Source organism: Rahnella sp. RcJ3, from assembly GCF_009498575.1.
Lineage (GTDB): Bacteria > Pseudomonadota > Gammaproteobacteria > Enterobacterales > Enterobacteriaceae > Rahnella > Rahnella aceris.
The window spans coordinates 1,388-59,058 of sequence record NZ_QSNX01000003.1; the positions used below are offsets into that span (position 1 = coordinate 1,388).

55 protein-coding genes and 3 tRNA genes (1 of these 58 cut by a window edge) are annotated in these 57,671 nt (G+C 54.4%); 35 read left to right on the forward strand and 23 right to left on the reverse strand.

Going from position 1 to position 57,671, the window contains the following annotated elements:
• The 5 genes from DXU84_RS04815 to DXU84_RS04835 all read left to right on the forward strand — a co-directional run.
• The coding region (locus DXU84_RS04815) for a DUF72 domain-containing protein (protein WP_153375125.1) at positions 1–780 on the forward strand (780 nt) is incomplete at its 5' end.
• Between the two features lie 111 nt (positions 781–891).
• Positions 892–1,287: an MAPEG family protein gene (locus DXU84_RS04820; RefSeq protein ID WP_013575030.1), complete on the forward strand. Its 396-nt coding sequence runs from the start codon at positions 892–894 to the stop codon at positions 1,285–1,287.
• A 136-nt stretch (positions 1,288–1,423) separates the two neighbouring features.
• Positions 1,424–2,167, forward strand: coding sequence for a carboxy-S-adenosyl-L-methionine synthase CmoA (gene cmoA, locus DXU84_RS04825; RefSeq protein ID WP_013575029.1), 744 nt, complete (start codon positions 1,424–1,426; stop codon positions 2,165–2,167).
• On the forward strand, positions 2,164–3,135 hold the full coding sequence (cmoB, locus tag DXU84_RS04830; protein WP_013575028.1) for a tRNA 5-methoxyuridine(34)/uridine 5-oxyacetic acid(34) synthase CmoB: 972 nt from the start codon (positions 2,164–2,166) through the stop codon (positions 3,133–3,135). The genes cmoA and cmoB overlap by 4 nt, the downstream gene beginning before the upstream one ends.
• 171 nt (positions 3,136–3,306) lie before the next feature.
• Positions 3,307–3,510 (forward strand): hypothetical protein, encoded by a 204-nt coding sequence (locus DXU84_RS04835; RefSeq protein WP_013575027.1) that lies wholly within the window; start codon positions 3,307–3,309, stop codon positions 3,508–3,510.
• A 309-nt stretch (positions 3,511–3,819) separates the two neighbouring features.
• Here the strand turns inward: DXU84_RS04835 and DXU84_RS04840 are convergent, their stop codons facing one another.
• Both DXU84_RS04840 and cutC read right to left on the reverse strand, forming a co-directional pair.
• Entirely contained in the window at positions 3,820–4,323 is a 504-nt protein-coding gene (locus tag DXU84_RS04840; RefSeq protein WP_013575025.1) for a lysozyme inhibitor LprI family protein, read from the reverse strand.
• Positions 4,324–4,491: 168 nt separating this feature from the next.
• Complete coding sequence (gene cutC, locus DXU84_RS04845) at positions 4,492–5,250, reverse strand: copper homeostasis protein CutC (RefSeq protein WP_013575024.1); 759 nt, start codon at positions 5,248–5,250, stop codon at positions 4,492–4,494.
• A gap of 113 nt (positions 5,251–5,363) precedes the next feature.
• Between cutC and DXU84_RS04850 the strand changes: the two genes are divergently transcribed.
• A complete protein-coding gene (locus tag DXU84_RS04850) occupies positions 5,364–6,512 on the forward strand; it encodes a MalY/PatB family protein (RefSeq protein ID WP_013575023.1) in 1,149 nt (382 codons plus the stop codon).
• Here DXU84_RS04850 and DXU84_RS04855 read toward each other — a convergent pair.
• A complete protein-coding gene (locus DXU84_RS04855) occupies positions 6,509–7,078 on the reverse strand; it encodes a VOC family protein (RefSeq protein ID WP_037036566.1) in 570 nt (189 codons plus the stop codon). The genes DXU84_RS04850 and DXU84_RS04855 overlap by 4 nt on opposite strands.
• A 217-nt stretch (positions 7,079–7,295) precedes the next feature.
• On the opposite strand from DXU84_RS04855, the gene argS reads away from it, so the two are divergent.
• Positions 7,296–9,029, forward strand: a complete 1,734-nt coding sequence (gene argS / locus DXU84_RS04860) for an arginine--tRNA ligase (protein WP_112198648.1) — start codon at positions 7,296–7,298, stop codon at positions 9,027–9,029.
• Positions 9,030–9,091: 62 nt separating this feature from the next.
• On the opposite strand, the gene murJ is transcribed toward argS, so the two are convergent.
• The 4 genes from murJ to rimJ form a co-directional block, all read right to left on the reverse strand.
• A complete protein-coding gene (gene murJ, locus DXU84_RS04865; RefSeq protein ID WP_013575020.1) occupies positions 9,092–10,627 on the reverse strand; it encodes a murein biosynthesis integral membrane protein MurJ in 1,536 nt (511 codons plus the stop codon).
• Positions 10,628–10,820: 193 nt separating this feature from the next.
• Positions 10,821–11,732, reverse strand: a complete 912-nt coding sequence (locus tag DXU84_RS04870; protein WP_370461727.1) for a Gfo/Idh/MocA family protein — start codon at positions 11,730–11,732, stop codon at positions 10,821–10,823.
• A gap of 12 nt (positions 11,733–11,744) precedes the next feature.
• On the reverse strand, positions 11,745–12,404 hold the full coding sequence (locus DXU84_RS04875) for a DUF480 domain-containing protein (RefSeq protein ID WP_112198646.1): 660 nt from the start codon (positions 12,402–12,404) through the stop codon (positions 11,745–11,747).
• A gap of 10 nt (positions 12,405–12,414) precedes the next feature.
• Positions 12,415–13,002, reverse strand: a complete 588-nt coding sequence (rimJ, locus tag DXU84_RS04880; RefSeq protein ID WP_013575017.1) for a ribosomal protein S5-alanine N-acetyltransferase — start codon at positions 13,000–13,002, stop codon at positions 12,415–12,417.
• Positions 13,003–13,214: 212 nt separating this feature from the next.
• On the opposite strand from rimJ, the gene mdtH reads away from it, so the two are divergent.
• The 3 genes from mdtH to DXU84_RS04895 all read left to right on the forward strand — a co-directional run bounded on the left by mdtH (position 13,215) and on the right by DXU84_RS04895 (position 15,959).
• Entirely contained in the window at positions 13,215–14,420 is a 1,206-nt protein-coding gene (mdtH, locus tag DXU84_RS04885) for a multidrug efflux MFS transporter MdtH (RefSeq protein ID WP_013575016.1), read from the forward strand.
• Positions 14,421–14,597: 177 nt separating this feature from the next.
• Complete coding sequence (grxB, locus tag DXU84_RS04890) at positions 14,598–15,245, forward strand: glutaredoxin 2 (RefSeq protein ID WP_013575015.1); 648 nt, start codon at positions 14,598–14,600, stop codon at positions 15,243–15,245.
• A 150-nt stretch (positions 15,246–15,395) separates the two neighbouring features.
• Positions 15,396–15,959 carry a lipoprotein gene (locus tag DXU84_RS04895; protein WP_013575014.1) on the forward strand — a complete coding sequence of 188 codons (564 nt, stop codon included), beginning with the start codon at positions 15,396–15,398 and terminating at the stop codon, positions 15,957–15,959.
• Positions 15,960–16,032: 73 nt separating this feature from the next.
• Here DXU84_RS04895 and DXU84_RS04900 read toward each other — a convergent pair whose 3' ends face one another.
• The 4 genes from DXU84_RS04900 to DXU84_RS04915 all read right to left on the reverse strand — a co-directional run bounded on the left by DXU84_RS04900 (position 16,033) and on the right by DXU84_RS04915 (position 20,035).
• On the reverse strand, positions 16,033–16,617 hold the full coding sequence (locus tag DXU84_RS04900) for a molecular chaperone (RefSeq protein ID WP_013575013.1): 585 nt from the start codon (positions 16,615–16,617) through the stop codon (positions 16,033–16,035).
• A 60-nt stretch (positions 16,618–16,677) separates the two neighbouring features.
• Positions 16,678–17,418 carry a phosphatase gene (locus tag DXU84_RS04905; protein WP_013575012.1) on the reverse strand — a complete coding sequence of 247 codons (741 nt, stop codon included), beginning with the start codon at positions 17,416–17,418 and terminating at the stop codon, positions 16,678–16,680.
• 68 nt (positions 17,419–17,486) lie between these two features.
• Positions 17,487–18,428 carry a glyoxylate/hydroxypyruvate reductase GhrA gene (ghrA, locus tag DXU84_RS04910; RefSeq protein ID WP_013575011.1) on the reverse strand — a complete coding sequence of 314 codons (942 nt, stop codon included), beginning with the start codon at positions 18,426–18,428 and terminating at the stop codon, positions 17,487–17,489.
• Between the two features lie 125 nt (positions 18,429–18,553).
• Positions 18,554–20,035: a peptide MFS transporter gene (locus DXU84_RS04915; protein WP_013575010.1), complete on the reverse strand. Its 1,482-nt coding sequence runs from the start codon at positions 20,033–20,035 to the stop codon at positions 18,554–18,556.
• Positions 20,036–20,430: 395 nt separating this feature from the next.
• Between DXU84_RS04915 and DXU84_RS04920 the strand changes: the two genes are divergently transcribed.
• From DXU84_RS04920 to DXU84_RS04930, 3 genes are all read left to right on the forward strand, one after another.
• Positions 20,431–20,520, forward strand: a tRNA-Ser gene (locus DXU84_RS04920).
• The gene (locus tag DXU84_RS04925) at positions 20,478–20,621 is read left to right on the forward strand and encodes a hypothetical protein (protein ID WP_153375011.1); all 144 of its coding nucleotides are present in this window, start codon (positions 20,478–20,480) and stop codon (positions 20,619–20,621) included. Before DXU84_RS04920 ends, DXU84_RS04925 begins: the two co-directional genes overlap by 43 nt.
• A gap of 94 nt (positions 20,622–20,715) precedes the next feature.
• A tRNA-Ser gene (locus DXU84_RS04930) sits at positions 20,716–20,805 on the forward strand.
• Between the two features lie 246 nt (positions 20,806–21,051).
• Here the strand turns inward: DXU84_RS04930 and astE are convergent.
• The 6 genes from astE to DXU84_RS04960 form a co-directional block, all read right to left on the reverse strand.
• Positions 21,052–22,032, reverse strand: a complete 981-nt coding sequence (astE, locus tag DXU84_RS04935) for a succinylglutamate desuccinylase (RefSeq protein WP_153375013.1) — start codon at positions 22,030–22,032, stop codon at positions 21,052–21,054.
• 20 nt (positions 22,033–22,052) lie between these two features.
• Positions 22,053–23,396, reverse strand: coding sequence for an N-succinylarginine dihydrolase (gene astB, locus DXU84_RS04940; protein ID WP_013575008.1), 1,344 nt, complete (start codon positions 23,394–23,396; stop codon positions 22,053–22,055).
• 10 nt (positions 23,397–23,406) lie between these two features.
• Positions 23,407–24,885, reverse strand: coding sequence for a succinylglutamate-semialdehyde dehydrogenase (gene astD, locus DXU84_RS04945; RefSeq protein ID WP_112151796.1), 1,479 nt, complete (start codon positions 24,883–24,885; stop codon positions 23,407–23,409).
• On the reverse strand, positions 24,882–25,955 hold the full coding sequence (astA, locus tag DXU84_RS04950) for an arginine N-succinyltransferase (protein WP_013575006.1): 1,074 nt from the start codon (positions 25,953–25,955) through the stop codon (positions 24,882–24,884). The genes astD and astA overlap by 4 nt, the downstream gene beginning before the upstream one ends.
• Before the next feature lie 28 nt (positions 25,956–25,983).
• Positions 25,984–27,204, reverse strand: a complete 1,221-nt coding sequence (locus tag DXU84_RS04955) for an aspartate aminotransferase family protein (protein WP_119262228.1) — start codon at positions 27,202–27,204, stop codon at positions 25,984–25,986.
• A 260-nt stretch (positions 27,205–27,464) separates the two neighbouring features.
• Positions 27,465–27,662, reverse strand: coding sequence for a hypothetical protein (locus DXU84_RS04960; RefSeq protein ID WP_126124174.1), 198 nt, complete (start codon positions 27,660–27,662; stop codon positions 27,465–27,467).
• 358 nt (positions 27,663–28,020) lie between these two features.
• Between DXU84_RS04960 and DXU84_RS04965 the strand changes: the two genes are divergently transcribed.
• From DXU84_RS04965 to DXU84_RS04990, 6 genes are all read left to right on the forward strand, one after another.
• Positions 28,021–29,007, forward strand: a complete 987-nt coding sequence (locus DXU84_RS04965; RefSeq protein WP_013575004.1) for an autoinducer 2 ABC transporter substrate-binding protein — start codon at positions 28,021–28,023, stop codon at positions 29,005–29,007.
• Positions 29,008–29,287: 280 nt separating this feature from the next.
• Positions 29,288–30,826 (forward strand): sugar ABC transporter ATP-binding protein, encoded by a 1,539-nt coding sequence (locus DXU84_RS04970; RefSeq protein WP_013575003.1) that lies wholly within the window; start codon positions 29,288–29,290, stop codon positions 30,824–30,826.
• A complete protein-coding gene (locus DXU84_RS04975) occupies positions 30,819–31,808 on the forward strand; it encodes an ABC transporter permease (protein ID WP_013575002.1) in 990 nt (329 codons plus the stop codon). The genes DXU84_RS04970 and DXU84_RS04975 overlap by 8 nt, the downstream gene beginning before the upstream one ends.
• 1 nt (position 31,809) lies before the next feature.
• Positions 31,810–32,763, forward strand: a complete 954-nt coding sequence (locus DXU84_RS04980) for an ABC transporter permease (protein WP_013575001.1) — start codon at positions 31,810–31,812, stop codon at positions 32,761–32,763.
• Positions 32,764–32,792: 29 nt separating this feature from the next.
• Positions 32,793–34,433, forward strand: a complete 1,641-nt coding sequence (locus tag DXU84_RS04985; protein ID WP_013575000.1) for an FGGY-family carbohydrate kinase — start codon at positions 32,793–32,795, stop codon at positions 34,431–34,433.
• Entirely contained in the window at positions 34,430–35,038 is a 609-nt protein-coding gene (locus tag DXU84_RS04990; RefSeq protein ID WP_013574999.1) for an SIS domain-containing protein, read from the forward strand. Before DXU84_RS04985 ends, DXU84_RS04990 begins: the two co-directional genes overlap by 4 nt.
• 9 nt (positions 35,039–35,047) lie before the next feature.
• Here the strand turns inward: DXU84_RS04990 and DXU84_RS04995 are convergent, their stop codons facing one another.
• Positions 35,048–36,481 carry a PLP-dependent aminotransferase family protein gene (locus DXU84_RS04995; protein WP_153375015.1) on the reverse strand — a complete coding sequence of 478 codons (1,434 nt, stop codon included), beginning with the start codon at positions 36,479–36,481 and terminating at the stop codon, positions 35,048–35,050.
• 367 nt (positions 36,482–36,848) lie between these two features.
• On the opposite strand from DXU84_RS04995, the gene spy reads away from it, so the two are divergent.
• The 4 genes from spy (at position 36,849) to DXU84_RS05015 (ending at position 40,587) form a co-directional block, all read left to right on the forward strand.
• Positions 36,849–37,352 (forward strand): ATP-independent periplasmic protein-refolding chaperone Spy, encoded by a 504-nt coding sequence (spy, locus tag DXU84_RS05000; RefSeq protein ID WP_153375017.1) that lies wholly within the window; start codon positions 36,849–36,851, stop codon positions 37,350–37,352.
• 288 nt (positions 37,353–37,640) lie between these two features.
• A complete protein-coding gene (locus DXU84_RS05005) occupies positions 37,641–39,707 on the forward strand; it encodes a carbon starvation CstA family protein (RefSeq protein ID WP_013574996.1) in 2,067 nt (688 codons plus the stop codon).
• Positions 39,700–40,005, forward strand: coding sequence for a YbdD/YjiX family protein (locus tag DXU84_RS05010; RefSeq protein WP_153375020.1), 306 nt, complete (start codon positions 39,700–39,702; stop codon positions 40,003–40,005). The genes DXU84_RS05005 and DXU84_RS05010 overlap by 8 nt, the downstream gene beginning before the upstream one ends.
• 246 nt (positions 40,006–40,251) lie before the next feature.
• On the forward strand, positions 40,252–40,587 hold the full coding sequence (locus tag DXU84_RS05015; RefSeq protein WP_015689658.1) for a phage holin family protein: 336 nt from the start codon (positions 40,252–40,254) through the stop codon (positions 40,585–40,587).
• A gap of 83 nt (positions 40,588–40,670) precedes the next feature.
• Here DXU84_RS05015 and nac read toward each other — a convergent pair whose 3' ends face one another.
• The 3 genes from nac to DXU84_RS05030 form a co-directional block, all read right to left on the reverse strand.
• Positions 40,671–41,597 carry a nitrogen assimilation transcriptional regulator NAC gene (gene nac / locus DXU84_RS05020; RefSeq protein ID WP_013574993.1) on the reverse strand — a complete coding sequence of 309 codons (927 nt, stop codon included), beginning with the start codon at positions 41,595–41,597 and terminating at the stop codon, positions 40,671–40,673.
• A 349-nt stretch (positions 41,598–41,946) separates the two neighbouring features.
• The gene (locus DXU84_RS05025; protein WP_121019453.1) at positions 41,947–42,732 is read right to left on the reverse strand and encodes an SDR family oxidoreductase; all 786 of its coding nucleotides are present in this window, start codon (positions 42,730–42,732) and stop codon (positions 41,947–41,949) included.
• 39 nt (positions 42,733–42,771) lie between these two features.
• A complete protein-coding gene (locus tag DXU84_RS05030) occupies positions 42,772–43,671 on the reverse strand; it encodes a GntR family transcriptional regulator (RefSeq protein ID WP_013574991.1) in 900 nt (299 codons plus the stop codon).
• 192 nt (positions 43,672–43,863) lie between these two features.
• Here DXU84_RS05030 and DXU84_RS05035 point away from each other — a divergent pair, with 192 nt between their 5' ends.
• The 7 genes from DXU84_RS05035 (at position 43,864) to DXU84_RS05065 (ending at position 50,688) form a co-directional block, all read left to right on the forward strand.
• On the forward strand, positions 43,864–44,682 hold the full coding sequence (locus DXU84_RS05035) for an ABC transporter substrate-binding protein (RefSeq protein ID WP_013574990.1): 819 nt from the start codon (positions 43,864–43,866) through the stop codon (positions 44,680–44,682).
• Positions 44,683–44,728: 46 nt separating this feature from the next.
• Positions 44,729–45,442 (forward strand): amino acid ABC transporter permease, encoded by a 714-nt coding sequence (locus tag DXU84_RS05040; protein WP_013574989.1) that lies wholly within the window; start codon positions 44,729–44,731, stop codon positions 45,440–45,442.
• A gap of 10 nt (positions 45,443–45,452) precedes the next feature.
• Positions 45,453–46,196 (forward strand): amino acid ABC transporter ATP-binding protein, encoded by a 744-nt coding sequence (locus DXU84_RS05045; RefSeq protein WP_013574988.1) that lies wholly within the window; start codon positions 45,453–45,455, stop codon positions 46,194–46,196.
• Positions 46,197–46,280: 84 nt separating this feature from the next.
• The gene (locus DXU84_RS05050; protein ID WP_112151789.1) at positions 46,281–47,444 is read left to right on the forward strand and encodes a M20 family metallopeptidase; all 1,164 of its coding nucleotides are present in this window, start codon (positions 46,281–46,283) and stop codon (positions 47,442–47,444) included.
• 10 nt (positions 47,445–47,454) lie between these two features.
• Positions 47,455–48,552 carry a mandelate racemase/muconate lactonizing enzyme family protein gene (locus DXU84_RS05055; RefSeq protein ID WP_013574986.1) on the forward strand — a complete coding sequence of 366 codons (1,098 nt, stop codon included), beginning with the start codon at positions 47,455–47,457 and terminating at the stop codon, positions 48,550–48,552.
• Positions 48,549–49,733: a Xaa-Pro peptidase family protein gene (locus DXU84_RS05060; RefSeq protein WP_013574985.1), complete on the forward strand. Its 1,185-nt coding sequence runs from the start codon at positions 48,549–48,551 to the stop codon at positions 49,731–49,733. Before DXU84_RS05055 ends, DXU84_RS05060 begins: the two co-directional genes overlap by 4 nt.
• 34 nt (positions 49,734–49,767) lie before the next feature.
• On the forward strand, positions 49,768–50,688 hold the full coding sequence (locus DXU84_RS05065; RefSeq protein ID WP_013574984.1) for a dihydrodipicolinate synthase family protein: 921 nt from the start codon (positions 49,768–49,770) through the stop codon (positions 50,686–50,688).
• A 59-nt stretch (positions 50,689–50,747) separates the two neighbouring features.
• Here the strand turns inward: DXU84_RS05065 and DXU84_RS05070 are convergent, their stop codons facing one another.
• Positions 50,748–51,956 carry a gamma-glutamyl-gamma-aminobutyrate hydrolase family protein gene (locus tag DXU84_RS05070; RefSeq protein WP_153375022.1) on the reverse strand — a complete coding sequence of 403 codons (1,209 nt, stop codon included), beginning with the start codon at positions 51,954–51,956 and terminating at the stop codon, positions 50,748–50,750.
• 203 nt (positions 51,957–52,159) lie between these two features.
• Here DXU84_RS05070 and DXU84_RS05075 point away from each other — a divergent pair, with 203 nt between their 5' ends.
• Both DXU84_RS05075 and DXU84_RS05080 read left to right on the forward strand, forming a co-directional pair.
• Entirely contained in the window at positions 52,160–53,368 is a 1,209-nt protein-coding gene (locus DXU84_RS05075) for a pyridoxal phosphate-dependent aminotransferase (protein ID WP_013574982.1), read from the forward strand.
• A 151-nt stretch (positions 53,369–53,519) separates the two neighbouring features.
• Positions 53,520–53,595 (forward strand) — tRNA-Asn (locus DXU84_RS05080).
• Between the two features lie 296 nt (positions 53,596–53,891).
• On the opposite strand, the gene DXU84_RS05085 is transcribed toward DXU84_RS05080, so the two are convergent.
• Positions 53,892–54,542 (reverse strand): DUF1028 domain-containing protein, encoded by a 651-nt coding sequence (locus tag DXU84_RS05085; protein WP_013574980.1) that lies wholly within the window; start codon positions 54,540–54,542, stop codon positions 53,892–53,894.
• 143 nt (positions 54,543–54,685) lie between these two features.
• Here DXU84_RS05085 and DXU84_RS05090 point away from each other — a divergent pair, with 143 nt between their 5' ends.
• The 3 genes in view from DXU84_RS05090 to DXU84_RS05100 are tightly spaced (at most 14 nt apart) and all read left to right on the forward strand, a layout consistent with a single transcriptional unit that may run on beyond the window.
• On the forward strand, positions 54,686–56,260 hold the full coding sequence (locus tag DXU84_RS05090) for an ABC transporter substrate-binding protein (protein WP_153375024.1): 1,575 nt from the start codon (positions 54,686–54,688) through the stop codon (positions 56,258–56,260).
• Between the two features lie 14 nt (positions 56,261–56,274).
• Entirely contained in the window at positions 56,275–57,222 is a 948-nt protein-coding gene (locus tag DXU84_RS05095; RefSeq protein WP_013574978.1) for an ABC transporter permease, read from the forward strand.
• Positions 57,219–57,671, forward strand: partial view of a dipeptide/oligopeptide/nickel ABC transporter permease/ATP-binding protein gene (locus DXU84_RS05100; RefSeq protein WP_131638795.1) — the 5' end (the start) only. The gene runs 1,344 nt beyond the window's last position; 453 of the gene's 1,797 nt are visible here — the first part of the coding sequence; its start codon is at positions 57,219–57,221; its stop codon lies beyond the right edge, outside the window. Before DXU84_RS05095 ends, DXU84_RS05100 begins: the two co-directional genes overlap by 4 nt.

Genomic DNA, 57,671 nt, shown 5'->3' on the forward strand with positions numbered 1-57,671 from the left:
ACACAGGTGGGTTTGCGTGATCTGGCCGATTACGCGCGGTACTTCAATTGCGTCGAAGGCAATACCACGTTTTACGCCCTGCCCAAACAGGAAGTGGTGATGCGCTGGCGTGATATGACGCCTGAGTCTTTCCGTTTTTGTTTTAAATTTCCTTCCATCATCAGCCATAAAGCCGCACTGGCGAATTGTCAGGAAGACGTCGATATGTTTTACCGCACGCTCGAACCGCTCGGTGAACGCATCGGCCAGCTCTGGCTGCAACTTCCTGCCGCATTTGCGCCCGTACATCTTGATCGCCTGTGGCAATTTCTTGATGCCCTGCCCGCCGGTTTCGATTACGGCGTTGAAGTGCGCCATGCGGATTTCTTCAATAAAGGTGAGGAAGAACGGGCGCTGAATCAGGGATTACATCTGCGCGGCATTAATCGTGCGATCCTTGACAGTCGCCCGGTTCACAGCTCAACCTCCACCACCGAAGCGGTGCTCGAAGCCAAACGCAAAAAACCGATACTGCCGCTGCACGCGCTGGCGACATCCTCCCGCCCGATTGTCCGCTTTATCGGCGGCGACAGTCTTGAGGCAAACCGTCCACTTTTCGGCCAGTGGATTGCAAAACTCAACGACTGGCAATCACAGGGATTGTCACCGTATCTGTTTATTCATACGCCCGATTGTTCCGACGCGCCCCAGCAGGCACGCTACCTGTGGCAGGATCTGCGTCAGCACATTCCTTCGGTCCAGCCCGCGCCGGACTGGCCGGAGCAGGATGCGTTGTTCTAAGAATATTCAGGTTTTTCTGACGACAGTTTTATGCCTTCCCGTTATCATGGCTACGCAGCGGAAAATCAGTGCTGTTCCGCCGGGATACAGGGAATAACCAAGGAAGTCATCATGATTAGCGCGTTATATGTCGTGCTTGCCGCCATACTTTTGATCAAACTCTCTTTCGATGTTGTCCGTCTGCGGATGCAATACCGTATCGCCACCGGCGACGGCGGATCCTACGAATTACAAACCGCCATACGTGTACACGGCAACGCTGTAGAATATCTGCCGATTGGCTGTTTATTATTGTTGTATATGGAAATGAACGGCGCGGCGATATGGACTGTACACGCCTGCGGCCTGTTACTGATCCTCGGCCGGTTATTCCATTATTACGGGCTGAAAAACCGCGAATTTGCCTGGCGCCGTAATGGCATGGCTGCCACCTATATTTCTCTGGTGCTGATGGTGGTGATCAATATTATCTATCTGCCGTGGTCGCAATTCCTCAACTTTGACTGAGCACTGAACATTTGCCAGACAGATTTGATGCCCTTTTGAAACAACTCCCAGGCGCGCAGGTATCTGCCTGCGCCAGTATCTGCTAAAATCTGCCCTCAACTTTTTACCCACATTCTTTTTGGCCTGACTCACCGCTATGGCAAACCACGATACGCTGTTTTCTGCACCTATAGATAAGCTTGGCGACTGGACGTTCGATGAACGCGTCGCGGAAGTTTTCCCTGACATGATCCAACGCTCTGTTCCGGGCTATTCCAACATTATTTCGATGATTGGCATGCTCGCCGAGCGCTTCGTTCAGCCCGACTCCAATGTCTATGATCTGGGCTGTTCGCTGGGTGCTGCCACGCTGTCGATGCGTCGTAACATTAAGGTGCCGGGCTGCGAAATTATTGCTGTCGATAACTCTCCCGCCATGGTGGAACGCTGCCGTCGTCACATTGATGCTTTCCGTGCGGATACACCGGTCAGCGTGATCGAATCCGATATTCTCGATATCGAGCTGAAAAATGCCTCGATGGTAGTGCTCAACTTTACCCTGCAATTCCTCGAACCGGCTGACCGCCAGCGTTTGCTGAATCAGGTGTATCAGGGCATGCGTCCGGGCGCGGCGCTGGTGCTGTCAGAAAAATTCAGCTTCGAAGACAAAGACGTCGGCGAACTGTTGTTCAATATGCATCACGACTTCAAACGTGCGAACGGCTACAGCGAGCTGGAAATCAGCCAGAAACGCAGCATGCTCGAAAACGTTATGCTGACCGATTCCGTCGAAACGCATAAAGCCCGCCTGCATCAGGCCGGTTTCCAGCACACGGAAGTCTGGTTCCAGTGTTTTAACTTCGGCTCACTGATTGCGCTGAAAGCCGGAGAAGCACAATGATTGATTTCGGTGATTTTTATCGCGTTATCGCCAAAGGGCCGTTAAGTCCGTGGCTCAATACTTTGCCTTCGCAACTGACCGCGTGGCAGAAAGAATCTCTGCACGGCAAATTCAAACTGTGGTTTAACTCGGTGGATCGTTTGCCGCTGTTGCAGCCGGAACGTCTGGATTTGTTGCACAGCGTCAGCGCCAATATGGAAGTCCCTTTGCCTGCCGGTCAGCGCGAAGGGATTGAAAACCTGCTGCGTAATATGATGCCATGGCGCAAAGGACCATTCTCGCTGTACGACGTTGAAATCAATACTGAATGGCGCTCTGACTGGAAATGGGATCGCGTTTTGCCGCACATTTCTTCCCTTGCTGGCCGCACGATTTTAGATGTCGGCTGCGGCAGCGGTTATCACATGTGGCGCATGATTGGTGCAGGCGCACATCTGGCGGTGGGTATCGATCCGATGCAGTTGTTCCTGTGTCAGTTCGAGGCCGTGCGTAAATTACTGGGGGGCGATCAGCGCGCACATTTGCTGCCGCTGGGCATCGAACAATTACCCGAGCTGAACGCTTTCGACACCGTTTTTTCCATGGGCGTGCTGTATCACCGCCGTTCGCCATTAGATCATCTTCTGCAACTGAAAAATCAGCTGGTCAGCGAAGGGGAACTGGTGCTCGAAACGTTGGTTGTCGAAGGTAACAGCGAGCAGGTCCTGGTGCCGGGTGACCGTTACGCGCAGATGGGGAATATTTATTTCATCCCTTCTGCTGAAGCCCTGAAAAACTGGCTGATCAAATGCGGCTTTGTGGATGTGCGTATTGCGGATGTCAGCGTCACGACACTTGAAGAACAGCGCCGTACCGACTGGATGACCAGCGAATCACTGGCTGAATTCCTCGACCCGAATGATCCGACCAAAACTATCGAAGGCTATCCGGCTCCTCGCCGCGCCTTGCTCATCGCCCGCAAGCCATAACGACCTTCCTCCTCCGCCAGACATCTTCCTGTCTGGCGGAAGTCATTGCTCACACTTTATCCTCACTTTCAGTCACGTCACTCTGTACATCACGCTGTAAAAAGGTCTAACCTTTCAGAAGGCTATCGGTTTGTTATGACGGAGATCGTCGTTCGCATTACGGGAGGAAGTATGAAGTTCCCTAAAGGCAGCATCGTTAAACACAGATCTGGCGATATCAAAGGTACCGTGATGAATACTTTTGAATCAGAGCACGACATCGTGTCGTATTACGTTTCCTGGGAAGATGGCAGCAGCAGTCTGCACAAGGAAAACGAATTGCACTGGGCAAATATTGACGTCGCTATCAGAATAAAAAATTTTTACGAGAAGTAATTGTTTCCGCGTCAGCCACAGCCCTTTGTAAAGCTCCACGTTTTGACGCTATATCATTGGATTGATTCATAGCATTTCGTGTATAAATTCGGCCAACCAATTTATCCGTACGCAAGTATTTCGTGGAGAAATTAATGCGCAGAAGAATTCGATTCCTCATGGATCGGGCTGTTATTGTTCTAGGCCTTTTCGTGATGTGCCTGGTGGTGAAAGCAGGAATGTTCGGTGTGGCGCTGCTGACCTGGGGCTGAGGTGCTGCCCGTCATAAAAAGCGCCGCCCGGGCGCTTTTTCAGGCCAAGAAAACCGGATTAATGGTCATCTTTAAATTTTGGTTCGGGTAATACCGCTGGCGTTGAATCCTGATATTGCAGCCAGTTGCTCCAGATATCTTTAACACGCAACTCGATGAGTTCCATTTTCCGCGACAGCGACATCACGCCTCTGATCGTCCCGCCCTGATAGTCGGTGTACGTCGCAAAAGTGGCTTTCTCTTCAAACGCATCCCACGCCTGAGTTTCCTCATCAAACGCTTTCAGCACAGCTGCTGCGTCAGGATCCGGGTTCGGACCTGTAGCCGTTTGCTCAATACGTTTTCTGGCCGCCACAAGGTACGTCTGTTTCACCCAATTCAGCTTGTCAATTTTTTCCGCATAACAATCGTTCATATCCAGCGTCGTTTGCTGAGGGTTGCCTGCACAGTCAATGGCAAATGTCTCAGCACCATTATCCAGAACACTGCTGGGTTGTTTATCAGCGGCAAATAATGAGTGCGTAAATCCCAACAGCGCGAGAGTAATCACTAACTTTTTCATGTCCCTGTCCGGCGGTAACAATTTGATGAGCAGACAGATTATCCGAATCAATTACACAACGACAGCAGAATCAGGAGCACAAAAAAAGCCCCGCCAACATGACGGGGCCTGGTACTTGCGCAGGGCGACGCAATAAGGGTCGTGTGACCCGGTTAAATCTTTGAGTTATTACGCCGTGCGGGATATTTCATCGTCAAACTGCAATGTGCTTTTCATTGCGGCAACAATATCGCCATCCACGCAATAACGACTGAATTCATCAAAGTCAGTATCAGAACTCATAGTGACACCGGCTTTCCGGTAGCGCATGGCGGATTTCACCTGACGCCCTGCTGAACTGTGTAACTCCGTCAGCCCGATATCCACAAACTTCTGCAAATTCGTCAGACGCACACCCGCGCCAGCCATAATAATTGGACCACGCGTCAGCTGATTGAGTTCCCGAAGCATCGGTAAACCGACTTCAGCATTTTGTTGTTGCCCGGAGGTCAGAATGCGCGCCACCCCTAACTGAGTCAACTGCTCCAGTGCAATCTTCGGGTTAAGGCACATGTCGAATGCGCGATGGAATGTTACGGCCATATCGCCGCACAGCGCCATCACCTCCCACATTCTCGCCATATCAATATGCCCTTCCGCATCCAGCATGCCGACCACCAGACCCGGATAGCCGAGATCGCGAATACAAGCGATGTCGCTTTTCAACACCTCAAATTCACTCTGGCTGTAGCAAAAGTCACCCCCCCTCGGACGGACAATCGGATGTACAGGGATGGTCACTTTTTCCCTTGCCAGTTTGAGGGTACCGTAACTCGGCGTAATGCCCCCGTCAGCCTGACTGGCGCACAATTCAACACGATCGGCCCCGGCTTGTTCTGCTGTCAATGCACAGTCCACGCTGTAACAACACACTTCTAATTTAGTCATGTGATCTCTCCTGATTACGGCATTATGCTACAACACTTGTCTGCAGCCGGCCATGTCGCGTAGGCTTTGAGATGAGCATCCCCACCCAATCTGTTTGCTTAGGAAAGCTAACTATGACACTCAATTTTGATTTATGGGTAGACCGCAGTCACAGTGATAGCGTTAAGTGGAATAAATACAATAATCAGGATGTGATACCGCTTTGGGTTGCCGATACCGACTTCACTTCTCCGCCTCAGGTTATCAAAGAGTTGCAGCAACGTGTCGCAGAAGGCGTATTTGGGTATGGTTTCACACCGCCGGAACTCATTGATTTAGTGGTAAAACGTCTGGCGGATCGTTACGAATGGGCTATTAAGCCCGAATGGATCGTCTGGTTACCAGGCCTGGTGTGCGGATTAAACGTCGCCGTCCGCGCCACTGTTGCACCACAAAACTCCAGTCTGATGCCCATGCCCATTTATCCGCCGTTTATGCAGGCGGCTCAGGCTGAAGGGCGTCAGTTTAAATCCATTAATGTAACTGAGCAGCAACAGCGCTGGGTGGCCGATTTTTCCACGGCCGACAATCTACTGGATGGCAGCGAAAAGCTGCTGATGCTCTGCAACCCGTATAACCCCGGTGGCACGGTGTATCGTCGCGAGGAATTACTCGAACAGCAGGCCTTCGCGCAACGTCACGATCTTGTGGTGTGTTCGGATGAAATCCACTGTGACCTGATCCTCGAACCGGGCCTGAAACACATCCCGTTCGCCTCACTCAATGCCGATGCCGAACAGCGTTCGATCACGCTGATGTCGCCGTCCAAAACCTTCAACCTTGCCGGTCTGGGCGCGTCGATGGCGATTATTCCTGACCCGGAACTACGCCGGAAATTCCTTGAGGCCAGTCACGGCATTGTGCCGCACGTCAATATTTTGGCGTATGTCGCCGCGACCGCCGCTTATCGCGATGGCGAGGAATGGCTTAACGCACAGCTCGAATACCTGCGAGGTAACCGCGAACGGGTGACAGCCAGAATCAACGCTATGCCAGGATTGCGCATGCTGGCGCCGGAAGGCACATACCTTGGCTGGATTGATGCCAGCGCACTGCCGGTGCAGGACCCTTACCATTTCTTTGTGGACGCCGGGGTCGGTTTCTCAGGTGGCGCTGATTTTGGCGCACCGGCTTATGTGCGTATCAATCTGGGTTGCCAGCGCGCGTTACTGGAAAAAGCGCTGGATCGCATGGAAGCGGCGTTACTGACGCTGCAACGTTAACCGTCTTCCCTTTCGCTGGCGACAATCGCCCGCAGGCTGTGCGGGTGAAATTTGATGGTCACAGAGCCGTCAGTGATTGCCAGCGTCGGGTTAGGCAAACGCTCGTTCTCCCCTTTGGGCGCACTTTGTTTCAGCTTAATACCGGGCGTCATTAGCGCTTCATCAGCAATCAGCGCCAGCGCCCGTGTATATAATTCGTCTTCAGCACCGGGCAGGACAATCTCAATATGTTCCCAGCCTTCGTGCGGGTAACGTTTATCGCCGGGATATGGTAACTCGACCAGATCAATACTCAGCGGCCCGACCTGCAAAGGTTCGTTGAGCGAAAACAGACAAATTGGCCGGCCGTTAATCAGGGTCTCATTCAACAGGCTGCCGCACTTTTCCAGGCCGGTTTTCCAGCGATCCGCCGTCGTGTTCTGATGACAACGCACTGAAATATGATCTGCGTGAAACCCACCCAGATTAATGTGCAATTTTGCAGCGAACGCCGTCAGTACGTCGACAAAGCGCGGTAAATCATCAGCTAAATCCTGTAACTCCGGCACGTGATTCATGGCGGTCATCCTATCTTGTTTTCGTTTGCAGATCTTCAGGGTCGGGTAATTTACACAGCCTTTCATCCGGTTGCCAGAGACATGCCGCACAATCGCGTTTTCCTTAGCCCGGACGTGCGGTGATACTGACGCCGCAAGGCTAATATGATATAAACACGCATCATTTTAGGTTCGTCCACCATGGGATGAACAGCAAACAACCACATTCCTAAATAAAGGTACTTCGGTGAATATTCAGTCACTTCTTTCAGAAAAAGTCAGCCAGGCGCTGATCGCTGCAGGCGCCTCAGCCGACAGCGAAGCGCAAGTCCGTCAGTCCGCTAAAGCTCAGTTTGGCGACTATCAGGCTAATGGTGTTATGTCCGTGGCAAAAAAACTCGGTATGCCACCGCGACAACTGGCAGAGAAAGTCGTTGAACTGTTAGACCTGAGCGGCATCGCGAATAAAGTCGAAATCGCCGGGCCGGGTTTCATCAATATCTTCCTGGATCCTGCTTTTGTTGCTGCGCATGTAGACAGCGCCCTTAACGATGAAAAACTGGGTATCACACCGGTTGAACCCCAAACTATCGTCATCGATTATTCTGCGCCAAACGTGGCGAAAGAAATGCACGTTGGCCACATCCGCTCCACCATTATCGGCGACGCGGCTGTGCGCACCAATGAATTCCTCGGCCATAAAGTGATCCGCGCTAACCACGTTGGCGACTGGGGTACACAGTTCGGCATGCTGATTGCCTATCTGGAAAAAGTACAGAACGAAAACGCCGGTGACATGAATCTGGCTGATCTGGAAGAATTCTACCGCGCGGCGAAGAAAAACTACGACGAAGACGAAGCCTTCGCCGAGCGGGCGCGTGGCTACGTGGTGAAACTGCAAGGCGGCGATGAATACTGCCTGCAGATGTGGCGCAAGCTGGTTGACGTGACCATGAAGCAAAACCAGCTAACCTACAATCGTCTGAACGTCACCCTGACCGAAGACGATGTGATGGGTGAAAGCCTGTACAACAGCATGCTGCCGGGCATCGTTTCCGACCTGCAGGCCAAAGGTCTGGCCGTCGACAGCGAAGGCGCAGTTGTTGTCTATCTTGATGAATACAAAAATAAAGAAGGCGATCCGATGGGCGTCATCATCCGTAAAAAAGATGGCGGCTACCTGTACACCACCACCGATATCGCCTGCGCGAAATACCGCTACGAAACACTCGGGGCCGACCGCGTGCTGTATTATATCGACTCCCGTCAGCACCAGCACCTGATGCAGGCATGGACCATAGCGCGTAAAGCCGGTTACGTGCCGGATTCTGTGGCGCTGGAACACCATATGTTCGGCATGATGCTGGGCAAAGACGGTAAGCCGTTCAAAACCCGCTCAGGTGGCACAGTGAAACTGTCTGATCTGCTGGATGAAGCGATTGATCGCGCACGTAAGCTGATCACCGAAAAGAATCCGGAAATGAAAGACGCCGGGGAGCTGGAAAAACTGGTTAACGCGGTGGGTATCGGCGCAATCAAGTATGCTGATCTGTCAAAAAGCCGTACTACCGATTACATCTTCGACTGGGACAACATGCTGGCGTTCGAAGGTAACACCGCGCCGTATATGCAATATGCCTATACCCGCGTAGCCTCTATCTTTAAACGTGCAGACATCGACGTGAACAGTCTGACTCAACCGGTTGTACTGAGCGAGGAACGTGAAGCTGCGCTGGCGACCCGTCTGTTGCAGTTCGAAGAAGTACTGACCGTTGTCGCCCGCGAAGGCACGCCACACACCATGTGTGCGTATCTGTACGACGTGGCTGGCCTGTTCTCCAGCTTCTACGAGCATTGCCCGATCCTTAATGCAGAAGATGAAACCAGCCGTAACAGCCGCCTGAAACTGGCACTGCTGACACAACGCACGCTGAAAACCGGTCTGGATACGCTGGGTATCGAAACCGTAGAACGCATGTAACGCACGGTTGTGGATATTAAAAAAGGGCGCTCATGCGCCCTTTTGTGTTTCTGTAATCTGCGTCAGTCCAGCTTACGGGCAAATTCTTTCACCCTGAAGCCCAGCAGGCCAAGCACGGCAAAGTAAGCGACTACGCCGACAGCAACCACTGCCGCCAGACGCGCCAGACGATACGCCATTCCCCCCACATCCCATGCAGGCATCAGCCACATCATGCCGAGCAATGCTGCTGACATGGCAACCACCGCGACAATCAGCTTAATCAGGAACACTCTCCAGCCCGGCAAAGGCTGGAAGATATCCTGCTTACGCAGTTGCCAGTAAAGCAGCGAAGCATTCAGACAGGCTGCCAGACCAATCGACAGGGAAAGCCCCGCGTGTTTGAGTGGGCCGATAAAGGCCAGGTTCATCACCTGCGTCATCAGCAAGGTAATGATGGCGATTTTCACCGGTGTTTTGATGTTCTGACGTGAATAAAAGCCCGGAGCCAGCACTTTCACCACGATCAGCCCCATCAGCCCGACGGAATAGGCCACCAGTGCACGTTGCGTCATCGAAGCATCAAACGCGCTGAACTTGCCGTACTGGAATAATGCCACCGTAAGCGGTTTGGCCAGAATCCCCAGGGCGACGGAACTTGGCAACGCCAGCAGGAAACACAGACGCAAGCCCCAGTCCATCAGGCGATTGTATTCACCGTGATTTCCGCTGGAAAAGCTTCGCGCCAGCGAAGGCAGCAAAATCGTGCCCAGCGCCACGCCCAGCACACCGGAAGGAAACTCCATCAGGCGGTCAGCGTAATACATCCATGAAACTGAGCCGGAGACCAGAAACGAGGCAAAAATCGTGTTGATGATCAGTGAAATCTGGCTGACGGAAACACCCAAAATCGCCGGTCCCATCTGGCGCATTACGCGCCATACACCGGCATCTTTCAGGTTCAGGCGCGGCAGCACCAGCATGCCGATTTTCTTCAGGTGTGGCAGCTGATAACCGAGTTGCAGCAAGCCACCGGCCACCACGGCCCAGGCCAGCGCCAGCACCGGCGGGTGAAAATACGGCGCGGCAAATAACGCAAAACCGATCATGCTGACGTTCAGGAAGGTCGGCGCAAACGCCGGTATCGAGAAGCGGTTCCAGGTGTTGAGTATCGCTCCGACCAGCGAGGCCAGAGAAATAAGCAGGATATACGGGAAGGTGATCCGCAGCAGAGAACTGGTGAGCGCAAATTTGTCCGGTGAATCCACAAAACCCGGCGCAGTGATATAAATCACCCACGGCGCCGCGAGCATGCCCAGCACGGTGACAATCGCCAGAACCAGCGTCAGCAACCCGGAGACATACGCAATAAAGGTGCGCGTAGCTTCTTCGCCCTGCTGAGTTTTGTACTCGGCAAGAATTGGCACGAACGCCTGTGAGAATGCGCCTTCGGCAAAAATACGACGCAACAAATTGGGCAGTTTGAACGCCACAAAAAAGGCGTCGGTGACCATTCCGGCGCCAAATACACGTGCCACAATGGCATCGCGGGCAAAACCTAATACACGTGAAAACATCGTCATGGAACTGACGGCTGCCAGAGATTTAAGTAGATTCATGTCACTTTTCTTGTTTACCGGTTTACATGTATATCAAATAGTTAAACCATCACGCCTGCATCAGCAGGCGTGAGAGATGAAGCCGCATGGCTCAAAGATGCGCTTAGTCTACGCATCCGCAATACAATAGCCACCGGCAGTTGTTTTATGTTGTTATAGAGTGTTAACCACGCCATCCCGCGCGGCTTTTTTGTTAAGAATTCAGAATCTTCTCGATCATTGCCTGCGCATAAATCGCCTGCTCGCCGCTGGTTTCCGGCGCCGTCTGATTACTCACGCAGGCCACAAAGTGTTCAATGGCACCGACAAATCCGCGCTGTGTCAGGGTACTTTGCCAGCCCGGTACCGGCAGTTGTGTGAGAATATCCTGCTGTTCCTCGCGCCAGATTTGCATATTGTCCAGCTGATACACCGCGCCTTCAGTCACCGCCTGCACGCTCTCGCGGAAAGTCCCTGCCCGGCGATGCATCGATGTCGTCACCAGCGTTTCGCCACAGAGGAAATGATGTTCGCCGTACAACATCTGATTCGCTTCGTTAATCTGAATCAGACCGCTTTCCAGACTGGCATTACCGCCTGCCAGCCACAGCGCGGTATCGACCACGTGCAGATAATCGTCCAGCAAGGTGAATCGCAGATCGTTTGGCCCCACGCTATCCGTCCGGTGTTTGTCCATGCGCAAAGATGCAGCGCTCTGCATGTTATCTTTGAGCTGACGATACAACGGTGCAAAGCGACGGTTGAAGCCGACCATCAGCGTTTTGCCTGTCTTGCGCGCCTGTTCAACCAACTGCTCAGCCTGCTCAAGCTCAGCAGCCAGCGGTTTATCGACATACACATGCAAGCCCTGCGCCAGCAATTGCCCGACCACTTCAAAATGGCTGGCGGTGCTGCTGTGCACAAAAACCGCGTCACACTGGCCCGCCAGTTCATCCATGCGGGAAAAACACGCCATACGATAACTGTCGCAAATGGTCTGCGCCTTTTGCTGATTCGGGGAAAACCCGCCGACCAGCGTCCAGTTTTCAGCGTGACTCAGCACCGGCAGATAGGCTTTTTGCGCAATCCCACCCAGCCCGATAACACCAATACGTAATTTACTCACAACCCGCTCCTGTTAATCAGCCAGATGTTGCAACAAATTTTCCAGACGCTGTTTCAGCTCCGCCACTTCAGCTTCCAGTGTTTCCACGCGCGCGGTCAGAGTCAGATCAGCGCTTTGTGCCCCGGCGCTGAACAGCGGTTCTTCATGGGTACTGGCCACATTGCTGACTTCGCCGCTGAAAAGATGCATATAGCGGCTTTCACGTTTCCCGGGTTCTCGGGCCAGACGCACGCAGAACGGGCCGTCTTCGCGGTTTGTCAGTTCAGTCAGCGTTTGTTCAACTTCGGCAACGTCCGAGAAATCATGCAGACGGTTAGTGCGGGTACGCAACTCGCCCGGCGTTTGTGCGCCGCGCAACAACAGCGTGGTCACTACAGCCACTTCCTGCGGGGAAAATTTGAGATTGCCGAATTCAGAATTACAGAAACGGTGCTCATACTTCATGGTACGTGAGCCGCTCAGGGTGCGGATAATGTGTTTGCGCAGCAGCAAATCCAGCGTTTGCTGAACGTCACTTTCGCTCAGTTCCATCACCGGCTCGCGGTTCGTCTTCTGATTGCAGGCCGTGGTCAGGCCGTTAAGGGTCATCGGATACTGTTCTGGCGTGGTGAGTTGTTTTTCCAGTAAACAGCCCACAACACGGGCCTCCCGGGCGCTGAGTTCGTGTTTCATGTTGCTCTCCTTATCGGGACGGGGGTGTCCATTCTTGCCAGGTTAATGCCGTCAGCACGTGATCCTGCCATTTGCCGTCAATCAGCAGGTAATCTTTGGCGTAACCTTCGCGTTCAAAGCCGAGACGTTCGAGAAGCTGGCCGCTGCGTTTATTGTGCGGCATGTAATTGGCCATGATGCGGTGCATTTTTTGCTGGCGTTGCATATAGCGGATAAGCGTCTGCAACGCTTCCTGCATCAGACCTTTACCCTGCCATTCCTGGCCGAGCGAATACCCGAGGAAACAGGCATGGAAAGAACCGCGCAGCACATTGCTGAAATTCGCCACGCCCATCACGCGATTTTCATCGGGGTCGAGCAGGATGAAGTAATACGCACTGCCTTGTTTTTGCATCTCGGTAATCAGCCCCAGACGCGCCTGCCATCCTGAGGGATAACAATGGCTTTCATCCCTGACCGGTTCCCACGGTTTCAGAAACGCGCGGTTCTCAGCGTAGTATTCAGCCAGCCGGTGCGCATCACGGTCATGAACCAGGCGCAGGACCATCCGATCAGTGGTAAGCCGCACCTTTGGCACGGCAGATTTGTAGCCAAACATCCCTTCCCTCCACATCCCGCATGGGTCGATAAATAGAATTTATAGGAAACGACAGATCACCGCTAATTCTGCCAGTCAGAGCGCGGCTTGACGATAAAAAAATATTATCAATAGCGCCCTATCTAAATGCCTGTTTCCGGTTCAGACTGGAACGGTCTTTTCTCCTTTCTGTATCTGCCGGACAGGATACATATAATCGCTCATGGTGAAGCATGTCTCTGGTATCACAAGCTCGGAGCTTGGGTAAGTATTTTCTGTTATTAGACAACGCGCTGGTTATTTTAGGCTTTTTCGTGGTTTTTCCGTTGATCTCGATCCGATTTGTCGATCAGCTTGGCTGGGCGGCAATGGCCGTCGGCCTGGCACTCGGCGTTCGTCAGCTTACGCAACAGGGACTGGGCATTTTTGGCGGGGCGATTGCTGACCGGTTTGGGGCGAAACCCATGATTATCACCGGCATGTTATTGCGCGCGGCGGGCTTTGCCACGATGGCGATGGCCGATCAACCGTGGATTCTGGTCTGTTCGTGTATTCTCTCCGGTCTTGGCGGCACGTTGTTTGATCCGCCGCGTACCGCGCTGGTCATAAAACTGACCCGTCCGCACGAGCGCAGCCGCTTCTTCTCCCTGATGATGATGCAGGACAGCGCGGGTGCCGTCATTGGCGCACTGATCGGTAGCTGGCTGCTGCAATATGATTTCCATTACGTCTGCTGGACCGGAGCCGCAATCTTTTGTCTGGCCGCGGCCTGCAACGCCTGGCTGTTACCGGCTTACCGCATTTCCACCCTGCGCACCCCTATGCGCGAAGGCATGATGCGCGTGCTGCGCGACCGTCGTTTTCTGGCCTACGTGCTGACGCTGACTGGCTATTACATGCTGACCGTGCAGGTGATGCTGATGTTGCCGATTGCGGTCAATGATGTCGCGGGCAGCCCGTCGGCGGTGAAATGGATGTACGCCATTGAAGCCGTACTGTCGCTGACGCTCTTGTATCCGATTGCCCGCTGGAGCGAAAAACGTTTCCGTCTTGAACAGCGCCTGATGTTCGGTCTGCTGATCATGACATTGAGCCTGCTGCCGGTCGGGCTGGTTACCTCAATCAATCCGTTATTATTGCTGATTGGCTTTTTCTACATTGGTTCGATCATCGCCGAACCGGCGCGTGAAACCCTGGGTGCATCTCTGGCCGACGCCCGCGCACGCGGCAGCTACATGGGCTTCAGCCGTCTGGGACTGGCTCTGGGCGGCGTCATCGGTTATACCGGTGGCGGCTGGATGTACGACACCGGCCGTGCGCTCGAACTGCCTGAATTGCCGTGGTTATTACTCGGCGTCGTTGGCTTCATCACCCTCACCGGTTTGTACTGGCAGTTCAACCTGCGCCGCATCGAACCGGCCATGCTCAGCGGCAGTTGATCTTCCGTAATTTCTTATGCAGTACCCTGATGGAAACCGCGTTCCAGAGAATGCGGTTTGATCTCACATCCATCTATACCCATACTGAATCATAGCGTTAGACAAAATCCGAACCTACATCCGGCAGTTTTCATGCACCCTACAGGTCACCGCCGGCGATAACAGGAGCTACGTACTATGAGACTTTACGTTTACGAACATTGCCCTTTCTGCGTGAAAGCCCGCATGATTTTCGGTTTGAAGAACATCCCGGTTGAGATCAAGGTGCTGCTCAACGACGATGAAAAAACACCCATTTCAATGGTGGGTAAAAAGATGGTGCCTGTCCTGCAAAAAGAGGATGGCGGCTTCATGCCGGAAAGTATGGATATCGTGCATTACATCGACAAAAGTGACGGTAAACCGCTGCTGACCGGCCCGCTGAACGCATCTGTTGCCGCGTGGTTGCGTCAGGTTTCTGAATATACCGGACGTCTGTTGTTGCCGCGTTTTGCCACCGCACCACTGGAAGAATTCTCCACGCCGGAAGCCCGTAAATACTTCGCCGATAAAAAGCAGGCTGCCAGCGGCAGTTTTCAGGAGCATCTGCAACATTCCGAAGGTCTGGTGAAGAAAATCAGTCAGGATTTGCGCGCACTCGACAAACTGATCGTCGAGCCGAATGCGGTGAATGGCGAGCTTTCCGAAGATGACATTAATCTCTGGCCGTTGCTGCGTTCGCTGTCGATTGTGCAAGGCATCGACTGGCCTTCACGGGTTCAGGCCTACCGCGATAATATGGCGAAACAGACTCAGGTAAATCTTCTCTCCCGTCTCGCAAGCTAAGCCCGTTATACTTTTTGCCGGAAGTCCGCTTCCGGCAATTTTCCCTTTTATTCCCTCCCTTCAGCACTTAGGCTAATCAGCGTTGTCTGATTGGAGCCATGATGCTTTACGGTCATGCTGACGAAATAGTTTTTACGTAATGAGGGAAGAATGACAAAGCGATTTCTGGGTGCCGCAGTACTGATGTGTGCCAGCTTACTGGCAGGCTGTAATCAACTGACGCAGTACACCATCAGTGAGCAGCAGGTGAATGATTACCTGCAAAAGAACAACAACTTTGAAAAACAGTTGGGCGTTCCGGGACTGGTGGATGCCAAACTGGTGCTGACCAATCTCAGCAGCCAGATTGGCCGGGCTGAACCCGGTATCGTGACGCTGACCGGCGACGCCCATGTCGATGTATCCTCACTGTTCGGCCCGCAGAAAGCCGATATGCGCCTGACCCTGAAAGCGCATCCAACTTATGATCGCGAGAAAGGCGCCATTTTCCTGCGGGATATGCAGGTGGTGGATTACACCATCAAGCCTGAGAAAATGGACAACGTGATGAAAGGCCTGATGCCTTATCTGAACAATTCGCTGAACACCTATTTCAACCAGCGTCCGGCTTATGTGCTCAATGGCGATCACAGCAAAGGTGAAGCGATGGCGAAGAAACTGGCGAAAGGAATTGAAGTGAAACCGGGTCAGTTGGTGATACCTTTTACTGATTAGTCTGAGTAAACCGATAATAAGAAAGCCCGGCGTGATGACTCACCGCCGGGCTTTTTACATGCTGTGTTCAGGATTACTGGTCGTCTTCTTCCGCGTCATCCAGATCCGGCGGCAGTTGCTCTTCGAGTTCGTCGCGCATCGCCTGCAAGGCTTCGCGGCTGATTTCAGACAGCGTGCGGTAGAAACCGCTGGTGGCATGGGCTTCCACTTTACCGAGGAATTTACCGCACCACGGGAACAGGTAGTCATCAAACAGCGTAATTTGCGCGCTGACTTCATCTTCCTGCGACTGATCTTCCAGCCAGGAGGCGGCCAGTAACATGGCACCGAAATGATCAGCAGGCGTTTCGCCCAGCGGCATACCGCGCTGTTGCAGGAATGTGCGCACATCCATTTCATTTGCGCCGTCAACATAATCACTGCGGAACGGCGATACCGCACATTCTGAACCGACAAACAGACGGTTAAATTCAGCGGCCAGCGCTTGCGGATTGGCACTTTCCTGCAAGCGGATCAGCAACGCATCCTGCTCCAGCGGCCAGTGCTCACGCAGCTTTCCGTCCTGAATCAGGCCAAACAACGGAACCAGCAACGGATCCTGCGGCTGACGGTAAAACAACGTGCCCAGCACGCGGCAGACAATCGAAAATTCATTCATAACAGTAACCTGATCAGATAATGAAAAGGGTTAATCCCCCGCAATTTGGTCGCGACAATGTCACAGTTCGCTTAATTCAGCAATGGGCGCGCGACCCCGGGCCTCGAGAAAATCGAGGAAACGACGCGGGCTGACATTAAGAATACGGTCTTGCGGAAAATCAATTTCACGCAGGATACGTTCGCAATGTTCAAAGCCCCCGAGTGAATAAGCGATGTGCGAATCTGACCCCAGCGCCAGCCAGCCACCGGCTTCTTTTACTGCCAGCGCAATCGCACGGCAATTTGGCTCGCTGCCCGCACGTGAATGAATAAACGATGAGTTATTCAGCTCCAGCGCGACGTTATATTTCGCGGCAGCCGCCGCCACAGCAGGAATATCAATCGGGTATTTCGGGTTGCCCGGGTGCGAAATAATATGCACTTCACCCCCCGCCATCGCTGCAATCATCGCAGCGGTATGGGTTTCTTTATCGACGGGCTGCATCACCGGCTCATGGAAACCGGCAATAATCACGTCGATTTCTTTGAGCATCGGGCCGGTACAGTCGATATCACCATGAATGTTTTTAATATTCGACTCGATGCCACGCAGAATACCGATGCCATTCACCAGACGCGGCCAGACCCGCATATTCATAAAATGCCAGTAGTGCGGCGCATCAGCCATATCAGGACCATGATCAGTGATGGCAAACAGCTTAATGCCCTTTTCGGCGGCTTCATCAATGTAATCATGTAACGTGCTGTAGGCGTGGGTGCTGGCAACGGTATGCATATGTAAATCAACCGGGTAAGGCATGTACTCTCCTTGAAAGTATTCCGCTGCGGCAACATAACCGCAGCATTTATAATGTTAGCAGATGAATATCAGTAACCCCGGCCGGGATCGACACGTCCCGTCGGCTCGCGCCCTGCCTCTATCGCCAGAATGTTACTCACGATGCTGTCCATCGCCTGCTCCGGCAACGTATCCGCACCGACGTGTGGCGTGATGCTGACCCGCGGATGCGACCAGAACGGGTGCATGCCCGGCAACGGTTCTTCAACGAAAACGTCGAGCGTGGCAGCGGCAATCTGCCCGCTGTCGAGCGCACGCAGCAAATCGCCTTCCACCAGATGTCCGCCACGACCAAGGTTAATCAGGTACGCATTATGCGAAAGATTTGTGAACAGTTTATGATTGAGAACACCGGCGGTGTGCGGCGTGTTGGGCAACAGATTGATCAGCACTTTGCAGCCGCTGGCAAACGCTGCCAACCGATCGTCACCATAGAAACTCTCTACGCCTTCCTGCGACTTGGCGCTGCGGCTCCAGCTACGCACGGTGAATTGCATATCCACCAGTGCTTTCGCCACGCTGCTGCCGAGCACACCGGCACCAAGAATACCGATAATGAATTCACTGCGTGAATGCGGAACAAGCGGGCGCCATTGTTTTTGTTGCTGGAAGAGCTGATATTCATCCATCCGGCGGAAATAACGTAATACCGTCGCCAGCGCATATTCCTGCATCTGCAACGCCATGCCGGTATCTTCCAGGCGCAGCAACGGTACGCCGGCGGGCAATGTGCCCGGCTGACGCTGTTCCTGTGTCAGGATGGCATCCACTCCCGCCCCCAGCGCGAAAATACCTTTCAGCATCGTGCGCGGCGCGAGCATGGCATGCGGTGGCCGCCAGACCAGCGCGTAATCCGCCGGGTCCTGATCATTCGCCTTCCACGCGCGCACGTTGGCCTGCGGTAATCTTTTTGTTATTCCGTCAATCCAGGGTTTTGCATCAGATGTAGGGTGGTAAAAAATAATGTTCATCGGGGAAGCCTCCTGTGAACAGATAGATTTCCCTGAATATCATCGGGATGCAACCCTGTGGCGTAAAAAAGAACAAGCCCCGGAGTTCGGGGCTTGTGAAGTGAGTGACGGAGACAGCGAATAAATCAGGCGGCAACCGGCTCACGGTGGATCATCCGGCGCAGCAGCGGGATAAGCACCAGCAGCACCACACCCGTGATAACGGAACCCCAGCCCAGCGCGTTAAACACCTGACTGTAGCCCGGATTGGTCAGCGCTGGCGTACTGCCCGCGTTCTGCGGCATCAGCCCGGAAATGTAACTGGCCAGCACCGACGCCACGCCGGTGACCATCATCCAGCAGCCCATCATCACACCCTGATAACGCGGCGGTGCCAGCTTACCGATCATCGCGTAACCGATCGGTGAAATCAGCAGTTCGCCGATGCTTTGCAGCAGATAGCTGAGGGCAATCCATTTAAACGCCACCAGGCCGTCGCCGCCCGCCAGATGAATACCCAACGGCAGCACCAGCATGCCCAGCCCCATACAGAACAGGGATGCGGAGAACTGCGCCGGAATATCAATGTTCCAGCCGCGCTGACGCAGGCGGTTGAACCACAGTGCCATCAGCGGCCCACCGATCACGATAACCACGGTATTTATGTTCTGGATCCACTGCGGTGCCACGCGGATACCATATACATTCAGGTTGATGTTGTTTTCAGAGAACAGCATCAGCCCCATGGGTGCCAGCTGATACAGTGTCCAGAAAACTAACGAACCCAGCGCCAGCAGCAGATACGCCTTCATGCGGCGGCGTTCATCCGCATCCCGATGGCGAAAAGTGACCAGCGCCATTAATGCGAAAATCACAATGCCCAGCGCGACCACAAAATAACTGCTGAATTCTGCGTGGGTCAGCAACATGCGGATAACCGGCACCAGTACAATCAGGATGGCAATACCGACCGCCATCCGGCGCAGTAACTGGCTGCGGCTGGCCTCTTTCAGCGGCGTGCTGATATCGGCCAGAATCGACCAGCGGGAAAGTGTCACCACAATCGCCGCGACATTCCCTAACGTGGCGAACAGGAACAGCGCGCGGTAGTTTTCACTGAGCTGGAAATAACCGGCGACCGCAAAACCTATAAAGAAGCCCAGGTTCATCCCGGCATAATTCCACAGGAAGGCCGATTCACGGCGGTCATCGTCCGGAGCAAAACGCTGGGTCAGCATCATATTCAGACAGGTCACATTCAGTCCGCTGCCGGTCAGGAACATGGCTAATCCCCAGTACAACCCGGTCACACCTTCCAGCGCAATCAGCGCACAGCCAAAGACCTGCAACACCATGCCGAGCACGAACAGATTACGGTTGCTGAGATAACGCCCGCCAAGGTAGCCGCCGAACATATGCAGCCCGTAGTTGAATGCGCCGAACACGCCCATGATGGCGTTGGCGTTATCTTCACTGAAACCGAGTTTTTTGGTGGCGTACAGGACCAGCGTGGAATACAGCACCGCAAAGCCGAGCGTTGCGAATGTCTGAACGAAGAATAATGTGCCCGCTCCGGCAGGAATTGCCGTCCGGTGTTGCGACGCGGTCGCGTTATTTGACTGACTCAAGAATAACCCCTGCCCTTATGTGATAAATAACCCTGCTTCAAAGGATGACTTGTACAGTTCTTATGCGAAGCATTTTTTCAGAGTGCATTGTTATACCGCTACCATGAATGATTACCACAACATATCTTGCTATTTAGCCGTAACAAAAAGTGTTTGCGGGATAATTGTGCTTTCATGCAAAAATTCTACTTATTTATGCATTCTGATAAGCAATTTTAATCACGCCCTGCAACCAGATACCGGCTGTTCATCCTTAACGCATTTTTTGCTCTTTAAATCATCAGATTGCTCTAAGTTTGTCTAAACGGCATGGAACCTGCAAAAGAGTGTTGACGGTGAGGCGACTTTTCCCTACATTAGCGCCGGTCAGCAGCACTGCGGTGCAGCCGACGACTGGAGAGGTGTCTGAGTGGCTGAAGGAGCACGCCTGGAAAGTGTGTATATGAGCAATCGTATCGAGGGTTCGAACCCCTCTCTCTCCACCACATTAAACAAAAAAGGTTCTGATGAAAATCAGAGCCTTTTTTGTTTTTGGGCGCTTTCAAAATCCGCCAGCCACGGCATTCTCCCGGCGAACAGACTCTGAGCGCCTGACACAAAACGCTGAAAATTTTCTTGACCCTTCGCGGCGGTCTCCCTATAGTAGCGCCCCGTTGCAACGTGCGCGCTGTAACGAACACGGTGAGGTGTCTGAGTGGCTGAAGGAGCACGCCTGGAAAGTGTGTATACGAGAAATCGTATCGAGGGTTCGAACCCCTCTCTCACCGCCAAATTAAAGAAAAAGGGTCCTGATGAAAATCAGGACCCTTTTTCTTTTGGTGCAACGCATCCCGATAAAGGGAATGAGTTGCGGCTGAGATGCCATTAATACCCCACCCCGACCCTCCCCTTCGCAGGGGAGGGAGCTGATCGCGTTCTACTCTGCGCGCACCGTAAGCGGGTTTTTGCCCTGCTCCTCCCCCTGCGAAGGGGGAGGTTGGGAGGGGGTTTTGCAGCTACTGCGGTGCTTTTACTCATCAGATTTTCATCAGCATCAGCCCTGCCCTTAACCCCAGCGCCACATTCGGATTCGGGAATAACACGACTTCTTCCTCTGCTTCAACCTTGTAGGTTTTACCGCTTTCTTTAGCAATGACAAACCCCTGCCTGAACGCTGTAAAATTCAGGGCATCTGCCGGGACAAATAACTCGAAATCTTCCTGTGACCGGATCACATCCTGCACCACACGGTAATGCACCAGCGGCGCGGCGGCGTCACGGGCAGGCATCGGTTCGCCACTCACCAGCGTTTGCAGCGCGCGGCGGATACCGGTGAACTGCGCGTGATCGTTACTGCCGAACGGCAGCGCTTTGCCCAGTTCCAGCGTGCAACTGTCGGCCTGAAAAACATCGCTGCTGAAATGCGTAAAAGTACCGCCCGGCGAACGGTGATGCACCAGCGCATCCAGCCCGGCGGCGTTGAGCCAGGCGAGCATCGCTTCGCTTTTCGGACGACTTTGTAAAGGCAGCAGCCCGAAGCGCACGTGTTTTGATCCGCGGATCGCCGTGTGCAAATCATAGTGGAATCGCTGCGTGGTTCCCGCCGCCGTGGCACTGCGGTAAAACAACGCCATCACCTGTTCGAGTTCCTGCGCCCGGCGGGTTTCATCATTCGGTGTATAACGCGCATGACGCCCGCCGAACATGCGGTTCATGTCAGCCTCCACAAACCGCTTATTGACACGCATTGACGGCGGATTGCCCAGTAACACCAGCAGCCGGACCCGCAACAGCCTTTCGCCTGACAGCAACTCGCTGACCAGTTGATTGAGCAGTTCAACCGGCGCAGTTTCATTACCGTGAATACCGGCGGAAATCACCACCGCCGCCTCACAGGACTGACGCGGTGAAAGCTCGAGAATGCCTTCACCACGCCATTGCCAGTCCAGCGTTTCGGTTTGTCCGGCAGGTTCTTTCACCGCATCACCGGCAAGCGTCGTCGCCAGTAAATCAAACATACATTCACTCCTGTGATGGCTCAGCGCTGGAACGGATAAATCGCACCCAGCCCGAGAATATTGGTCAGTTCGTCGAGCGCAGTACGCACTTCGGTCAGAAGCTGTGGATCGGCCAGATCTTTGGCCTGCATCCGGTCACGATAATGCGTGTCCACCCAGGTATTGAGCCGCGTGAACTGGCTGTCACTCATCAGCGAAGCCACATTGATTGCATTAAGTTCGTTGCGGTTGAGCGCGACACGCAGGCGCAAACACGCCGGGCCACCGCCGTTGCGCATGCTTTCACGCAGATCAAACACTTCAATCTGATCAACCGGGCCACCGCTGTCTTTCAGTGCTGAAAGATACGTCCAGACGCCGGTGTGCTGGCGGGACTCTTCCGGCACCACCAGCATCATTTTGCCGTCGGATTTGGTCAGGAGCTGGCTGTTAAACAGATACGTCGCGACCGCATCGTCGAGAGACACTTTTGACTGCGGCACTTCAATCGGGTGGAAATCCAGCTCAAGCGCCGCCATTTTGCGACGAATTTCCTCCAGCGCTTTGCCTGAATTCACAAACGCCTGCTCGTGATGGAAAAGCACGTTGCCGTTGCTGACAGAAATGACGTCGTTATGAAAAACGCCGCTGTCGATGGCTTGCGGATTTTGCTGAATAAACACCGTGCGCTTTTCATCAAGCTGATGCAAACGTGCTACGGCATCACTGGCTAAACGGGTCTGACGTGCCGGATAACGCACCGGTTCGTTGTCGCCGGTCGCCAGCCCGTCGCGTCCGTAAACAAACACCTGTACGCCGGGTTTATCGTACTCACCGCATAACCGGTTATGATTCGCCGCGCCCTCATCCCCCAGCGCCGCCACCTGCGGCAGCGCATCGTGATGGGCAAAATATTTATCGGCATGGAAGGTCGCGCGTAAAATGGCAGATGTGGTTTCTGCCTCAATGGCCCGGTGAAATTTATTATTCAGGTTGGCAACCGTGAAATGCACACGCCCGTCTGCGCTGTCTGCCGAAGGCGACACCGTGGCCGCATTCGCCACCCACATGGAAGACGCCGAACTCAGTGACGACAGCAAACGCGGCGAATAAGCCTGCGCTTTAGTCAGCACTTCGCGATCGCTGCCACCAAAACCCATTTTGCGCAATGTGCTCAGATGCGGACGTTCATGCGGCGGCAAAATCCCCTGTGCAAAACCGAGATCGGCCAGCGATTTCATTTTCAGCAAGCCCTGTTTTGCCGCCAGACGCGGGTTCGCCACCGCATTCTGGTTTTTAGTCGAAGCTTCATTGCCAAACGACAGCCCCGCGTAATGGTGCGTCGGCCCGACTAAGCCGTCGAAATTTGCTTCACATCCAGACATTGCTGTCTCCTCAGGTTGTACGGAAATCAATACCAGGCGACAGCGTCGCAGGGAGTTCCAGCTTGTCTGTTTCCAGCGAGGCCATCGGCCAGGCACAATAATCCGCCGCATAATAAGCACTTGGGCGGTGATTGCCTGAAGCACCGATGCCACCAAAAGGCGCGTTGCTCGATGCGCCAGTCAGCGGTTTGTTCCAGTTCACAATGCCCGCCCTTGCTTCCAATAATAGCTGCTCAAACTGAGAGCGCTCAGCAGAGATAAGCCCGGTGGCCAGCCCGAAACGGGTCTGATTGGCGAGGGCGACGGCATTATCGAAATCGCTGTAACGGTAAATGCTCAGCAACGGGCCGAAGTATTCTTCATCGGGAATGCCCGCCACACCGGTCAGATCGATAATCCCCGGCGTCAGCAGGGTATTGAGCGGATCCGGGCGCGTCAGCAACAGCAGAGGTTTACCGCCCAGCGCCAGCAGTTCGTCCTGTGCTTTGAGCATATTGCGTGCCGCCACGTCAGAAATCACACCGCCCATAAACGGCTGCGGATCATCATTCCAGCCGCCCACGCGCAGTTGCATGGTGACATCGAGCAAACGCGCGATAAATGCATCACCTGCCGCGCCCTCTTTCACCAGCAGACGGCGCGCACAGGTACAACGCTGTCCGGCAGAAATAAACGCCGACTGAATAGTCAGATTAACTGCTGCATCAATATCTTCTACCGGCTCGACAATCAGCGCGTTGTTGCCGCCCATTTCCAGCGCCAGAATTTTTTCAGGCTGACCGGCGAGCTGGCGGTGCAACTGATAGCCGGTGCCCGCGCTGCCGGTAAACAGCAGACCGTCGATATTGTGGCACGCTGCCAGCGCCTCACCGGTCGAACGACCGCCTTGTACCAGATTCAGCACACCTTCCGGCAGCCCGGCCTGTTGCCACAATTTCACCGTTTCCTCGGCAGTTTTGGGCGTCAGTTCGCTCGGTTTGAAGACCAGCGTGTTGCCCGCCAGCAAGGCCGGAACGATATGGCCGTTCGGCAGATGTCCGGGGAAATTATACGGACCAAAAACCGCCAGCACGCCATGCGGCCGGTGGCGCAGCACGGCTTCACCGTCGGGCATGGCGGTGTGTTTCTCGCCAGTGCGTTGCTGGTTGGCTTCCAGTGAAATCGACACCTTGCCGATCATCGCCTGAATCTCGGTCAGCGTTTCCCAGCGTGGTTTGCTGGTTTCCAGACTGATAATTTCCGCCAGCCGTGCTTTATGTTCCGTCAGTAAATCCGCAAAACGTTGAATCACTTCGGCGCGTTCGGCCACGGTTTTACGTGCCCAGGCGGGAAATGCCGTGCGGGCGGCTGTACAGGCAGCATCGACATCTTCCGCATTGGCGCTCAGTGCCGACCACAACAACGTATTATCTGCCGGATTGGTTTTGTTCAGTTGCGCGCCTTGTCCGCTGCGCCACTGGCCCTGAATAAAAAGTGCAGGTTGCATCATGCGAGACTTTCCTTTTTGAGAATAGGGGTTGCAGGAGCCGGTTTATCGCCGGGGAAAAGCGCCACGGCGCGCAGGGTATCGCCCTCGCGCAGGCCAAGCATGTCAGCCTCGCGGGAATTAAGCGTCAGCGAATCTGCTGAATCTCCGCCCGGCACCAGCAGGGCGCGGAAATGCTGATATTGCTCGTTGGCCACCAGGTACAGCGGCTCATCACGACCGCTGCGGTGTTCCGCCAGCCGCACCGGCAACAGACGGCTTTCTTTGACGGCGCGTAACTGATCGATTTCACCTTCGAGCGTCGGACCGGCATCGAAGATATCCACATAACCTTCGTAACGCAGCCCTTCACCTTCAAGTACGGCACGCGCCGGGGCGGTTTGCGGATGTACTTCGCCGATCACTTCACGGGCCTCATGGCTGAGCAATTCGGTATATAAAGGATGCTTTGGCATCAGTTCGGCAATAAAGGATTTCTGTCCCATGCCGGTCAGACGGTCAGCTTCGGCGAATTCCATACCAAAAAAATGACGCCCGACACTGTCCCAGAACGGGGAATGGCCGCTGTCGTCAGACATGCCGCGCATCTCCGCAATTACCTTGCGGGAGAAATACTCACGAAATGCCGCCAGAAACAGGAAACGGACCTTCGACAACAGTTGCCCGTTTTTGCCGTGACGGCAGTCCGGATCGAGGAACAGCGTGCAAAGTTCGGTATAACCGGTGTGATCGTTACTCAGAAACAGCGTCGGCACCGGCTTATAAATATTCAGGCTTTTGGAGGCGTGCACCAGCGTGCCGAGGCGGAAGTTGTACCACGGCTCACTCAGCCCGACCGCCACTTCAATAGCGCTGACGCCGACAACTTTTTGCTGTTCGGTGTCTTCGAGCACGAACAGATAGCCCTGTTCGCCTTTTTCCAGGCGACCTTCCCAGGTCGCCACTGAGCGCTCAATGCGCCCGCGTAAATGCGCTTCATCCTTGGGCAAAGACGTTAAACCGATGCCGGTTTTGCCTGACAACTGCAGGATATCGGCGAGATCGCCGGGCCGCACAGGTCGAATCAACATCATGATGCGCTACCTCATTTAACCCAAAGAATCACACGCACAGGCGCGCGACAGCCCGCTCAAGGCGGTTCAGCCCTTCTTCAATATCCGCGCCCGGAATAATCAGTGATGGCGCAAAGCGCAGTACATTTGGCCCGGCAATCAGGGCGATCAGTCCTTCTTCTGCCGCCAGCGTGTTCAGCTGTTTGGCCTGATCTTTATACCGTTCACTCATCACAGCGCCGATCAGCAGCCCCTGCCCGCGCACTTCGCTGAACACCTTATAACGGTCATTGATGCGTTTCAGACCATCGGCAAACCACTGATGACGCTTTTGCACACCGGACAACACCTCCGGCGTGTTAATCAGCTCAAAGACTTTGCCCGCCACCGCCGTCGCCAGCGGGTTACCGCCGTAAGTGGTGCCGTGCGTGCCCGGCTGGAATAACGCAGCATAGCGGTCAGTGGTCAGCATCGCGCCAATCGGGAAACCGCCGCCCAGCGCTTTGGCGCTGGTCAGAATGTCCGGCACCACGCCGTAATGCTGATACGCATACAGCTCGCCGGTACGCCCGACGCCGGTCTGTACTTCATCGAAAATCAGCACAGCCTGATGTTTGTCACACAGCTCACGCAGACCTTGCAGGAAACCGGCCTCTGCCGGTACCACACCGCCTTCGCCCTGGATCGGTTCGACAATCACGGCACAGGTGCGGGAAGAAATCTGGCTGGCAACGGCGGCCAGATCGTTAAACGGCAGATGGGTAATCGCCTGCGGTAAAGGCGCAAAATCTTCTGAATATTTCGGCTGACCGCCGGTCGTCACCGTAAACAGCGTGCGGCCATGAAACGCGTTTTTGAAGGCGATGATTTCATTCTTTTCGCCGCCGGATTTATTACCGTACAACCTGGCCAGTTTCAGCGCCGCTTCGTTGGCTTCCGCGCCGGAGTTACAGAAAAACACTTTGTCCGCAAAGGTGGCGTCGATCAGTTGCTTCGCCAGACGCAGCACCGGTTCGTTGGTGTAACCGTTGCCCAGATGCCAGACTTTATCCGCCTGTTCATGCAGGGTTTTACGAATTTCCGCATGCGCATGTCCCAGGGCATTCACGGCAATTCCGCCTGCGAAATCGACATAATCTTTACCCGTCTGATCCCACAGCCAGGATCCTTCGCCACGCACAGGAATAAACGCCGCCGGGGCATAAACCGGCACCATCCAGTCATCAAAGTTCTGGCGGCTGACGTTTTGTGGTTGCTGTTGGTGTTCCATATAAACCTCTTTTTCGCTGATTTCAGGGTGCACACCCCCGTCCCCCATACAGACAGGAAGTGCACCGGGTTCCGATGTTTTTGCACATTTAGCGGGCAATCGCGCTGGCGAGAAATGGCAGTTACTAATTTGTTATTTAAAAGTTAACAAATAATTTCACTCAGTCTCATCATAGATTGCAGTCTTCATGCCAGCAAAGGAAAAAAGTGAATAAAAAAAATGACATCGAGAAAAAACAACCACTTAATATCGCCTGTTATTCACTTTAATTGCATAAAAAATGAATAAAAGAAAAAATCCCCTTTTGCAGCAACGAGGGCACAAGAATGAGTATGCAGGGAAATATTTTGATTTCGGGTGGAATGTTTTATGCAGGATTGTGATCCGGCGCGGATCACCCGCGCTTCAATGCAGAGCAATGCCAGATAAAGGTGCAACAGCGCACGATTTTGGCGCACCCGCGTCCCGTGACGCTGCTCACAGTCTGTGCAAATAAAAAAAACCACGCGGTCTTTCTTTCAGGAAAAAGACCGTTATTACTTTCTCATGTTTCTTAATTGTTAAATATTAGGTATTTTTTTGTTTAATTGTTATCGGTAACATTTATCAAATCCCAGGCTATGATGGTTTTTATATTTTTAATTAACTTAATTTTTACATATAAAACCACTTAATTTAACATTTTAGGACTTTGATCACATTCCGTTCACGACCACGCGAAAACAGCTTTCCCCTTAAGTTAATCTCTGAATGTGGAATAAATAACCACCACCCGTTCCCTACACCAAAACAGAACCTCATAAGAAAGGTACAGACATGAAATTTAACCTCGCATTAGTCAGTGCATGTGTGGTTTCAGCATGCATGTTATTCACAACACCGTCGTTCGCCGCCAAACCCTATGACATTGCCGTCGTCGCTAAAGTCACCGGTATTCCCTGGTTCACCCGCATGGAAGTCGGCGTAAAAGAAGCCGCGCAGAAGCTGGATGTCAACGCCTATCAGGTAGGCGCATCCACGCCGGATCCGGCACAGCAGGTCAAAGTGATTGAAGATTTGATCGCCAAAAAAGTCGACGCCATTATCGTGGTACCGAACGACGCCAAAGTGCTGGAGCCGGTGCTGAAAAAAGCCCGTGATCAGGGCATCGTGGTGTTAACGCATGAATCTCCCGATCAGCAGATTGGTCAGTGGGATATCGAAACCATCGACAGCCAGAAATATGCCGAAGCCAATATGGACGAGCTGGCGAAAGATATGGGCGGCAAAGGCGGTTATGCGATTTATGTCGGTTCCCTGACCGTGCCATTGCATAACGCATGGGCTGATGCCGCCATTAAATATCAGAAAGAAAAATACCCGGACATGCATGAAGTCACTTCACGCCTGCCGGTCGCAGAAAACATCGATAAGTCTTACTCCACGACGCTCGATTTAATGAAAACCTACCCTGACCTGAAAGGGATTATCGGTTTCGGTTCGCTCGGCCCGATCGGTGCCGGTCAGGCCGTTCAGCAGAAACGTGCGAAAAATAAAATTGCCGTTGTCGGTATCGCTATGCCAGCTCAGGCCGCGCCCTATCTGATGCGTGGCGATATTAAGAAAGTGCTGTTGTGGGATCCGAAAGATGCCGGTTACGCCTTAGTCACCGTTGCTGACCAGATGTTGCAGGGTAAAGAAGTGACTAAAGATCTGAGCATTGACGGGCTGGGCAAAGCTGATGTGGATATGGATAAGCATGTGATCCGCTTTAATAAAATTCTGGAAGTCACACCAGAGAATGCGAAATCACTTGGCTTCTGATTTAACTTTTTAATGCTTTTATTTACCGGATATTTACCGGAGATAAATTTATCTCCAGCGCCACACCAGGCAAATAGAAACAGATACGGCGATGTTTGCTGTGCCGTATCTGAATTTCTAATCAGACATTGAAAACTTATACCCTAAATAATTCGAGTTGTGGGAAGGCGGCAAATGAGTGAATCCCGATGAGCTTACATAAGTAAGTGATTCGGGTGAGCGAGTGCAGTCAACGCATCCACAGCGCGAAGTATGAAGGGTATGTTGTAAGGATAATGTGATGAATACTCTCACTCCGTCGTCCAGTTCGCGCACGTCCCCTGCCCCTGCTGAGGCCTTTATCAGCCTCGAAAAAATCAGTAAAAAATTCCCCGGCGTATTAGCGCTGGATAATGTCAGCCTGACGCTGAATAAAGGCGAAGTGCATTGCCTCGCGGGTCAGAATGGCTGCGGCAAGAGCACCATTATTAAAGTCATTTCCGGGGTCTATCAGCCGGAAAAAGGGGCGGCGATTACCCTCGACGGGAAATTATTTCATACCCTGACGCCACAACTTTCTTCTTATTACGGCATTCAGGTTATTTATCAGGATTTATCTTTATTCCCGAATTTATCGGTGGCTGAAAATATCGCTATTCACCGTTATTTACCGGGCGGCGATTTCTGGGTACATCGCGAGGCAATGCGCAAAAAAGCGGTCGCGGCGATGCAACGCGTCGGCGTCTCTCTGGATCCGGATCGTAAAGTCGAAAAGCTGTCGATCGCAGACCGTCAGTTAGTGGCAATATGCCGCGCAATCGCCGCTGACGCCAGTCTGGTTATCATGGATGAACCAACCGCCTCACTGACCCGCACCGAAGTAAACGGTCTGCTGCGGGTGGTGAATGAGCTGAAAGCCGCCGGTATTTGCGTGGTATTTGTCAGCCACCGTCTTGATGAAGTGATGGAAGTCGCTGACCGTATCAGCGTGATGCGTGACGGCAAACTGGTCGGCACCTATCCGGCCAGCGAACTCGACAGCAATGAGCTGGCCTTCCTGATGACCGGACAGCGTTTTACCTACAGTCATCTGCCGCACCGTGCGCCCGCAGACGTGACGCCGCTGCTGGAAGTCCGCCGCCTGAGCCGCAAAGGTCAGTATCAGGATATTTCGCTGTCGCTGCGTCAGGGCGAGATCACCTCGATTATCGGTCTGCTCGGTTCAGGGCGAACGGAGCTGTGTCTGAGCCTGTTTGGCATGAGCCAGCCGGACAGCGGGGAAATCCGCGTTAACGGCAATGCGGTAAAATTCCGCAGCAACCGCGATGCTATCCGCCACGGTATTGCTTATGTGTCGGAAGACCGTCTGACACAAGGGTTGATCATGGAGCAATCCATTTACGACAACACGCTGGTGTCGATTTTCGACAAGTTGCACACCCGCGCAGGGCTGATGGATCACCGCAAAGCGGCGTCAGTGGTGAAAGACCTGATCCGTGATCTGAACATTAAAGTGTCGGACAGCGGCCTGCCAGTGAAAACCCTGTCCGGCGGCAATGCGCAGCGTATCGCTATCGCCAAATGGGTGGCGACGCAACCACATATCCTGATCCTCGACTCCCCCACGGTGGGTGTCGATATCGCCAACAAAGAAGGGATTTATCGCATCGCACGTGATCTGGCGGAGTCCGGCATGGCGGTGCTGATGATTTGCGATGAAATCCCGGAAGCTTATTACAACAGTCACCGCGTGCTGGTGATGCGCAAAGGCGAACTGGTGGCGGAATTCGCCCCACACCAGAGCAGCGAAGCGCAAATTGCGGAGGCGATCAATGGATAATAAATCTCTCTCGAAACTGTTTTCTCAGCACGAATTCTGGCTGGGATTACTGGTTCTGCTGCTGGTGATTGGCCTGAGTGTCAGCACCAGTGAATTTATGACGCTCGGCAACCTGACCGATGTCGCCACCAGTTACGCCATTCTCGGTATTCTGGCCTGTGGCCTGTTTGTGGTGCTGATCGCCGGTGGCATCGACATCTCCTTCCCGGCCGTCACCTCCATCGGTCAGTACGTGATGGCGAGTTACATCATTCATCATGGCGGCAGCTTTCCGCTGGCGTTTGCCATGTCGATGGGTACCGGTTTGTTACTCGGGCTGGTGAACGGTTTTCTGGTTTACTGGCTGCGCGTTCCGGCCATTATTATCACCATCGCCACGCTGAACCTGTTCTACGGTTTGCTGGTGTATCTGACCAACGGCACCTGGCTGTACGGTTTCCCTGACTGGTTTATGAACGGCATTAACTGGTTCTCTTTTACCGCTGCCGATGGCTATGACTATGGCCTGACGCTGCCGCTGCTCAGCCTGCTGGGCGTGATTATCGCCACCGGCGTGCTGATGAACCGCACCCGCGTGGGACGTCAGATTTACGCGATGGGCAGCAACCGTGACGCCGCGTCGCGTCTCGGTCTGAACATCCTGCGGCTACATTTTTACGTCTACGGTTTTATGGGATTGCTGGCGGGTATCGCCGCCGTGGTGCAGGCACAAATTACGCAGTCGGTGGCACCTAACTCACTGCTCGGTTATGAGCTGACGGTACTGGCGGCGGTGGTCTTAGGCGGCACCAGCATGACCGGCGGACGCGGCTCGCTCACCGGCACCATTCTCGGTGTGATGCTGCTGGCCTTCCTGCAAAACGGCCTGACCTTGCTGAGCATTTCGTCTTACTGGCATCAGGTTTTCAGCGGCGTGATCATTCTGGTCAGCATCAGCAGCACCGCGTGGAATGAAAAACGCAAACTGGCAAAGGGGATGTGACATGACAACCTTAAACCGATTCTTCCCCGGCGACCGCATCATCCGTTTGCAGTTGCTGATCATCGTCGCCGTTGCCGTGTTGTTCTCATTCACGCTGGGCGGCAGTTTCTACAGCGTCGGTAATTTCCAGTCGATCTCTTCGCAGTTGCCGATTCTGGGCATGCTGGCGCTGGGGATGGGCATCACCATGCTCACCGGCGGTATCAACCTTTCGGTCATTGCCGGTGCCAATGCCTGTTCGCTGGTCATGGCGGCCATTCTGGTGGCACATCCGGATCAGCCGCAATATTTCGTGCTGGCGATGCTCGCCGGTCTGGCTGTTGCGGTTGTCATTGGCGTACTTAACGGCGCGCTGATTGCGTATATCGGTGTCTCACCGATTCTGGCAACGCTCGGCACCATGACACTTATCGCCGGGCTGAATATTCTGCTGACCAACGGCGCGGTGATTTCCGGCTTCCCGGCGGCGATACAGTATCTGAGCAATGGCAGTCTGCTGGGCATTCCCGTCGCCCTGCTGCTTTTCCTGCTGGTGGCGCTGTTGTTGTGGGTTTTACTCGAACACACCACGCTTGGCCGCAGTTTGTATCTGATGGGTTCCAACGAACAGGCCACGCGCTTCAGTGGCGTCAATACGCACAAAGTGACCATCGCAGTGTATGTGCTTTCCGCCCTGCTCGGCTGGGGCGCGGCACTGCTGATGATGTCCAAATTTAACTCGGCAAAAGCAGGCTACGGTGACTCGTATTTGCTGGTAACCATTCTGGCCTCCGTGCTCGGCGGAATTAACCCCGACGGCGGCTTCGGGCGGGTCATCGGACTGGTACTGGCGCTGATCGTCCTGCAAATGCTGGAAAGCGGCCTGAACCTGATGGGCGTCAGCAGTTACCTGACAATGGCTCTGTGGGGCGGCGTCCTGATCCTGTTTATCGCTCTGCAAAACAGAAAATCTTAAGCGAAAGCTTTTTACCGAAGGGAAAGAACATGGCGAGTTATTTTATTGGAGTAGACGTAGGAACCGGCAGCGCCCGCGCGGGCGTCTTCGACATGACCGGCCGCATGGTCGGCCAGGCCAGCCGTGAGATTACGTTGTACCGCCCGAAAGCCGATTTCGTTGAGCAATCTTCTGATGAGATCTGGCAGTCCGTTTGCAATGCCGTGAAAGACGCGGTCAATCAGGCGGACATCAACCCGATTCAGGTGAAAGGTATCGGTTTCGACGCCACCTGTTCGCTGGTAGTGCTGGATAAAGAAGGCAAGCCGCTGACCGTCAGCCCGTCCGGGCGCAGCGAGCAAAACATTATTGTCTGGATGGATCACCGCGCCATTACTCAGGCCGAGCGCATCAACGCCACAGGTCACCGCGTGCTGGAATTCGTCGGCGGGATTATTTCGCCGGAAATGCAGACGCCAAAATTGCTGTGGCTGAAACAGCATATGCCCACCACCTGGAACAACGTCGGCCACCTGTTCGACCTGCCGGATTTTCTGACCTGGCGCGCCACGCAGGACACCACCCGTTCGCTGTGTTCTACCGTCTGTAAATGGACGTATATCGGCCATGAAGACCGCTGGGATCCCAGCTATTTCCGTCAGATCGGACTGGAAGATTTACTGGAAAACAACGCGGCGAAAATCGGCAGCGAAGTGAAAACCATGGGTGAACCGCTCGGACACGGTCTGACCCAGCGTGCCGCTGCAGAAATGGGGCTGATGGCCGGTACCGCCGTCAGCGTTTCCATTATCGATGCCCACGCAGGCAGCCTCGGTATTCTCGGTGCCAGCGGCGCCTCCGGTGAATCGGCCGATTTCGACAACCGCATTGCGCTGATTGGTGGCACGTCCACGGCACATATGGCGATGTCCCGCAGCGCACGCTATATCGGCGGTATCTGGGGGCCATACTATTCGGCCATTCTGCCTGATTACTGGCTGAACGAAGGTGGACAATCCACTACCGGGGCGCTGATTGACCATGTGATTCAGTCGCATCCGTGTTATCAGGATTTACTGAAACAGGGCAAAGACAGCGGCAAAACCATCTATGAAGTGCTCAACGGCATTTTGCGAAAAATGGCCGGTGAACCGGAGAATATTGCCTTCCTGACCAAAGACATTCATATGCTGCCCTATTTCCACGGCAACCGTTCACCGCGCGCTAACCCGACGCTGACCGGTACGCTGACCGGCCTGAAACTCTCGCGTACGCCGGAAGACATGGCGCTGCATTATCTGGCCACCATTCAGGCGCTGGCGCTGGGCACCCGCCACATTATCGAGACCATGAATCAGAGCGGATATCGCATTGATACCATGATGGCAAGCGGCGGCGGCACCAAAAATCCGGTGTTTGTTCAGGAGCATTCCAACGCCACAGGCTGCGCGATGTTATTGCCGGAAGAAAGCGAAGCGATGCTGCTCGGCAGTGCCATGATGGGCACCGTCGCGGCGGGCGCCTACGACTCTTTGCCAGAAGCGATGGCCGCCATGAGCCGCATCGGCAAAACCGTGACACCGCAAACCAACAAAATTAAAGAGTATTACGACCGTAAATACCGCGTATTTCATGAGATGTACCACGACAGCATGAAATACCGCCGCCTGATGCAGGGGGAAACCCAATGAATGCGGATGAAGAATTTACCCTGGCGTGTCAGGGCTGGCAGACCTACAGTCAGGAATTACTGGCGTTACAGCATCATCTCGATGCTGATATATGGCAGCAGTTACTGACGCTGGTCACCGGCTGCACGGGCAAAATTGCCGTCACCGGCGTCGGCACGTCGGGCATTGCCGCGCGGAAAATAGCCCACATGCTGGCGTGCGTCGAGCAACCGGCGGTGTATCTGAGCGCCACCGATGCCGCCCACGGTGACCTGGGATTTATGCGCAGCAACGACCTGATGATCCTGATTTCCCGTGGCGGCAATTCTGAAGAGCTGACGCGCCTGTTACCGACGCTGAAAGCCAAAGGTGTGGCAATCATCAGTGTGACGGAGAATCTGGATTCGGCGATTGCCCGCGCCGCCACGCTGGTGGTGAAAACGCATATCCGGCGGGAAATCGACCCGCTCAATATGCTGGCCACCACGTCTGTCGTGCTGGTGCTGGCGGTGTTCGATGCATTGTGCGGCAATATCATGCTGCGCAACGGTTTCGATCAGCAAAGCCTGCTGAAAGTGCATCCGGGCGGAAATGTGGGCAAGACGCTGCGTGAGCAGGATCTGTGAACAACATTCTCAACCTTTAATCTCTTCCGCCACCAGCGCCGCCAGAATGGAGATGGCGCGCGCGGTGTGCGGCCCCCATTCGAAAGAGGTATTGATACGGATGCAATGGCTGAAGCGCTTGTCGGCAGAAAACATGGTGCCGGGCGCGACGCTGACGCCTTTTGTCAGCGCGCGCTGATAGACCCGCGCCGCATCCACATTGTCACCCAGATCCAGCCACAGAAAATAGCCGCCTGCAGGTTGCGTCACCGACACCTGCGCCGGAAACTCCGCCAGAATCGCATGACGCATCGCCATCTGCCGTTGTTCGAGTACGCGCCGTAAGCGTCGCAGATGGGTATCGTAACCTCCCTGCTGCGCCCCCTTTTGCAGATAATCGGCTAACGCCAGCTGAACCGGCACGCTGGCCGATAACGTGCTCATCAGTTGCAGGCGCTGAATACGTTCAGCATAAGCCCCCGCCGCCACCCAGCCCACGCGAAAGCCCGGCGCGAGGGATTTCGAAAACGATGAGCAATGCAGAATGTCGCTGCGATAATCTGACGCCTTCAGCGGCACCGTTCGTTCGCTGCCAAAATACAGTTCGCTGTATACGTCGTCCTCGATCAGAGCCACTTTATGTGCCTGCAAAATACTCACCAGCCGTGCCTTTTTCTCCGGCGGCAAACTGCATCCGAGCGGGTTCTGAAAACTCGACATCAGCCAGCAGGCTTTGATCGGATAAAGTTTCAGCGCCTGTTCCAGCGCATCGGGATCCATGCCGTAACGCACGTCAGTCGGAATGGCGATGGCTTTTAATTTGCGCCGTTCAATCGCCTGCAATACGCCGTAAAAAGCTGGCGATTCGATAGCAACCCAGTCACCCGGCTCTGTCACCACCTGCAAACTTAACCCGAGCGACTCCATCGCACCCGACGTAATGACGATTTCATCGGGCGCGACTTCAATACCATTTTGTGCATAGCGCTGTGCAATGCTGCGGCGCAGTTCTTCATTACCCGGTGGCAGATTCGCAATGGCGCTGTGCGGGGACATCCGGCGCACCGCGCTGGCCAGGGAACGCGCCAGACGTGGCTGCGGAAAAAGTGTCGGATCAGGAAACGCAGAACCGAGTGGCACCACGGCGGGATCTTGCCCGGCTTTGAGAATGTCGAAAATGGCGTCATTGACGTCCACCTGCTCTGCAGCATGCAAATACCCGTCGGGAGATGGGCGCACCGGCCGCTGTATACCCGCTGCCACGTAATAACCGGACTGCGGACGCGCGACAATCACCCCCTGACTTTCCAGCAACTGATAGGCCTGCAAAACCGTCATCAGACTCAGGCCAGACTGTTTGCAGGTATCACGTAAGGAAGGCAGCCGGTCGCCCGGCAACCAGACCTGCGTATCAATTTGTCTGCGCAACGTACGCGCCAGCGTTTCATAACGGGATTGAGTCATAATTCATCAGTACTGTTATAGGAAGTGTTAATCAAATGATAACTATTATGCCTGATTTTGCGCTTTTCCCCGGAGTAAACTGCTCATCAACAGCAATCAATGTTTACCCGGGAGGTATGGCGGCGAAACATTCGCCATGGTAATGTGTTAATTCATCGCATTACTCAGATTTATCTGAGCTTCCCTTCACACCTGTTCGCGCAACCTTACGCTTTCTAAACACTTTCTCCATGATCGCTGGAAAAGTAACACCACGCCTTTCACTCTTTTACATCCACACCGCATTACTATTCATTGGATTGCGTAGACTTGTTTTCGTCGAAACAAAACGGGCGAATTGCCTGAATCTCCAATGAGGAATTTAATTATGCGTAAACTTACCGCAATGATTGTGGCTTCAACTCTGGCTTTGAGCTCTGCTTCTTTCGCATTTGCTGCTGAAACCGCAGCCACACCGGCCACTGATGCCGCGACGCACGGCAAAATGCTGCATCATAAAGGACCGCAACATATGAACCCGTTTGCGGCGCTGAACCTGACTGAGCAGCAGAAAACGCAGATGAAAGAAATCATGAAAGACAGCGGCGCGCGCCCTGACCGCGCAGCGATGAAAGCCCAGATGGATCAGATGCACAACCTGGTGGCTTCCGACAGCTTCGATGAAGCCAAGGTGAAATCGCAGATTGATACCATTACCAAAGCACAGTCTGATCGTATGCTCGACCGTGCCCGCGCAGAGAACAAAATGTATAACCTGCTGACACCAGAGCAGAAAAAACAGTTCAATGAGAACTACCAGAACCGCGCGGCCAAAATGGAACAGATGCGTGACCACAAACCGGGTCAGGAAAAACCAGTAACCGCTGAATAATTGACCGACCAGACAGGAGAACCGGCCCCCGTGGCCGGTTTTTTTTGCTTTTTTACTTACCCGCCACAACTTTATTGTCATCCGACCAGTCTTCTCTGCGCAAAGCGTCAGCCCCATCACAAATTCATCTTTAACTTCATACTTTTCTGTATAAACACATTATTTTTAAACAGTAATTCAACAAAGTCGCAACCGCATTCGGCCATGCGACCCTTACCTCTCTACATCACACTCTCTACATAAAAAGTGGCTGGCTATCACCGGACCACTCATAAGGAGTTGTACATCATGAAAAGCGTCAAGTCCGGGATAACCTGGCTGGTGGTGGCGTTAATCGGGGCTTTTGCCTTTGGAATGCTGGCCCTGAGCCGGGGCGAACATGTTAACGCCCTGTGGCTGGTGGTCGCTGCCGTTGCCTGTTACAGCATTGCCTACCGTTTCTACAGCCTGTTTATCGCCGAAAAAGTCTTCGAACTCGATGACAAACGCATGACACCTGCCGAGCGTCGTAACGACGGGCTGGATTATGTGCCGACCAATAAATGGGTTTTGTTCGGCCACCACTTTGCCGCCATCGCAGGCGCGGGTCCGCTGGTCGGCCCGATACTGGCTGCGCAAATGGGTTTCCTGCCGGGCACGATCTGGATCCTGGTCGGCGTGATGCTCGCCGGTGCGGTGCAAGACTTCCTGATCCTGTTCATCTCCACCCGTCGTGACGGCCGTTCACTGGGCGAAATGGCAAAGCAGGAACTGGGCAGTTTCGCGGGCGTGATCACCATGCTCGGCGCGCTGGGCGTGATGATTATCATTCTTTCCGCGCTGGCGTTAGTGGTCGTCAAAGCGCTGGCCGATAGCCCGTGGGGTCTGTTCACCATTGCCGCGACCATTCCCATTGCCCTGTTTATGGGCATCTATATGCGTTTTCTGCGTCCGGGGAAAATTGCAGAAGTGTCGGTGATTGGCTTCGTGCTGATGATGCTCGCCATCGTTTACGGCGGCAACGTCGCGGCGGATCCTTACTGGGGACCGTTCTTTACCCTGCACGGCACCACGCTGACCTGGGTGCTGGTGATCTATGGGTTTATTGCCTCGGTATTGCCGGTCTGGCTGCTGCTGGCACCGCGCGATTACCTCTCAACTTTCCTGAAAATAGGCGTCATTGTCGGGCTGGCGGTCGGTATCGTCTTTGCTATGCCAGAGATGAAAATGCCAGCGGTTTCGCGCTTTATTGACGGCAGCGGCCCGGTATTCTCTGGCAGCCTGTTCCCGTTCCTGTTTATCACTATCGCCTGCGGGTCGATTTCCGGTTTCCATGCGCTGGTCTCGAGCGGCACAACGCCGAAGCTGATTGAGCGCGAAAGCCATATCCGCTTTATCGGCTACGGCGCGATGCTGATGGAGTCGTTCGTGGCAATCATGGCGCTGATTTGTGCGTCGGTTATCGACCCGGGGGTGTATTTTGCGATGAACTCTCCGGCGGCGCTGATCGGCACCACGGCAGAGAGCGCTTCACAGGTGATTAACGGCTGGGGCTTTGTCATCACGCCAGACATTCTTACGCAAATAGCCAAAGATGTCGGCGAGCAGTCAATCCTTTCCCGCGCCGGTGGCGCACCAACCTTCGCTGTCGGGATGGCACACATCATCACCGATGTGTTTAACAGCCGCGCGATGATGGCCTTCTGGTATCACTTCGCGATCCTGTTCGAAGCCTTATTTATTCTGACCGCAGTGGATGCCGGTACCCGCGCCTGCCGCTTTATGGTGCAGGATCTGGTGGGGGTCGCCGTCCCTTCGCTGGCGAATAACCGTTCGTGGATCGGCACCTTCGCCGGTACCACCGTCGCGGTTGCGGGCTGGGGCTTCTTCGTTTATCAGGGTGTCGTCGATCCGCTGGGCGGCATTAATACTCTGTGGCCACTGTTTGGTATTGGTAATCAGATGCTGGCCTCGATGGCGTTGATTCTGGGCACCGTGGTGCTGTTCAAAATGAAGAAACAACGCTACGCCTGGGTCACGATTTTGCCGACTATCTGGCTGTTTATCACCTCGATGACTGCGGGCTGGCAGAAGATTTTCCACGAAAAACCGTCGATTGGATTCCTGGCGCAGGCGAAGAAATTCTCTGCCGGGATCGACAGCGGCGAAATCATTAAACCGGCCAAAACGCTGGCGGACATGCAAACCATCGTGCTGAACAATCAGATCAACGCCATCCTGTGTGGATTCTTTATGCTGGTGGCGGTCACCATGCTGATTTCAGCGTTCTTCGTTATCCGTCGCGCGCTGCAATCGAGCACACCGACAGTGCATGAAACGGCTGTCGTACAACGTCGCGAGGCCCGCCATGTCTGATTCAAGAGCATTATTTAAAACCGCGCGCCCTGCGGCGTTACACGTCATCCGCTGTCAGCCGTTGTTCACCGTGCAGCCAAAACCACACAATGTGACCGGCTGGCTGAAACTGGCGATAAAACGCACTACTCAGAGTTTTCGCCTGATGGTCGGCGTGCAGGATTATCAGAATTATGTCCGGCACATGAAGGTCAGACACCCGGAAATGACGCCGATGACCGAACGCGAATTCCACCGGCGATGCCTTGAAGCGCGGTTCCCGAGCGAAGGCGGGAAAATGGGGAAATGTCCGTGCTGACATCAGAGTGACCCCTCCGGCTCAGTCACGATGTCGTGTTTTACACCTTCCTCTTCACACAGGGGAAGGTGTCGTCACACCACCTGAAATGCAAAGCCTTTTATATTTTTTAATTGCCCGGTGATGTCAGCCTGAAAACCTCACAGTGAAATGTGTTGTCTTGTGATTTTAGCCCCCTCGTATCTGGTGATAATTTAGCCGCATTAGTTTTATTGAGAATTCATTTTTACTTCTGAGGGCATCACTATGATCGAGGCAACACATATCCGGGACATCCTCCTGATGGATCACCGTATTGTACTTTGCGTCATTGGAATGGCGGCGTGGGGCGGGATTGTTCGCTATATCATGCTCAGGCAGCAGAAACCCATCCTGGATGAAATCAGGGCATGCCTGTTGCAGATTGTTGTTTCCTGCTTCAGCGGAATGCTGTTGAGTATTTTCGTTCTGTCACGCAACGCCAACGATGACCGGTTACTGGTCATTGCCGGTTTGGGCGGGGTATTTGCCGGGCCACTTCTCACCCTTATCGGTAAGAGAATCGCTGGCTTTGTTGACAACTACAGTCCGGCGTCTAAATAAGCGCATTCACCTCTTCCCCGGCAAAATCTATGCGCCGGGGATTTTTTTGCCTTGCTCTGGTTAGCTGAATGTTAACGCCCCGCTTAACTCGCCACTAACATCGGCTCTGCCACCGGAGCCGTCTGTTCGAAAACCAGAGACAGCAGGATCTTCTTCACCGCCATGGCTTCCTGCGATAACGCCAGCGTTTCACAAACACACAGCGAAAGCGGAACCTGAATCGCCGGACTGCTGATGCATGACATCCAGGCTTTAGCCGGACCCGTCATGGTGCGGGCAGCGGATTCAGGCAAAATAGTCGCCCCCAGACCGCTGGCAACGGCGGCAGTCAGCGTGGCGGAAGATTCAATTTCACCAATGATATTGGCACTTAAACGGCGCAACGCCATCGCATCATCCACCAGACGGCGGGTGACATTGTGGGAACGCGGCATGAACAGGTTTAGTTTTGCCACCTCAGCCAGTTCGACATATTTACCCGGATTCGGCACAGAATGCGCGCCGACCAGATACAAATCTTCTTTCATCAGCGGCTGACTGCTCAACCCTGAGGCCACGCTGGTGCCATAAAAGACCGCCATATCCATGCGCCCGTTGAGCACTAAATCGCCCAGCGCAGTGCCGAAATTCTCGTTGAGATACAGCAGAATGCCCGGGTGCTGCTTGCGGACAGCCTGTAGCAACGGCAGCGCCAGCCCGGAGGCGGCAGTGCCCGGCGCAAGGCCGACAGAAACCTGTCCGCTGAGCGATTGTCCGGCGTTATTCACGGCACTGTGGATTTGGTCGCACTGGCGCAAAATGGCCTGGGCGTGGGAATAAAGAATATTACCTGCTTCGGTAGGAGTGACGCCGCGCTTGGTGCGAATCAGCAATTGTTGCTGCAATTCCCCTTCCAGTGTCGCCAGTTGCTGGCTTAATGCCGGTTGGGCGATATGCAGAACATCAGCGGCCTGTGTCAGGCTGCCAATATCGACGATTTTCACAAAGTATTTCAGACGTCTGAGATTCATCTCTGTCTCCATTTTGCGCGAAAAGGGATAACCCTGGACTGTTGTTATGAAGGTAAGTTATCTACGCAAACGATTAGCGTGACTGATAAAAGCAAGATTTACGCCAATCTCCGGCATGCAGATTAAAAACGCCTGCTTCAGAGGCTAATACCGCAAAATATAAGAGAAAACTATTACGCGTGACGTGTGGGAAACGGAGGGCGCGGGGAATCTCAGAGGGAATTCACTGCGCTGATAAAGAAGGATGCACCAATATCATGCATTCTTATAGGTCACCCTTATAAATTAGCAGGGTTAATAACAGCGATGCCACGAAACAGATTCGCAGCATCACGTCCTGACGTCGCGTTTATATTGACGGGATCATGCCGCCATCGACGCGGATCACCGAACCGGTTACATATGACGCCTGCTGGCTGGCAAGAAACGCCGCCACAGCGCCATACTCTTCCGGTTTACCGTAGCGTTTTGCCGGAATGCTGGCGGCACTTTTTGCCGCGACCTCTTCAACCGATGTCCCTTCCCGCCCGGCGCGTGCGGCATCGAGCTGACCCAGACGCTGCGTGGAAATACGCCCCGGCACCATCACGTTAACCGTGATGCCGTCACCCGCCACTTCGGAGGCCAGCGTTTTCGACCAGCCGACCAGCGCCATGCGTAAAGTATTCGACATGCCGAGGTTGGCAATTGGCGCGATCACGCCCGACGACGTGCTGGTAATAATCCGCCCCCAGCCCGCATTGTGCATATCCGGCAGCACTTTATCGGTCAGTTGAATAAGCGAACTCACCATCGTGGAGAACTGAGATTGCCACGCATCCGGCGCGACGCCAGCCGCCTTCGTCGGCGGCGGCCCGCCTGAGTTGTTTATCAGAATACCCACCGGTCCGAATGTGCGGCGGATTTGCATCAGCACATCATCAAAGCTTTCCGGTGCTGTCAGATCCAGCACCCACGCCTGCGCGGTACCGCCCTGTTTTTCAATCAGGCTGACAGTTTCCTGCAACGCACTGAGCGTTCGCCCGCAAACCGCCACCTGAACGCCTTCGCCTGCCAGGGCAATGGCCATCGCACGGCCTAAACCGCCGCCTGCGCCACTGACCAGCGCCACGCGGCCCTGAATACCAAAATCCATCACTTTTTCCTCTGGTTTATGTAAGACAAAAACAGCGGTTCACCCCACTTTGCTGACTTTGTTAAGCACCATCTGATAAGCCGATTGCAGGTGGCTGCGCATCATGTCCGCCGCCGCTTCCATCCGCCCTTCCAGCACGGCGTCGATGATGGCGACATGTTCCTCGCACCATTCGCGCACACGCTGTTTATTGGTGTAACTGCCGAACTCCAGCAGGCGGCGCAGCCGGTTTTGCTGCTGAATTGCCTGTAAAACAAAAATATTGCCGCTGAACTCCGCCAGCATTTCATGAAAGGTGGCGTCCGTTTCGAAAATCTGACGGCCATCAACGGCCAGAATATCCGGATGCGTAATCAGATAAATATGCTGCATCCGCAGGCGGCGCAGCGCGCTTTTATCGGCGTGAAAACCTGCCGCCATGAGCGCGCCCGGCTCAATCATCAGACGGAATCCGTAGCCGTTACTCAGCGCTACATCGGTATTCAGGGTCGGTAAGAATGACCAGCCATGCCCTTTGTTGCGAGCGATCAACCCGTCTTCCGCCAGACGCAGCAACGTGCGCGCCAGCACGCCACGATCGACGTCATAGCGCTGGGCGATTTCCGTCTGCGTCAGGGAATCCGGCAACTTTCCGGCGATACGGTCTTTCACCAGTTGCTCGTATAAATCCTGATCATTACTGGCGGGGATATCAATGCTGATGCGCTGAAGTTCATCGAAGGCTTTCAGCAGGAAAAAACCCTGATTGCGCCGCGCTTCGATAATGCCTAATTCACACAGTAATTTCAGGGCAGTACGCACCGGCGTACGCGACACACCGAGCATATCAGCCAGTTGTTGCTCCCTGAGATGATGACCTGGCTCAAATTTTGCTTCACGTATCAGGTCAAGGATTTGGTTTGCCAGACGCCTTCCGCTGGCTGTCGTAGTTTGGGTCATGGAATAGCAGCACCTGAAAGTATTTGTTGTTTAGGTTTGTACAATATCACAAGCCTTGAGGATGGTGAAGTCTGGTTACAAAGCCCCCAAATCGTGCAATTAATGCACCAAAAAAGAGCCTTGACTCACAAATTTAATTGTATTTAATGAGACACAAAGAGCAATCCTGCTCATGGGAAACTGGAGTCTGTCATGTCAAAAAAAGCTTTTTTGCGTCGATATGCCGCCGTCTCTCTGGCCGCTATTTGCCTGAGTGCCCCGTTGTTCAGCCAGGCTGCTGCGCCAGTTCTGGTCAGTAAAGGTCATCTGACGTATGGCACCGCCGCCACGTTCATGCCGTTTGAATTTACTAAAGATGGCAAGCTGACCGGTTTCGATATCGATCTCATCACCGCCCTGTCGAAAAAACTGGCGCTGACACCGGAACCGATGTCGATGGAGTTCAAAGGACTGATCCCCGCGTTGCAGGGCAAACGTCTCGATATCATCAACTCAGCGATGTACATCAACCCGACCCGTTCTGAGCAGGTGGATTTTGTGCCGTACCTGAAAATCGGCAGCCGCGTCATTGTGGCGAAAGGCAATCCGGAAAAAATCACCGGTCGAGATTTGTCCCTGTGCGGCAAAAACATCGCCGTGACGCTGGGCGGCATTGAAGAAAGTCAGGCGCGTGCAGACAACCAAAAATGTCTGGATGCGAAAAAACCGGCGCTGACCGTGCTGACCTTCCCGGCTGCCACGGATTCCGCCGTCGCAGTGGCACAAAAACGTGCTGATGCAGAATTCCTGTCAACGCCGGGTGCTGTGGCGCTGCTGAGTGAAAAAGGCGATACCTTCGAAGCCGTCGGCGCTGAGTTTGAAGCAGACACGCACATCGGTTTTGCCGTGCGTAAAGGCGATACCGAAATGAAATCGCTGCTGGAAAAAGGCCTTCAGGACGTGGTGAAAGACGGAACTTATCAAAAAATCATCAGCAAATGGCAGTTCCCGGCTTCGGTGTCCATTTTCTGAAACCGTGATGTTAAGTAAAGCGTTGCCCTGACGTTGAGGAAAGTTCATGTCACTTGATCTTGTTTGGCAATACCTGTTCTCACCGGCGTTCTTTCAGGGCGCATTAATGACCTTGTTGTTAACGGTGTGCTCGTTGTTCTTTGGCATTATTGCGGGGCTGGTGCTGGCCCTGCTGCAGGAATCCCGCTTCCGGGCGGGATCCGTTCTGGCCTTCTTCTATCTCTGGTTATTTCGCGGCACACCGGTGCTGTTCCAGATTATTTTCGTTTACAACGTCCTGCCAACCTTCGGCCTGCGCTTCTCCGCTTTCACCTGTGCGGTGATGGCGCTGTCCTTAAATGAAGGGGCGTATATGGCGGAGATTTTACGCTCCGGCTTACAGGCCGTACGCAGCGGGCAGCGAACGGCGGGGATGGCGCTCGGCATGACTCAGAGCCAGATCATGCGCAAGATTGTGTTGCCACAGGCCGCGCGCATCGTGTTGCCGCCGATGGGCAATCAGATGATCAGCATGCTGAAGTCGAGCGCACTGGTGTCGGTGATTGCCGTGCAGGAACTGCTGCTTATCGCCAATCAGACCGCCAGCGCCAGCTTCCGATATTTCGAAGCACTGTGCGCCGCAGGTATTTACTACCTGGTGCTGACTTCCGTATTCATGGTCGGACAGGCCTGGCTGGAACGTTCGCTTGATCCGAAAAAGCGCAAGAAACCCGCGCTGTCACTGACTGAACGCCTGCTGCGCAGCAGCACGCCAAACTGAGGAGAAGTCCGTGAGTCAATCCAAACCGGTTCTGGAAATCATCGGCGTCGATAAACATTTTGGCGCACAACACGTGCTTAAAAACTGTTCCCTGAATGTGGTTCAGGGCGAAACCGTGGTGCTGATTGGTCCGTCAGGCTCAGGCAAATCTACCCTGCTGCGCTGCATCAATTTGCTGGAGCCGATCCAGGGGGGGTCGATCTTCTTTCGCAATCAGGACATCACCCACGCCAGTATCGAGCCGCATAAATTACGCCGTGACATCGGCATGGTGTTCCAGAACTACGAACTGTTTTCCCATCTGACGGCGGCCGAAAACATCATGCTCGCGCCGATGACCGTGCTGGGCGTCAGCCGCAGTGAAGCCGAGGCGCAGGCACTGGAACTGCTCGGCAAAGTACGAATTCCTGATAAAGCCGATTCGTTCCCGGATGAACTTTCCGGCGGCCAGCAGCAACGTGTCGCCATTGCCCGTGCACTGGCGATGAAACCCAAACTGATGCTGTTTGACGAGCCGACTTCGGCGCTCGACCCGGAAATGATCCGCGAAGTGCTCGACGTGATGGCCGATCTCAGCGCCGAAGGCATGACCAGCATTGTGGTCACGCATGAAATGGGCTTCGCGAAACGTGCAGCCAATCACATCGTCTTTATGGAAAACGGCGAAATCATCGAAAACGCGACCGGCGAAAAATTCTTCGGCGGCGATGTCAGCCTGCGGGCACAACGTTTCTTAGATCAAATCTTACATTGATCCTTTTCAGCACTCTCAAAACACCTATTGCGCCCTCACCAGGGGCCTGACTTTTGCCACAAAACTGTTTTTCAGGAGACACCGATGAGTCTTTCATCGCCCGATATCAGCAGAATGAAACGCGATCTTGCCGCACTGGTGGCGATCAATACCGAAAACCCGCCGGGACGTGAACGCGAGGCCGCAGAGCTTATCAGCGCCATGCTCAGCGACATCGGCTTCGACCTGACGCTCAGCGAGTACGCACCGGGACGCACCAACGTGATTGGCAGGCTGGAAAACGGCAGCGGCCCGTGCTTTGCCTTTAATACCCACATCGACGTCGTACCGGCCGGTGAAGGCTGGCAGCAGGATCCGTTCACCCTCACCGAACGCGACGGGCGGTTGTATGGCCGCGGAGCCTGCGACGCTAAAGGCCCGCTGATCGCCATGATCGAAGCCATGCGCTGGCTCGCGGCCAACCGCAATGACTGGCGCGGCACGCTGATGGCGATTTTTGTCGCCGACGAAGAAGTCGCCAGCGAAGGCGCGAAGTTTTATGTGCGCGAAGCCCCGGCGCATATCGATTACGTGGTGATCGGCGAACCGACGTCCAACACCACATACTCGGCGCACAAAGGCAGTTTACGTCCGCTGGTTCGCGTTCATGGCGTCACCGCGCATTCCGGCACACCGGAGCTGGGCGAGAACGCTATTTTCCGTGCCGCGCAACTGCTCGGTCTGGTGGAAGAAACGCATGAACATACCGTGCGTTGTCGCTGCCATCCGCTGGTCGGTAACGCCAGCCTGACGGTCACGCGCATTAGCGGCGGGCATGCCGATAACGTGCTGCCGGGCGCCTGCGAATTATTGCTCGACCGGCGTATGGTGCCGGGCGAAGACGAAAACGCCGTGAAACAGGAAATTCAGGATTTACTGCAACTGGCGCAGGAAAAATTCGGTGTGCGCAGTGAAATCATCACCTACAAACCCACCACCGGCGGTGCGACCGAAACCGATTCGGACGATCCGATTGTGCGGGCGGGCGTTGAAGCCTGCGCCGCCCAGGGCAATCCTGAACCCGGCCCGTTCGGTTTTCAGGGAGGATGCGATCTGGTGCATTTTCGCAGTCTGGGCACTAAAGGCATCATCATCGGCCCCGGTTCGCTGGCCGTCGCGCATAAACCTGATGAATTTATCCCCATCGATGAATTCGTAGCAGGCAGCAAAATTTACTGCGATGTTGCCTTAAAAATGCTCAAACGCTGAGGGGAAAACGGTGAAAGCGACATTATATCGCGCCGACCTGCGGTATCCGCATCTGCAACTTTATACCGCCTCGTCGGGCAGTGTGCCGGGGCTGGACACCTTGTATCTGCTGCTTGAAGACAAAAACTTCAACGGGCTGGGCGAAGTGCGCATCAACATGGCGTATCTCAATGGTTACAGCGCCGAACGGGTGTTGAGTGATGTGATCCGTGCGTTGCAGCAACTGGATCTCAGTCAGCCTGCCAGCACAATTTTGCTCAATCTGCCGCAACGGCTGGCGGATTTTCTGGCACCGACACGCATGCTGCTGGATATCGCGCTGCATGATCTGATCGCGCGTCAGGAAGGCATCAGCGTGGCGCAACTGGCGGGCGCAGATAATAGCGAAACGGTGAGTTATCACACCAACCAGACGCTGTTCTGGACGCCGATGGCGCAGATGCTGCAACAGGCGACGGCGTATGTGGATCGCGGTTTTACACAGCTTAAACTGCGCGTCGGCGTGGCTTCGTTCGAAGAAGATGAAGCACGGCTCAGTGCGCTGCGCCGACGTTTCGGGCACGAAATCAGTTTGTCCGCAGATGCCAACGGCCAATGGCAGCCGGAAGCCGCGCGCAGCCATTTAATCTCGCTGGCGAAGTTTGACATGAGTTATCTCGAACAGCCGGTTTCTGACGCTAATGCGCACTATTATCCGACGCTGGCCGAAGCCAGTCCGGTGCCGCTGATGCTCGATGAAAGCATGAGCAGCGAGGCGGATTTAGAACGCATTTTGGCGCTGAACGGCAAGATTATGGCGCATCTCAAACTGGTCAAAATGGGCGGCATTGCGCCGACAATGGCTGCCGCACGACGTCTTACGGCAGCGGGCGTGCCCTTCATGATTGGTCAGATGAACGAAGGCGGTGCCGCTACCGCCGCCGCCCTGCACGTCGCCCGCGCCTGCCAGCCCGCTTACGCCGAACTTTACGGTGCCGACGGGCTGGGTAACGACCCGGTTCACGGCCTTTCCTATCATCAGGGGTTACTCAGCAGCCCGCCGGGCGCGGGGCTGGGTATCCGCTTCACCCCTTCCCAGGCAGAATTTATTCAGGAGTTTGAACAATGACAGCAACATCATTACCCGATACGGGCCGCGTCGTGCCAGGCGCAGAATCTGCATTTCACGAAGAAGAATATCGGCAGCGCATGGCGAAGGCGCGTCAGTTACTGGTGAAAGCCGGTCTGGACGTGATGGTGATCACCGGGCCGGAAAACATCTTTTACCTGACAGGTCAGCAAACACCGGGCTATTACACTTTCCAGACGCTGGTACTGCCGGTGGAAGGCGATCCGGTGTTTGTTATCCGCCAGCTTGAGTATTTCAACTTCATCTCCAACACCTTTATCCGCGACGCGGCGATTTATACCGATGGCGATAATCCGGTGAATTTCCTGCTCGATGTGCTGAAAACGCGTGGCTGGATGAAGAGCCGGATCGGGATCGATAAACGCGGCTGGTTTCTGCCGATCGCAATATACGAAGCCTTACAGGCTGAAATCGGCACGATCCACGATGCGGCTGGTGTTATCGAGCAACTGCGCGCCGTGAAATCAGCCGCAGAACTGGAAAAAATGGCGCACGCCGCCCGTTACGTTGACGCTGGCATGCTGGCAGGCCGCGCGGCGATTGCCGCAGGTGCGACAGAAAACGACCTGGTTTCCGCCATGATGGGGGCAGCGATTGCCGCCGGTTCCGAATATATGGGCATGGAACCGCTGGTCTCCAGCGGCCCGCGCACCGGTGTGCCGCACGGTACATGGCGACGCCGTAAAATTCTCGGGGGCGACCCGATTTTCCTTGAAATGGCCGCCACTCACGACCGTTATCATGCGGCCCTGATGCGCTCCGCCTGGCTCGGCAAACCGCCAGCCGTGGCGCTGGAAATGGAAAAAGTCTGTCAGGAAGCGTTGCAGGCTGCACTCGATGCCATCCGTCCGGGCGCGACATGCGAAGCGCCGCATCTGGCCTGTCAGGCCGTTATCGACCGCGCTGGCTATACCGATAACTTCAAAAAACGCACCGGTTATTCGATTGGTATTTCGTTCGCACCGGACTGGGGCGAAGGCGCGATCCTCAGCCTTTACAGCGGCATCACCACCGAATTACAGCCGGGAATGACCTTCCACATTCCGCCTGCATTGCGCATTTACGGCGAATTCACCGTCGGTGTCAGTGAAACCATTGTGGTGACCGAAACCGGCTATCGCGCCCTCGGCACAGTGGATCGTCCGCTGACCTTACTTTGATTTTGCTTTTAACCAGATGATGGGAATTGAATAAATGAAAGACATCAGTGAAAGTCAGGCGCGCCTGAAAGGTATTTTTAATATTACCGTGACGCCTTTTACGGCGGGCGGCGAGTTTGATTTTGCCGGGTTATCCCGCAACATTGAGCGGGTCATCGGCCTCGGTTATGACGGCATTTTGATTGGCGGCACGTACGGTGAATTCCCGGCGATGACCGCCGACGAACGCGCCACGCTGTTCCGCCATGTGATGGAAGTGGTGGGTGACCGCGTGCCGGTGATGTTGTGCAGCGCAGGTTCAGATGTCCGTGTCGTGCGTGATTTAACGCAACTGGCGGGCGATCTGGGTGGCCTGCCGATGGTCACGCCGCCGTTTGTTTCTGAAGTGACCGACGCGCAAATTATCAGCTTCTTCAAACAGATGGCACCGTTATCACGCACCGGTATTTTGGTGTATAACGCACCGGGTATCGGCATTACGTTGCCGCCGGTAGTGCTGGAGCAACTGGCCGACATCGACGGCGTGGTGGGTATCAAACAAGGTGACCTGAACCCGACCGCCATCGATCAGATTGCCAACCGTCTTGGCGGGCGTCTGCGTCTGTTCTGCGCCTCCGATCTGGCATTTTTAGGGCCGATGATGTGTGGTTTTGACGGCATCAGCACCACCAACAGCGGCGCTCTGCCGGAAATTATTCTGGCAACCTATCGTGCGCTGGAAAGCGGCGATGCCAGCACCGCACGCGAACTGCACCGTCTGTGGTATCCGTACCGGGCGCTGGCCCGCCGTTTCGGTCAGCCGCAACTGGTAAAAGCGGCCATGAACCTGCGCGGTTTTGACGGCCACCATGTCCGCGCCCCGCTGATTGATCTGCAAGCTGATGTGATCGGGCTGGTGGAGCAGGAACTGCGCCGTCTGGCCGCCGATCCGCGCTCCGGCGTCACCCTGAAGTAACCCGCTTTAAGCAAAAATCCCCGTCTTTGCAGGCGGGGATTTTTCATGGTGCCGTCAATTTATCCGTGCTGAGCTGACGCCGCTTTCAGAAAAGCTATCAGCAACGGGTGAGGTTTCACCGGCAGTGATGACAACTCCGGGTGGCCCTGCACGCCGAGGTAAAACGGATGGCGGGTGAATTCGATTCCGTCAGCAATCTTGCCGGTGGCATCGGTCCCGCTGATCAGTAATCCGTGATTTTCCAGATCCGGTTTCAGTTCAGGTGCAAGGTGAAAACGGTGGTTGTAGCGCACGATAAATTCATCGCCAAGAATCTCATGCAACCGGCTGCCGGGGCGGGAATGCATCCGATGATCCCCGAGGCGGTGAACCGGCAATGTTGGCGTATTCGTCAGCGGCACAAAAGTTTTAATATCAGCATCAGCATCAGGATCCGCTTCCGCCAGATTGGCTTTCGCAGAACCCATCATGTTCTGCACGATGGCCGTAGTCATGGTTTGCATGCCCAGGCACAAGCCGAGAATGGGAATATGGCGATTCAGGGCGTAATGTGCGGCACAAATCTGTCCGGTAACATTACACATCGCGGATCCGCCCGGCAGTAAAATGCCATCGACGTTTTCCATCACCTCATGCAGATGATCTTCCAGCACCTGGGGCGCGGCATACACCATATCAAGCGACACTGATAAAGCATCCGCGGCATCACCCAACGCAGCGAGCGTGGCCGGATAGGTCGTGCACTGCTCGGACTGCGCACCGACCAGCGCGATACGCAGCGAAGTGGTGGTTTGTGGCGGCGTATCGTGATTTATCCAGCGCCCATAACGATCACGCCACCAGCATCCGGCGGCTTCATCCGTCAGTCCGTGCCGCCTGAACATATACCCCTGATTTTCGCGCTCAACCGTAATCAATTCATAGTCAAACGCGTTTTCACGAACCTGCCGTGCAATTTGAGTGAACTGAATGATCTGCATTGGCCCGAGGGGGATCACCACATCCCCGGTGCCATACGTCTTCAGCAATTCTTCCAGCTTCATCACTTTACCGGCACTTTGCAAAATCAGCCGTTCTGCCCAAAGCAACCCGCTGGTTACCCGTTGCCCTTCACCAACGACGTGCTGGCAGGCATCAGGGTAGCGTGCGGTATCCCAGCTCACCGGCAGATGCGCCAGCGGTAAATCCTTTTGTGCCGCCAGTATTGCCGCCATCGCACCGTACAGCGACGGCTCAGGTGTGTCATGTGCAACAAAAATAAGAGCCATAAGACAACCTTGAAATATAAATGAAAAGTTCAGACAGCCCGCAGGCTCACCGCCAGCAATACCCGCTGCCCTGCCGTTTCCGTCAGTAAAATACCGCTCAGCACGAAGAAATTATGAGCAAAGCAAAAAGAAGAATGGTAAGTTTAAATTGGTTTTAATGATTCACATAATACAATTTTGTTATTGTTCATACAGGGGAAACAATGTCTGCTGAATTTCTTGCACCTCGTTTGCGTCGCGTGCGCCCTTCGCCGACAGCGGCGATCTCCGACCAGGTTCGTGCGCTCAGCGCGGCAGGTACTGATGTCATCAACCTGGGCGAAGGTGAGCTGGATTTCGATACTCCCGCACATATTAAGCAGGCTGGCATCGACGCGATTGTACAAGGTGACACAAAATACACTGCCGTTGCCGGTACCGCCGCGCTTAAACACGCCATCATGACTAAGTTTAATCGTGAAAATAGGATCAGCTACCGCCCGGATGAAGTCATCGCGGGCAGTGGCGCCAAGCAACTCATTTTCAACGCACTTTTGGCCACCGTTTCGTCTGGCGATCAGGTGATTATCCCGGCCCCTTACTGGGTGTCTTATCCGGATATGGTGGCACTGGCGGAAGGTGAACCGCGGATTGTTCATTGCCTGGAAAGTGATGGCTGGAAATTGCAGCCGGAAGTTTTAGCCGCCGCAATCACCCCGAAAACACGTTGGGTCATCCTCAACTCCCCGAACAATCCGACCGGGGCAGTCTATTCAGCTGACGAACTCCACGCACTGGCCGCCGTTCTGCTGGAGCACCCGCAGGTGCTGGTGATGGCAGACGACATCTACGAACAAATTTGTTTTGTGCCCGGTATTTTCGCCACACTCGCCGAAGTCGAACCTCGTCTGAAAGAGCGTATCCTGACCGTAAACGGTGTTTCTAAAGGCTATTCAATGACCGGCTGGCGTTTGGGTTATGCGGGCGGCCCCGCGTGGCTGATTTCTGCCATGCAAATTTTGCAGTCGCAAAGCACTTCCAACCCCAGCTCCATTTCTCAGGCCGCGACTGTTGCCGCTCTGGAACAGGGCAATGCATTCATCGCGGACTGGATCGACATCCTGACGCACCGTCGCACCCTGATCATGAACTGCGTGAATGCCATTGACGGCCTGAGTGCCGAAACGCCGCCGGGCGCATTTTACGTTTTCGCTAATTGTCAGGGGATGTCAGGTAAAACGACACCTTCAGGCGATATTCTCAGAACAGATGAAGATTTTGCAGCTTATCTGCTGAAATCAGGCCATGTCGCCACGCTTCAGGGTTCTGCTTTTGGTGCGCCGGGTTATTTACGTATTGCTTATGCCATCGATGACAACCGGTTGCAGGAAGCCTGCGAGCGAATCACCCGCGCTTGTCGTGAATTGCGTTAAGACCGAAAAAGGCCTGCTTCAATATGAAAACGGGCCTTTTTGACTCTATTCTCAACAACTTGGCTAAAGTATCAGCAAACGCACACATTTATTCAGTTTCCCCTTTGACATGCCACGGGGCAGTCGCTATTATTCGCCCCGTTCCAACGATTCCTCTGTAGTTCAGTCGGTAGAACGGCGGACTGTTAATCCGTATGTCACTGGTTCGAGTCCAGTCAGAGGAGCCAAATTAGAAAATCCCGCTTAAGGAAACTTAAGCGGGATTTTTGCTTTTTATGCCCGGAGCCCGGGCCTGTATGGCGTTGATGCAATCAGTGAGTGTGAAAATAGTCCTGATGCATTTTCAGTTTTCCCTCCGCACCGGGAAATTTGGTGGTCAGATTTGGGGTCAGGTGAGTTCGATGAGGCAGTGACCCCCAAATATCTCTTAACGACTCAAAAATCCGCAAATTAAAATCACCCGCAAAACCCTTTAATGTTTCTGATTCTCATGGCCTGTACCTTTATGCAATCTTATGACTGATTAACGCAGCTGGCCTTTCGGTAAGGCGGAAAAAAAATCGGCATGAGAAGGAGAGCGCGTCTGTTGCAGGATCTCCGCTAACGCCTCCAACGGCGCATCGGACCAGTCAGCGCGCAGATCAACGCTGGCATACTGGCGGTCGCACCAGATTTTCAGCGCCGCAGATTTAAGCCCGCGCCGGTCGCCGCCGGCCTGCGCACCGGCGTTCATGGCCCCCAGAAGGCGGTCGGCCAGCGGCAGGTCAGTTTGCAGGTGATAATTTTCCAGCATCGCAAACAGCGTTCGTTCCCCAGTCAGTAAATTCCCACCGACGACACATTGATGCCCCGCGATGCTTCCGGCCCAGACTCCGCAATCTGCCCCGCTCCACTGCGCCGTATTGCCCTGATTATCGACTATCAGTAGCTGCCTTCGGGCAGCGTCCGCATCCTGCGCCAGCAGGTTTTTCAATGTATATGCCGCATCGGCCCCCTGGTGTAACAACGTCAGACCCCGCTCCCCGTAAAGTGGATTGGTCATTGCCTGGGTGGCAATCGCGCCGGTCTGCGCACGTCCGTGTACCACCAATGCACCCACGGCAGGGCCAGCGGTAGCGGTGGCGACACCCACCGCACCTGAGTGCGGATCCCGCGCCACGATAGAAAAAGTCATAAGTACTCCGCGACAGTCTGGTTAAATTTATACGTATAAATTATTGCAATTCAGTTAATTTATACGCATAAATAATAAACAGGACAACGCCTGATTTTTTTCTGAGGTTTCCACATAGCGTTTTATTAAGCGACGAGGTCGATATGCTGCCAGCTTTGCAAAAGTCATTTATGCCAATCTGTTTTTGTCTCTTTGCGCTGTCGTGGCAGGCTCAGGTGCAGGCCAGAACCCCTGCGGATGCGCTGTTGATTGGTCAGGTGGCTGAGCCACAATCACTGGATCCACAGGTTGCTACCGCAGCCAACGACTCGCGCATTCTGGTGAACGTTTACGACGGACTGGTGCGTAACGGTGAGGGGAAACTGGATATCGAACCGGCGCTGGCCACCCGTTGGACAATCAGTCCCGACGGCCTTACTTACCGCTTTTATCTGCGCGAAGGGGTGAAATTTCAGGACGGAACACCGTTTAATGCCGATGCGGTGAAATTTACCTTTGACCGTATGCTGGATGATAAAAATCCGTGGCATGACACCGGGCCTTTCCCGTTGTCGTTTTTCTTCTCTTCGATAAAAAACATCGAAACACCGGACCAAAATACGCTGGTCTTTACGCTGAAAGAGCCGTTCTCACCGTTTCTCTCCAACCTCGCCACGCCAACCGGCCTTATCGTGTCACCAGCGGCAGTGAAAAAATACGGCAAAGAGTTTGGCCGTCACCCGGTCGGCACTGGCGCATTCCGCTTTGCAGAATGGAAAGCCAATCAGCGCGTGGTGGTGACGGCCAATAATGATTACTGGGACGGTAAACCTGCGGTACAAAACGTGGTGTTCCGCCCCATCACCGATGGTAATACGCGGGTCGCCGAGATGCTTTCCGGCGGCATTGATGCAATGGTAGAAGTGCCTCCTGACACGGTGAAACTGTTCAAGGAGAAAAGTGACCGCTTCCGCCTGTACCAGACTACCGGCCCACACGTCTGGTACGTGATGCTCAATACACAAGTGCCACCCTTTAACGACGTGCGGGTGAGGCAGGCGGTGAATTACGCCATCAATAAACAGTCGCTGACAGATAAAATTTTGCAGGGTTCGGCCGACGTAGCCGAGGGCCCGATCCCCCACGCCTTTAACTGGGCGACCAATAAAGAGGTGACGCCCTATCCTTATGATCCGACTAAAGCCCGCGCACTGCTGAAAGCCGCCGGAGCAGAAGGGACAACGCTGACCTTCTACGTCGCCGAGGGGGGATCAGGCATGCTGGATCCCATCCCGATGGCCACCGCCATTCAGGCTGACCTGAAAGCAGTAGGTCTGAATGTTTCGCTCCAGACCTATGAGTGGAATACCTATCTATCGAAGGTTAATGCCGGTCTGGACAATCACACCCATATGGCGGAAATGGCCTGGATGACCAACGACCCTGACACCCTACCTTTCCTGACGCTACGCACCGACGCCTGGCCGAAAAAAGGCGGTTTTAACTCCGGTTATTACAGCAATCCGCAGGTGGACAATCTGTTGCAACAAGCGCGCATGACCACAGACACCGCAACGCGCGCCGCGCTTTACAGGCAGGTGCAGCAGCTCGTACATGACGATGCACCGTGGATTTTCGTCGCCAACTGGAAACAGAACGCCGTAACCTCCACACGAATTCAGCACTTCGCACTGCAACCGAATTTCAATCTGTTGCTCAACCGGGTAACCAAACAGTAATCGGAGAGAAACTTATGGGGAGTTACGTGCTTAAAAGGCTGCTCTCGACCATTCCGGTGTTTATCGGGTTGTCGCTGATTGTTTTTTTGATTATGGCAATGATCCCGGGGGATCCGGCTCAGGCGTTGCTCGGTGCCTGGGCCACGCCGGAAAACGTCGCACGGATCAATCAGGAACTCGGACTGAATAAACCGCTCTATCAACAATATCTGATCTGGGCGGGCAATATTTTGCACGGCGATTTTGGCCGTTCTTACGTGCTTAATCGCCCGGTCATTGATGAAGTGATGGAGCGTTTTGGCGCCACGCTGTTGCTCGGAGGCTGCGCACTGCTGTTAAGCACCGTGCTGGGGCTGCTGGCCGGAATACTCTCCGCCGTCCGCCAGTTTGGCCTGGGCGACCACATCATTACGTTGCTGGTGCTGCTGGGAATTTCCATGCCTTCGTTTTGGATTGGTCTGCTGCTGATCATGCTGTTCGCCGTAGAGCTACAATGGTTCCCTGCTTCTGGTATGTATGCCATTTGGGCCGGTGGCGGCTGGCTCGACTTGCTGCATCATCTGACCTTACCCGCTATTACGCTGGCGATTGTTGCCACCGGCGTTATCGCTCGCCTGACCCGCACCGCGATGCTCGAAGTGTTGCGTCAGGACTTCATTCGTACCGCCCGCGCCAAAGGCCTGTCCGAGCGCAAAGTGATCTATAAGCACGCCTTTCGTATGGCGCTGGTGTCAGTCATTCCGGTGATCGGTATTCAGGCCGGTTTTGTGCTCGGCGGCGCGGTCTATATAGAGACGGTATTTCAGTGGCCGGGGCTTGGCGCAATGATGGTGAAAGCCGTCGCCACCCGCGACTTGCTTCTGGTACAGGGTGGCGTGCTGGTTGCCGCTGCGGCCTATGTACTGATCAACCTGTGTGCTGACATTTTACAGGCGCTTCTCGACCCGAGGTTAAAATCATGAGCCAGAACATCATCACTGTCACGCCTCGTCATCGCCAGCCGTTGTGGGCGCTGCTGTTGGCCAACCGGCTGGCCACGCTCGGCCTGATCCTGCTGGTGCTGGTGGCAGGTGCCGCCCTCGCCGCGCCGTTGCTGCCGTTACCAGACCCTGACGCCACCGATCTGCTCAACCGTCTGCTGCGACCGTTTTCGCCCGGCCACTGGCTCGGCACAGACCCGCTGGGCCGGGACATGCTCTCCCGCCTGCTGTGGGGAACCCGCGTGTCACTGGCAATGGGAGTTTGCGCCACGCTGCTGGCCGCACTGTTCGGTACACTGATTGGTCTGGTCGCCGGGTATGCCGGAGGTAAAACCGACAGCCTGTTGATGCGCCTGATCGATATGCTGATGGCCTTCCCTTATATACTGTTGGCGCTGGTGATCGTCACGGTGCTGGGTCCCGGACTGCTC

Coding starts and splice junctions, on each gene's coding strand:
- cutC (WP_013575024.1), bottom strand. CDS start 5,250: ATGACTAAATTAGAAGTGTGTTGTTACAGCGTGGACTGTGCATTGACA.
- DXU84_RS04985 (WP_013575000.1), top strand. CDS start 32,793: ATGGCGAGTTATTTTATTGGAGTAGACGTAGGAACCGGCAGCGCCCGC.
- DXU84_RS05015 (WP_015689658.1), top strand. CDS start 40,252: ATGATCGAGGCAACACATATCCGGGACATCCTCCTGATGGATCACCGT.
- DXU84_RS04970 (WP_013575003.1), top strand. CDS start 29,288: ATGAATACTCTCACTCCGTCGTCCAGTTCGCGCACGTCCCCTGCCCCT.
- DXU84_RS05070 (WP_153375022.1), bottom strand. CDS start 51,956: ATGGCTCTTATTTTTGTTGCACATGACACACCTGAGCCGTCGCTGTAC.
- DXU84_RS04990 (WP_013574999.1), top strand. CDS start 34,430: ATGAATGCGGATGAAGAATTTACCCTGGCGTGTCAGGGCTGGCAGACC.
- DXU84_RS05090 (WP_153375024.1), top strand. CDS start 54,686: ATGCTGCCAGCTTTGCAAAAGTCATTTATGCCAATCTGTTTTTGTCTC.
- DXU84_RS05040 (WP_013574989.1), top strand. CDS start 44,729: ATGTCACTTGATCTTGTTTGGCAATACCTGTTCTCACCGGCGTTCTTT.
- DXU84_RS04835 (WP_013575027.1), top strand. CDS start 3,307: ATGAAGTTCCCTAAAGGCAGCATCGTTAAACACAGATCTGGCGATATC.
- DXU84_RS05085 (WP_013574980.1), bottom strand. CDS start 54,542: ATGACTTTTTCTATCGTGGCGCGGGATCCGCACTCAGGTGCGGTGGGT.
- DXU84_RS04925 (WP_153375011.1), top strand. CDS start 20,478: ATGAGCAATCGTATCGAGGGTTCGAACCCCTCTCTCTCCACCACATTA.
- DXU84_RS05030 (WP_013574991.1), bottom strand. CDS start 43,671: ATGACCCAAACTACGACAGCCAGCGGAAGGCGTCTGGCAAACCAAATC.
- DXU84_RS05060 (WP_013574985.1), top strand. CDS start 48,549: ATGACAGCAACATCATTACCCGATACGGGCCGCGTCGTGCCAGGCGCA.
- DXU84_RS04905 (WP_013575012.1), bottom strand. CDS start 17,418: ATGCCTTACCCGGTTGATTTACATATGCATACCGTTGCCAGCACCCAC.
- nac (WP_013574993.1), bottom strand. CDS start 41,597: ATGAATCTCAGACGTCTGAAATACTTTGTGAAAATCGTCGATATTGGC.
- astA (WP_013575006.1), bottom strand. CDS start 25,955: ATGATGTTGATTCGACCTGTGCGGCCCGGCGATCTCGCCGATATCCTG.
- DXU84_RS04895 (WP_013575014.1), top strand. CDS start 15,396: ATGACAAAGCGATTTCTGGGTGCCGCAGTACTGATGTGTGCCAGCTTA.
- DXU84_RS04955 (WP_119262228.1), bottom strand. CDS start 27,204: ATGGAACACCAACAGCAACCACAAAACGTCAGCCGCCAGAACTTTGAT.
- DXU84_RS04975 (WP_013575002.1), top strand. CDS start 30,819: ATGGATAATAAATCTCTCTCGAAACTGTTTTCTCAGCACGAATTCTGG.
- DXU84_RS05005 (WP_013574996.1), top strand. CDS start 37,641: ATGAAAAGCGTCAAGTCCGGGATAACCTGGCTGGTGGTGGCGTTAATC.
- ghrA (WP_013575011.1), bottom strand. CDS start 18,428: ATGAACATTATTTTTTACCACCCTACATCTGATGCAAAACCCTGGATT.
- DXU84_RS05065 (WP_013574984.1), top strand. CDS start 49,768: ATGAAAGACATCAGTGAAAGTCAGGCGCGCCTGAAAGGTATTTTTAAT.
- DXU84_RS04850 (WP_013575023.1), top strand. CDS start 5,364: ATGACACTCAATTTTGATTTATGGGTAGACCGCAGTCACAGTGATAGC.
- DXU84_RS04995 (WP_153375015.1), bottom strand. CDS start 36,481: ATGACTCAATCCCGTTATGAAACGCTGGCGCGTACGTTGCGCAGACAA.
- rimJ (WP_013575017.1), bottom strand. CDS start 13,002: ATGTTTGGCTACAAATCTGCCGTGCCAAAGGTGCGGCTTACCACTGAT.
- DXU84_RS04875 (WP_112198646.1), bottom strand. CDS start 12,404: ATGAAACACGAACTCAGCGCCCGGGAGGCCCGTGTTGTGGGCTGTTTA.
- astD (WP_112151796.1), bottom strand. CDS start 24,885: ATGATGCAACCTGCACTTTTTATTCAGGGCCAGTGGCGCAGCGGACAA.
- mdtH (WP_013575016.1), top strand. CDS start 13,215: ATGTCTCTGGTATCACAAGCTCGGAGCTTGGGTAAGTATTTTCTGTTA.
- DXU84_RS04900 (WP_013575013.1), bottom strand. CDS start 16,617: ATGAATGAATTTTCGATTGTCTGCCGCGTGCTGGGCACGTTGTTTTAC.
- astB (WP_013575008.1), bottom strand. CDS start 23,396: ATGTCTGGATGTGAAGCAAATTTCGACGGCTTAGTCGGGCCGACGCAC.
- DXU84_RS05095 (WP_013574978.1), top strand. CDS start 56,275: ATGGGGAGTTACGTGCTTAAAAGGCTGCTCTCGACCATTCCGGTGTTT.
- DXU84_RS04820 (WP_013575030.1), top strand. CDS start 892: ATGATTAGCGCGTTATATGTCGTGCTTGCCGCCATACTTTTGATCAAA.
- cmoA (WP_013575029.1), top strand. CDS start 1,424: ATGGCAAACCACGATACGCTGTTTTCTGCACCTATAGATAAGCTTGGC.
- astE (WP_153375013.1), bottom strand. CDS start 22,032: ATGTTTGATTTACTGGCGACGACGCTTGCCGGTGATGCGGTGAAAGAA.
- spy (WP_153375017.1), top strand. CDS start 36,849: ATGCGTAAACTTACCGCAATGATTGTGGCTTCAACTCTGGCTTTGAGC.
- DXU84_RS04855 (WP_037036566.1), bottom strand. CDS start 7,078: ATGACCGCCATGAATCACGTGCCGGAGTTACAGGATTTAGCTGATGAT.
- DXU84_RS05075 (WP_013574982.1), top strand. CDS start 52,160: ATGTCTGCTGAATTTCTTGCACCTCGTTTGCGTCGCGTGCGCCCTTCG.
- DXU84_RS04965 (WP_013575004.1), top strand. CDS start 28,021: ATGAAATTTAACCTCGCATTAGTCAGTGCATGTGTGGTTTCAGCATGC.
- DXU84_RS05010 (WP_153375020.1), top strand. CDS start 39,700: ATGTCTGATTCAAGAGCATTATTTAAAACCGCGCGCCCTGCGGCGTTA.
- DXU84_RS05025 (WP_121019453.1), bottom strand. CDS start 42,732: ATGGATTTTGGTATTCAGGGCCGCGTGGCGCTGGTCAGTGGCGCAGGC.
- DXU84_RS05050 (WP_112151789.1), top strand. CDS start 46,281: ATGAGTCTTTCATCGCCCGATATCAGCAGAATGAAACGCGATCTTGCC.
- grxB (WP_013575015.1), top strand. CDS start 14,598: ATGAGACTTTACGTTTACGAACATTGCCCTTTCTGCGTGAAAGCCCGC.
- DXU84_RS04980 (WP_013575001.1), top strand. CDS start 31,810: ATGACAACCTTAAACCGATTCTTCCCCGGCGACCGCATCATCCGTTTG.
- cmoB (WP_013575028.1), top strand. CDS start 2,164: ATGATTGATTTCGGTGATTTTTATCGCGTTATCGCCAAAGGGCCGTTA.
- murJ (WP_013575020.1), bottom strand. CDS start 10,627: ATGAATCTACTTAAATCTCTGGCAGCCGTCAGTTCCATGACGATGTTT.
- DXU84_RS04840 (WP_013575025.1), bottom strand. CDS start 4,323: ATGAAAAAGTTAGTGATTACTCTCGCGCTGTTGGGATTTACGCACTCA.
- DXU84_RS05035 (WP_013574990.1), top strand. CDS start 43,864: ATGTCAAAAAAAGCTTTTTTGCGTCGATATGCCGCCGTCTCTCTGGCC.